Below are 43733 nucleotides of genomic sequence, written 5' to 3'. Positions count from 1 at the left end.
CCGACACCCCGGCCGGTTCCCCCGCCCCCCACGCCCTCCCCGCCCCGCCGGCGCCCGCTCGCCGGCCCGCGCCGACCCACGCGGGCCGCACCGGTCACACCGAGGCGCTGGACAGGTCCTGGTAGGCGTCCGCGTACGCCTCCGTGGGGGCGATCGGCGTGATGACGTCGACGAGCACGCCGTCGGGGGCGGCCACGATGAAGTGGCGCTGGCCGAACGCCTCGCTGCGCAGCGGGAGTTCGACCTTCAAGCCGGCTCCGGTCACGAGGCGCGCGTACTCGGCGTCGACGTCGGCGACCTCGAAGTTGAGGAGCAGGCCCTGGGCCGGCCGACGGAAGGCCTCCGGCACGGTCTCGTGCCCGGCGGCGACGAGGGCGAGCTCGTAGTGCGGCGGCTCGGGCCGCCGAAGGCTGACGTACCAGTCGCTCGTGTACGTCGTCTCGAAACCGAACAGCGTGGTGTAGAACGCCACGGACTCACCGAGCCGCTCGGTGCAGAGCACGGGATAGAAGCTGGTCAGGGCAGAGGGCGTCATCACGGCACCGTTCTGGGGCGGGTTTGCGGTCGTCCTGTCCCAACGAGACATCCCCCCGTGCGTCACGTGCGCCGGGGCGAGGCACGCCCCGGTGCGTCACGTCCGCCCGGGTGAGGTGTCCGCCCCGCGTCCCGTCCGCCGGATCGAAGGCAGGGTCGACATGACATCCGCGGTGCGCCCCGTGGGCGAAGTCCGTGTATGGGCGGTGCGGCAGGCGCCCCCGTGGCGGGAAGCGTTCTCGCTCTCCCTGCTCGACGCGCAGGAGCGGGCCAAGGCGGACTCCTTCACGCACCGGCGTGACCGGTCGATGTACCTCGCGGCGCATGTGGGGCTGCGGCTGGTGCTGGCCGACCGGCTGGGCGTCCACCCCCGGGGGCTCCGGTTCGGCCGGGACCGGTGCGCGCACTGCGGAGGGCCGGCCGGCCGGCCGGTCCTCCTCGACGGCCCGGGCGGCCTGCACTTCTCCCTCTCCCACTGCGCCGGCGTCACGCTCCTCGGCGTCGCCGACGTGCTCGTCGGGGTCGACGCGGAGCCGTTGCCCGGCCGTCGGACGGTCGAACTGTGCCTGGCCCGGCTGCATCCGCGCGAGCGGGAGGAGCTGCTCCGGGTCCCCTGGGCCGAACGCCCCCTGCGGTTCTGCCGGTTGTGGACGCGCAAGGAGGCGTACCTGAAGGCGTTGGGGACCGGTCTCGGCCGAGGACTGGACCGGGACTACCTGGGAGTGGGGAGGCAGGGGCGTCCCGAGGACTGGAGCGTCGTCAACCTGTCCTGCGGTCCGCAGGACCGCACGCACGCGGCCGCGCTGGCCGTTCCGCGGTGGGTGCGCGTGCCCACCGGACCGGAGGAGCTGAACTGGTCCGCCTACGGCCATGTCCTGGGCGGCGTCGGGTCGTTGGAGGAGAAGGGCCGCTGTTGACATGCCGACGGTATGTCATTAGGTTCAGTTCGCATACCGTTGGTACGTGAGCGGAGATGGCACCCCATGCTGACCAGCTTCTGTCCGGTGATCTGCACCTCGCGGCTGGGGGAGTCCCGCAGCTTCTACAACAGACTGTTCGGCTTCACCGCCACGTACACGAACCAGTGGTACGCCGGCCTCAGCCGGCCCGGGGGGCGCCGGCACGAGCTGGCCCTGCTCGACCACGCCCATCCGGCACTGCCGGAGGCGCTCCGGCGGCCGGTACGCGCGGTGCGGCTCACCCTCGCGGTGGACGACACGGCCGAGGAGTGGGAGCGGATCGCCGCCCTCGGGGCGGCGGGGCGCCCGGATCGGAGACACCTCGTCATCACCGACCCCAACGGGGTCCGCATCGACGTCGTCACGCCGACCTGACCACCGGCAGACCTCACGGACCGCACGCCGAAGGGGGAAGTCGCGCCGTGCCCAGGAGAGTCGATCCCGATGTGGCGGCCGCGGTCATGCGCGCCGCCGGACTCGAACCGCTGGAGCCCTATCCCGGATCGGGCGTCGCCTGGAACTGCCGCTGCCTGAAGGGCGTGCACAGGGTCGCGCCCACCTTCGGCTCGGTGCGCTCCGGCATCACCTCCGGATGCCGCCTGTGCGGCCGGGCCGCCGCGGGCGAGCGGCGACTCGCCGCCGGCCGGGAGCGGGCCGAGGCGGACATGCGCGGCGCGGGCTTCGAACCGCTGGAGCCCTACCCGGGGGCCGGGGTGAGGTGGCGCTGCCGTCACCTGGTCTGCGGGCGAGTCGTCCATCCGCGGCTGTTCAGGATACGAGCCGGCGGTGGCTGCCTGGCCTGTGCCGGCCGGGCCCCGGTGGAGGCGGCGGTGGCCGAGGCGGAGGTGCGGGAGATCGGACTGCAGCCGCTTGAACCCTTCCCGGGCCGGGTGCGTGACCCGTGGCGGTGTCGGTGCCTGCGGTGCGGCCGGGTCGGCGCGCCGACCCTCAACAACATACGCAGAGGACAAGGCGGTTGCCTCACCTGCGCCTGGCGCGCCCGGTAGGCGACGCGCCGGGCCGGGTCCGGAGCCCCTACGGCCCGGCTCCCCGGCCCTCGTCATGCCCGCCGGACACCCCGCGTCCGGTCATCTCGCCCGCAGCGCCTCCAGCATCCGCGCCAGGGCCTGGCGAGTGTCCTGGAGATCGGAGGCGTCCTCCGAGGTCGCGAGCCACAACGCCGCCTCGTTCATCGCCCCCGACAGCAGATGCGTGAGCGGGAGGACCGGCTGAGCCGGGATGGTGCCCTCGTGGATCAGGACGGTCAGAGCCTGGGCCAGATGGCGGCCGGAGGTGGCCTCGTTCATCGCCCGCCAGTCCCGCCAGCCGAGCACCGCCGGCCCGTCGACGAGCATGATGCGCTGGATCGCGGGGTCGGTGGAGGCGCTGAGGAACGCCTGGCAGCCGTGGGTGAACTGGTCCCAGGCGTCCTCCTGGGCGTCCGCCGTCGCCGCGATGTGCGCGGCGACCTCCTGCTGCACCTGCTCCAGGACGGCCCGGAACAGTTCGGCCTTGCTGTCGAAGTGGTGGTACAGCGCGCCCTTGGTCACTCCGGCGGCCCCGACGATCTCCGACAGACCCACGGACGCGTAACCCAGCTTCGAGAAGAGCCGACGGCTCTCCCGTAACAAGGTGTGCCGCGTCTGCTCCCGCTGCTGTGCGCGAACCCCGTTCGTCATCGTTGCGCCCCCCGTCTTCGGCCTGCTGAAGCCATGCGCACACGGTACTTCGCCGTCGACGGGACGAGCGACCCGTGCCGAGGCCCGGCCCTGGTGTCGCCCGGCCGCGTCTCAGTCCGTCGTCGCCGGAGGCGTACGGCCGAAGTGGCGTGCGGTCGGCACCAGGGCCGCCGCGGCCGGGACGAGGAAGCAGGCCGCGGCGCAGACGGCCAGGACGGTCGTGACCCCGAAGAAGGCCATGGCCGGGACGATCAGGGCGAGGCCGATCGGCGCGAGGCCGTAGGACACCAGGAAGTCCAGCGAGGAGACCCGGGCCAGCTTGTCGGGGGCGACCTCGCGCTGGGTGGCCGTGAACCACGGGACGTTGAACAGCTCGATCCCGACCCCGGCGGCGGCGTACGCGGCGACGACCACGAGCGGGTGGACGGGCAGCATCAGGCTCAGCGGTGCGAAGCCGTACACGCCGAGCCCCGCGAAGGCCGCCCAGCCCTGGGAACGCGGCCGCCAACGGGCGATGACCAGGGCGCCGGCGAGCGCACCCACGGTGTACGCGGTCATGGCGGCGGCCAGGACCCACTCGCTGTCGTAGCGGTCCCGGCTGATCAGGGGCAGCGCGACGCTCGTGGCGGAGTATCCGAGGGCGATGACGGCGACGAGGGCACCGAGTCCGGCGAGGAACCAGGGGTGACGGCGCGCCTCGCGTATGCCTTCGAGGAACTCCGTGCGGAAGCCGGGGCGGGGCGCGGGACCCTGGGCCGAATTCGCCGTCGTGGCGCGCGCGTCGCCGCCCTTGCCCGGGATCAGGGCGGCGACGAGCCACAGCAGGCCGATGCCGAGCAGCAGCGTCCAGACGTCGAGGAAGGCCGCGAGCAGCGCGGTCAGCGCGGGCCCGGCGAGTGTGGAACTCCGTACGGCCATGGTCATCGCGGCGTTCGCCCGCTGACGCAGCTCGGGGGCGACGGTCTCGGCGGTGAGCGCCTGGAAGGCAGGGCGGCAGGCGCCCTGTCCGGCCCCGGCGAGAACGGCGGCGGCCGTCATCAGTACGAGCGAACGGCCGAGACCGGCGGCGAGGAGCGGCGCGGCGATCGCGGCCGCGAGGGCGGACCAGAGGACCACCGCGCGGCGGGAGTGCCGGTCGGCCAGGACGCCGCCGACGGCGACCGCGACGAGGAAGCCGACCGTACGGGCGGCGAGGACCAGCCCGAGACCCGCGGCGTCGAGGTCGCGGTGGAGTACGGCGAGTCCGAGGACGAAGGGCAGCGCCCAGGTCGCGAGGCCGGAGGCGGTGGTGCCCGTCCAGAGGCGCAGGAAGCCGGGGTCGCGGAGGACCGAACGCGGGGGCGGGGCAGCGGACTTGGGTGCCGCCGACGTGGGTGTGGTGGTCACGGTGGGGTGGCTCCTTGGGGGTGGGGTGCGGTGTACCGAACCGCACCCTGAGGTGGTTAATGAAAATGATTGTCGTTACAATACCCTTTCGAGCGCGGCACTCCTGCCCGGTGCAGCGCCCTGCCCCCTCAGACCGGAGAACCCATGCGCCACCCCGCCCGTCTCGGCATCGCCCTGACCCTCGCCCTCGCCACCGCGGGCTGCTCCACGGCAGCCGGCGGCGGTCCCGACGCGGACACCAAGCCCGCCGCCCAGGCGGCCACCGTCACCAGCTGCGGCCGTCAGGTGTCCCTCACCGCGCCCCCGCAACGCGCCGTCGCCCTGGACCAGACCTCCACCGAGACCCTCCTCGAACTCGGGCTCCAGGGCCGGATGGCGGGAACCGCCAACCTCAAGACGAAGATCCCCGCGCGGTACCAGGCCGCGTACGCCTCGATCCCGGTCATCGCCCCGAAGATCGCCACCGGCGAGCAACTGCGCGCGGCCACACCCGACTTCGTCGTCGCCGGATCCGAGGACCTCTACACCAAGGACCGCGCCGGCACTCGCGAGGAGCTGGACGCCCTCAAGGTCCCCACCTTCGTCAGCGCCGTGGACTGCCCGCAGCGGAACCCGGCCGGAAAGACCCCCTTCGAGCTGCTCTTCTCCGACTACGAGAACCTCGGCAAGGTCTTCGGCGCCGAGGAGCGGGCCGCCCAGCTCGCGGCCGACCAGCGCGCCGCCGTCGCCAAGGCGGGGGAGAACGCCTCCACGGTTCCCCAGGGAGCCGACCGGCCGACCGTGGTCTACCTCTACTCCGTCTTCAACGGGATGCCGTACGTGGCGGGGAAGACCGGCCTGCCCAGCGAGATGAGCCGGATCATCGGCGCGAAGAACGCCTTCGACGACGTCGACGAGGACTGGCCGGAGGTCTCCTGGGAGGAAGTCGCCGAGCGTGAGCCGGACTTCATCGTGATCGGGGACCTTTCCGAGCGCGGCCGCCCCGGCGACAGCGCCGCCGAGAAGCGCGCCACGATGACCCGGCACCCGGTGATCTCCCGGCTGGCCGCGGTGCGCGACGACAGGATCCTCACCGTGCCGGGCATCGAGCTCGACCCGTCCGTGCGCTCCGTACACACCCTCGGGCTGCTCGCCCAGGGCATGAAGGACCTCGGGCATGTCCGCTGAACCGGACACCCGGAGGGCGCCCGTGGACCTGCTGCTCCCGGCGGCCCGCGGACGGGCGGTGCGGTCCGTGCCCGAGCCGGCCGGGCAGCCCGTTCGGTCCGAGCCGGCCGGGCAACGCGGGCAGTCCGATCGGTCCCTTGGGTCCCTTCGGTCCGGAGGGGGCCGCGCGGTCCTCATGCTCCTCGCCACGGGTGCCCTCGCGGGATCGGTGGCGGCGGCCGTGCGCATCGGTGTCGCCGACGTGGGATGGACGGACCTCGGTCGTGTCCTCGGTGCCCGTCTCGGCCTGGACGTACAGCCGTTGCCCCCACTGGTGGACTCGCTGATCTGGGACCTGCGGCTGCCCCGTGTGCTGATGGCCGCCCTCGTCGGAGCCTCGCTCGCCGTCTGCGGAACGGTGCTCCAGGCGGTCACCCGCAACGCGCTCGCCGACCCCTATCTGCTCGGCGTCTCCTCCGGCGCGTCGACGGGAGCCGTCGCCGTCGTCGTCCTCGGGGTCGGCGCGAGCACCCTCGGGGTCACCGGCGGCGCGCTCGCAGGCGCGCTGCTCTCCTTCGGGCTGCTCCTCGTCCTGCTGCGGCGTACCGGCCTGGATTCCGTACGCATCGTCCTGACCGGTGTCGTGGTCGGTCAGCTCTTCACCGCGCTGACCTCGCTGGTCCTGATGGCCTCGGCGGACGCGGACACCACGCGGGCCGTCACCCACTGGCTGCTCGGCTCGATGGCGCCCGCCCGCTGGGACACGGTCGTGGTCTGCGCGGTCGTCACCCCGCTGGGGCTCCTGGCCGCCTGGCTCTGCTCGAACGCCCTCGACGGGCTGGCGTTCGGCACCGACACCGCGGCCTCCCTCGGGATCGGCGTACGGCGCACGAGGATGGTCCTGCTCGTGGTCACGGCCGCGCTGACCGCGGTGGCGGTCGCCACCGTCGGTGCCATCGGATTCGTGGGCCTGATCGTCCCCCACGGGGTGCGGTTCCTCGTCGGACCGCCGCACCGGGTGCTGCTGCCGTACGCGGCGCTCGCGGGCGCGGTGTTCCTGGTGTGGACGGACGCCCTGGCACGGATCGCCTTCGCGCCCCGCGAGGTTCCCGTCGGCGTGATCACCGCCCTGCTCGGCGTACCCCTCTTCCTCCTCGTGCTGCGCAAGCGGGGTGAACTGTGAGGATCACCGCCGAGAAGCTGAGCTGGTCGGTGGCGGGCACCCCTGTCGTACGCGAGATCGACGTGGACATCGCCCCCGGAGAGACGGTCGGACTGCTCGGGCCCAACGGCTCGGGCAAGTCCTCGCTGCTGCGCTGTCTGGCCGGCCTCCGGGCCCCCGACGCGGGCACGGTCCGCTACGACGGCGAGTCCGTACGGGACTGGGGCGCGCGCCGCATCGCCCGTCATGTCGCCTTCGTCGAACAGGACTCGGGCGCCGACAGCGATCTCCGGGTCGCCGACGTCGTGGGCCTGGGACGGACCCCCTTCCGGGACCGCTGGCGCGGACCCGACGCCACCGACCGGGCGGTGGTCGCCGCCGCCCTGGACCGCGTGGGGCTCACCGCGCTCGCCGGCCGCTCGTGGAAGGCGCTGTCGGGCGGCGAGCGGCAGCGCGCCCACATCGCCCGCGCACTGGCCCAGCAGCCGTACGCACTCCTCCTCGACGAGCCCACCAACCACCTCGACGTCAAGCACCAGTTGGAACTGATGGAGCTGCTGACCGGCACCGAGCGGACGGTCCTGGTCGCGCTGCACGACCTGTCGCTCGCCGCCCGGTACTGCGACCGGCTCCTCCTCCTGCACCACGGCCGGCTGATCGCCTCCGGCGCCCCCGCCGCCGTCCTGACCGCCGAGCGGCTCGCCGAGGTCTTCGAGGTCGACGCCGAACTCACCACCGACGCGCTGGGACACCCCGCGGTCACCTACCGCCGCCCCCTCGGCAGCCCGCTCCCCGCGCCCCTACCCGCCCTCTGAGAAGGAACCCATGATCTCGACCACCCCCGTCCTCTCCGTCGACGCGCTCATCGAGGCGGTCCTGGCCGGAGAGCACGGTCCGCTCCCCTCCGGGCACGTCGCCACCAGCGTGTTCTGGATCCACCACGGCACCCGCCTGGCCGGCGGCGACACCACCTACCTCAACCAGTACGTCCTGGTCCGCCTCGGCGGCTCCTTCGGCGGCTGCGCCTTCGAGGCCGGCGAGATCGACCCGTCGATCTGCCGCGACTCCTCCGGCACCCCGCTCGACGTCCTGCTGCGCGAGGCCCCCCGCCCGCTGCGGATCGCCGCCCTCGACGCGTACCTCTCCGAGACCCGCCCGCACCGCGTGGCCGCCGAGGAGGGCGACGCCGAGCCCGTCACCCTCCCCGCCGGTACCCCGGAGGTCCGCGCGAAGGCCCGCGACGCGGCCATCGCCGGCCTGCTCGACATCGAGGAAGGGGCGAAGGTCGGCCTCATCGGCGTCGTCAACCCGCTGGTCGCGGCGATCCGCGAGCGCGGCGGCGAACCGCTGCCCTGCGACTTCAACCTCAGGACCACCCAGTGGGGCGACCCCGTCACGGACGACATGAACGAGGTGCTCGACCGTGCCGAGGCCGTCGTCGCCACCGGGATGACCCTGAGCAACGGCTCGTTCGACACCATCCTGGAGCGCTGCCGGTCCCGGGGCGTCCCCCTGATCGTGTACGCGCAGACCGGCAGCGCCGTCGCGCGTGCCTTCCTCGGCTCGGGCGTGGCCGCCCTGTCCGCGGAGCCGTTCCCCTTCTCCCAGTTCAGTGCCGAGGAGACGGCTCTGTACCGCTACCGGACGGTGGGGGGCGCGTGATTCCCGCCGCGCGCCCGGCCGGACCCGTCTCCACCGGCACGGGGCACGCGCCCTGCCACCACGGCGAGATCCTCCAGGGCGTCTTCCTCGACGCCGGCGGACGCCGGTGCGCGGGCCTGGTCACCCTGCCGATGGCCGGCCCGGGCAGCAGTGCCGAGTTCGTCCGGCGTCCCGGGACCGCGCCCGAAGCGATCACCGTCGTGCCCGCCGACCGTACGAAGGCCGCCCAGGCGGCGGCCCTCGCGGTCGCGGAGTGCGCCGAGCGGGCCGGACTCCCTCCCTGCGGCGGAGAGTTGTGGCTCGCGGGCGAGATCCCGGTGGGCCTGGGCATGGGCAGCTCCACGAGCGATGTGATCGCCACCGTGCGCGCGGTCGCCGACTCGTACGGGCTGCGGCTCGCCCCCGAGACCGTGGCCCGGCTCGCCGTGCGCGCCGAACTGGCCTGTGATCCGCTGATGCTGGACGGCCGCCCGGTGCTCTTCGCCCAGCGGGAGGGCCGGGTCCTGGAGGTCCTCGGGCCGGCGCTGCCGCCCCTGATGGTCGTGGGCTGCACCCTCGGCGGAGGCGCGCCCGTCGACACCCTCGCCCTGCCCGTGCGGGAGGCCGACGACGCCGACCTCCACGACTTCGAGCGGCTGCGCACGCTGCTTCGCCGCGCGGTGGCGACCGGCGACGCCCGGCTCCTCGGCGAAGTGGCCACGGCCAGCGCCCGGCGCGGCCAACGGGTTCTGGCCCACCCGGAGTTCGACGCGCTGACCGTCATCGCCCGTCGGGTCGGTGCGGTGGGCGTGCAGATCGCGCACAGCGGCGCGGTGGCGGGCGTGCTGTTCGACGCCGCCGCGCCGGGCCTGCGGCACCGCGTGCGCAGCTGCCTGCGCGCCCTGGACGCCCACGGCATCCCCGCCACGCGGGCCTTCACGACCTTCACCACCATCAAGGAGATCCTGAATGGACCAGCACTTCGCGGAGGCGATCGGCCGACCGGACCTGATACGTCTCGACGAACGGCTCGTCTGCCTGCGCTTTGAGACGATGAAGGTGGTCTCCGCGCTCGCGGCGGTGCGCCATCTGCTCGACACCGGAGTCGTACGGCGCGGGGACACACTGCTCGACAGCTCCAGCGGCATCTACGCCTACGCCCTCGCCCTGGCCTGCCACCGGCACGACATGCGCTGCCACATCGTCGGCTCGACCACGGTCGACCACACGCTGCGCACCCAACTGTCCGTTCTCGGAGCGACGTTGGAGCAGATGGAGCCGTGCAGCGACCTCAAGCTCGATCAGAAGCGGCGAGTGGAGCGGATTCACGAGATCCTCGCCGAACACCCCGAGTACCACTGGATGCGGCAGTACCACGACGACATCCACTACCTGGGCTACCGCGCGATCGCCGACCGGATCCGGGAGGCGACCGGCGCGGACCGCCTCACCGTCGTCGGCGGGGTCGGCTCGGGGGCCTCGACGGGCGCCCTCGCCCGCTATCTGCGAGCGGCGCCCGACGGCGGCCGGGCCGACGTCGAGCTCGTGGGCGTCCAGCCGTACGGCAGCGTCACCTTCGGCGCCGAGCACGTCTCCGACCCCGAGATCATCATCGCCGGGATCGGCAGCTCCATCCCCTTCGGGAACGTCTCGCACGAGCTGTACGACACCCTGCACTGGATCTCCTTCGACGCGGCCCTGGCCGGCAGCATCGACCTGCTCCGCCGACACGCGCTCTTCGCGGGCCTCTCGACGGGCGCCGGCTACCTGGCCGCCCGCCATGAACGCGACCGCGCCCCCGAGCGGACGGTGCTCTTCGTCGCCCCCGACACCGGCCACCGCTACGTCGACACGGTCTACGCCCGCCACCACGAGGCCACCCCGCTCACGGACCTCGACCCGCGAGACGTCTCCGACCAGAGCGAACTTGCCCTGCCCTGGTCCCGGATGGCGTGGAACCGCGCCGCGGCGCCGGGCTCGTCGGTCGGCGGCCACCTCGGCTCCACGGGCTGACCGGTCTTTCGAAGAACTTTCTGTGAATCGCGCGGCGGAGGTCGGCGGTATGTCCGATCGGCGCCGCTTCCGGCGCGTGGCGCGCGGTCCGGGTTCTCAGAAAGCTCCCAGGATCTCTCCGGGTGCGGTCAGGGAGGACTGACAGCGTCGGTGCCGTCTTCCGACGAGCCCCGACCTGACTTGGAGCCCCAGCTGTGGCCACCTTCCTCCGCGGTCTCGGCCGCTTCTCCTTCCGAAGGCGCGGGTTGGTCGCCTCGCTGTGGGTCGTGCTGCTCGTGGGGACGGGGGTGCTGGCGATGAGGGCGCCCGCACCGCCGCCGAACGACTTCTCCATGCCCGGTACGGAGGCGCAGCGGGCGTACGACCTGCTGGACGAGCGCTTCCCGCAGCTGAACGCCGACGGGGCGGCCGCCCGCGTGGTGTTCCGGGCGGAGCACGGCAAGGTCACCGACCCCGAGGCGAGGAAGGCGATCGGGGAGACGGTCCGAGCACTCGGGAACGATCCGCAGGTCGCGCGGGTCACGGACCCGTTCGCCGCGCGATCGGTGAGCGAGGACGGCACCACCGCCTACGCGCAGGTCTCCTACCCCGTGCCCGCGTCGGAGCTGGACGAGGGCTCCCGAGCCGCGCTGCGGGACACCGTCGAGCGTGCGGGCTCGGCGGAGTTGACCGTCGAGGTCGGCGGCAACGCCGTCAACGCGGTGGTCGACGGGCACTCGTCGGAGGCCGTCGGCCTGGCGGTGGCCGCCGTCGTGCTCGTCATCACCTTCGGCTCGCTCCTGGCGGCCGGACTGCCGCTGCTCACCGCCGTACTGGGAGTGGGGATCGGCGGGTTGGCGATCCGGGTGCTGGCGGATCCGCTCGGCCTGGGGTCGACGACGTCGGGGCTCGCCACCATGATCGGACTGGCCGTCGGCATCGACTACGCCCTGTTCGTGGTCTCCCGTTACCGTGCCGAACTCGCCCGCGGCCGGGACCCTGAGGAGGCGGCCGGGCACGCGGTCGGCACGGCCGGGTCGGCCGTGGTGTTCGCCGGGCTGACCGTGGTGATCGCGCTCGCGGGACTGTGCGTGGTCGGGATCCCGCTGCTGACGCAGATGGGCCTCGCCGCGGCCGGCACGGTCGTCATCGCGGTGCTGATCGCCGTCACCCTGATTCCGGCGCTGCTCGGGATCTGCGGCCGGCGCCTGGGCCCGGCGCGACCGCGGCGGTGGGGGAAGCGGGCCGGGGGGCGGGCGCGGGGGAGTGACGCGGGGCTGGGGGAGGAGGCGGGCTCTGGCTCGGGGAGTGACGCGGGATCTGGCTCAGGGAGTGACGCGGGCTCCGGGAGTGACGCGCGCGGTCCTTCGTCGGCCGGGATGGGTGTGCGCTGGGCCCGGTTCGTCGTTCGGCGGCCCATCGCCGTGCTCCTCGGCGGCGTCGCCCTGCTCGGCGTGGTCGCGATCCCCGCGGGCTCCCTGGAGATGGGGCTGCCCGGCGACGAGAGCAAGTCGGTGTCGACGACAGAGCGCCGGGCCTACGACCTGATCGCCGAGGGCTTCGGCCCGGGCTTCAACGGCCCGCTGACGGTGGTCGTCCAGGCCGACGGCGGCGGCAGCGCCCAGGCGGCAGCGAAAGGCGTCGCCGAACGGATCCGCGGCAGGCAGGACGTCGCCGCCGTCGGGCAGCCGAGACTGAGCGAGTCCGGCGACACCGCCGTGCTCAACGTCGTCCCGGCCACTTCACCGGCCGGCGCGGAGACGGCCGACCTCGTGCACGCGCTGCGCGACCCGGCGCTCGCGAGCGCGAGCGACGCGCGGGTCCTGGTCGCCGGCACGACGGCGATGAACGTGGACGTCTCGCAGAAGCTGTCCGACGCCCTGATCCCGTACCTCGCGCTCGTCGTCGGTCTGGCGTTCCTGCTGCTGATCGTCGTCTTCCGGTCCCTCCTCGTGCCGCTCAAGGCGGCACTGGGCTTCCTCCTCTCGGTCCTCGCCGGACTCGGCGCGGTGGTCGCGGTCTTCCAGTGGGGCTGGTCGGCGTCCGTCTTCGGCGTCGCGGAAGCGGGGCCGGTGATGTCGGTGATGCCGATCTTCATGGTCGGCGTGGTCTTCGGCCTCGCCATGGACTACGAGGTGTTCTTGGTGACCCGGATGCGCGAGGCGTACGTGCACGGGCAGTCGCCTTCGGACTCCGTCATCAGCGGGTTCGAGCACAGTGCGCGGGTGGTGACCGCCGCGGCCGTGATCATGATCTCGGTGTTCGCCGCCTTCGTCGGCTCCGACGAGCAGATGCTCAAGACGGTCGGCTTCGGGCTCGCCGCGGCCGTCCTCTTCGACGCGTTCGTCGTCCGCATGGCGCTCGTACCGGCCGTCCTGGCCCTCCTCGGCAGGCACGCCTGGCACCTGCCCCGTCGACTGGACCGCCTCGTCCCCGACCTCGACATCGAAGGCGAACGGCTCGAACGCGCTCCGCGCGGGGCGACAGGCGTGGCGACAACGCCCGGGGTCGGCCCGGACTCCGTCGTCGAGACCGCGGGAAGCGGCGGCGGCCGTCCCTCCGGAGGCTGAGCCGTTCCCACCCGGTCGGCGCCGGAGCGCCTTCGCCGCCCGGACGTGTGCGATGCACAGCCCCTGTCCCGCCCGGCGCGAGTCGGCCCGTCCCGAAGCCGTCAGTCGGCCCGTCCCGCCCGCCTCCCCACAAGGAGCCCGCCCATGTCCGCAGCCAAGTCGCCGCACTCCGCTCCTCCCGTCACGCCGTGGCGCCACGCCCTCGAAGGGGCGCTCTCCGTGGCGACCGCCCTCGGGGTCATGGCCGCCACCGCGTGGGCGGCACTGGCCCTCCTCGGCGCCGAAGCCGTCGCACCGGTCTCCCGCCTGGTGCCGACGGTCGTGAGCATGGCCTTCGGCGGCGACGTCACCATGGCGTCGGCGACCTCCGCCGAGACCGGGGCAGCCGACGGAGGCGGCCTCGGCGGGCTGCTCGCGGGCCTTGGCGGGGGTCTCGGACTCGGCCTGACCGGCGAGGCGGCGATGACCCCGCTGACGCTGACCTTCCTCGGCACCGCCGTCCTCGCGACCGTCTTCTTCCGGCCCCTGTACCGGCGGCCGCGGCCCGCCCCCGCGATGCTGTGGGCACGGTGCGGCGGCGCACTCGCGACCGCGGCGGTGGCCCTCCCCCTCCTGGCCGCCATGGCCCATGGCACGGCCCGGCTGCCCGACAGAGTGACGGACCGCTTCGGCGAAGGCCCCTCGTCCGGGGTGCTCAGCCGATTCACCGGCGGCGGCGGCGGTGAAGGTGCCCTCCTCTCGGGGCTGTTCTCGGTCACCTTCGAGACCGACGCCGTCGCGACCGTCTTCCTCGGCCTGCTGTGGGTGGCCGCCGTCCTCGCCGTCGGCTGCGTCGCGGCCCGCCGTACGACGCTGCCGCGGTTCATCGCCCTGGGCGGGACGCGACGGAAGTGGAACGCCGTCACCTCCACCCTGACCGGGACGGCGACGGTGCTCTGCGGTGCGGTCCTGACCGTCGCACTCGTGGCCGCGGCCACTGCCCTGACGGGTCGCGAGCAGGCCGCCGAGGCCGCGGGGATTCTGCTGCTCGTCGGCCCCAACCTCGTCGCCGCGCTGCTCACCTCCGGCCTCGGCACCTCCTGGGAGGCCGGTGTGCACCGCCTGCGGCCCGAGGACGGCGGGCTGCTCGGCATGATCGGTGCCGGAGCCCGAAGCGACACGGCGGAGGCGGACAGGTCCGTGGAACTCGGCGGCTGGTCGGGGGCAGGCGTACCGGTGTGGCTGATCGCCCTGGTGCTCATGCTGCTTCTGCTGGTGATCGCCGGATACGTCGCCGCCGCCCGCACCCCGGCGCGCACCCCGCGGGAGGCGTCCGACTCCCTGCTCGGCCGCCACGCGGAGATCGCCCTGCGCATGGGCCTCGCCGTCGGCGCCGCGGTGCTGCTGCTTCCGCTGGTGGCACGGGGGTCGCTGAGGATCGGCATCAGCGTCATGGACAGCGAGGTGGGCGGTGTCGCCGCCGGTCTCGACGGAGGTCCGGGGCTGCCCGCGCTCGCCGGATGCGTTCTGGCCGCCGTCGCCGCGTACGGTGGCAGCCGCCTGCACGGCCGGCGCGCCCGGGGCCATGACGGAGCCGCGCGGACACCCGGTACGGTGCTCCGGCGTCCGACCGGATCGGCCCCCACCCGCTCCGGACCCAGGCCCGGATCCACGTCCGGACCCACGTCGGGATCCAGGTCCTCCACGTCCGGACCCACGTCCGGATCCACGTCCGGATCCACGTCCGGATCCACGTCCGGACCCAGGCCCGGATCCCCGTCCGGCTCCACGCCCAGGCCCACGTCCACGTCCCGGGTCCCGTCCGACTCGGCCGGGTGAAACGCCGTGTGTTCTCCTGAGAGGCCCTGTCAGCCCTGAGCCCTGTCCCCATGTCCGTGAAGGAGGAGACCCAACACCATGGCGGCACCGACACCTCCCTCCCGTACCGTGGGGCGCCCGGATCATCTGCTCGTCGTCGACGACGAGCCCACCGTCCGGGAACTGCTGCGCACCGCGCTGCGCTACGCCGGCTTCGACGTCGACGCCGCCGCCACCGGCCGGGAGGCCCTCGACCTGGCGGCCCGGCGCACCCCCGATCTCGTCCTGCTCGACGTCATGCTCCCCGACATGGACGGCTTCGAGGTGATCCGCCGGCTGCGCGCCCAGCCCCGCTCGCCCCGGCTCGGGCGGGGCGGCGACGTGCCGGTCCTCTTCGTCACCGCGCGCGACGACCGCCAGGACCGGCTGCACGGACTGCGTCTCGGTGGCGACGACTACGTCACCAAGCCCTTCGACCTCGAAGAGCTGATCGCCCGGATCCACGCCGTGCTGCGCCGCACCAGGGGCGAGCAGCCCGCGCGGATCACCGTCGGCGACCTGGCACTCGAACCCGACAGTCACCACGTCACCCGGGCGGGCCGGACCGTGCGGCTGTCCCCGACCGAGTTCCGCCTCCTGCACTTCCTGGTCGCCAACGCGGAACGGACCATGACGAAGAATCAGATCCTGCACAGCGTGTGGGAGTACGACTTCGGCGGCGACCCCAGCATCGTCGACACGTACATCAGCTATCTGCGCCGCAAGGTCGACACCGGCGAGCCCAAGCTCATCCACACCATCCGGGGCGTCGGTTACGTGATCCGCGAGCCCCGACGGTGAGGCGCCTCATACCGGGGCTGACCAGGCACCGGCCGAGCCGGCTGTCGCTCCGCACCCGTCTGCTGTGCCTGTCCGTCGCCCTGGTCGCCGTCGGCCTCCTCGGTACGGGCATGTTCGTCACCACAGCCCTGCATGCCTACCTCCAGGACCGGGTCGACGACCGGCTCGTCCTGACCAGCCAGATCGCGTCTCGCCTCTCACCGCCGTCGGGCACCGACACCCCACCGGGCGTGCAGGCCCTCAGCGTCCTCGGGGCCACGACCGTGACCTACCTGGAGGCCGACGGGGCCACCCGGCGGTCGTTCGAGACGAGCACCGCGCTCCCGGGCGGCGGTCCCGTCCTTCCCGCCCCCGACCGCGCCGAGGTCCTCGCAGACGAGGGCCGCCCCTTCACCGTGGCCGCGCACGACGGCGACCACAGCTGGCGGGTCATCGCCGTCACCCAGCCCGCCCAGGTCTTCCCGCCCGGGGGCTCCGAGACCCGGGGCAGCGTCCTCGTGGCCACCTCCCTCGACGAGGTCGACCGTACGATCGCCGAGACCCGGAACCTCTCGCTGACGGTGGGGGCCGCCCTCCTCGCGGTCCTGACCGTCGCAGGCCGGTTCGCCGTCCGCTCCGGGCTGCGGCCCCTGACCCGTATCGAGGAGACCGCGACGGCCATCACCGCCGGCGACTACTCCCATCGCGTCCCCGAACTGGCCGCCCCCCACACCGAGGTGGGACGCCTCGCCGACTGTCTGAACCAGATGCTCGGCCGGATCGACACGGCCTTCCAGGCCCGCGCGGAGGCCGAAGCGAGGACGCGGCGCTTCTTCGCCGACGCGAGCCACGAACTCCGCACGCCCCTCGTCGGCATCAAGGGCTACACCGACCTCTACCGCATGGGCGCGCTGCCCACCCGCGAGGACGTCGACCAGACCATGACCCGGATCGCCGCGGAGTCCGAACGCCTCACCCGGCTTGTCGAGGAGATGCTCCTCCTCGCCCGCCTCGACGAGGACGCCCACCCGGGTACCGACCCCGACCGGGCAGCCGCCTTCGCGCTCGACCTCGCCCCCATGGACCTGCGCACCCTGGCCGCCGACGCGCTCCACGACGTAACCGCCCTGGACACGACCCGGCCGGTGACCCTGACCGGTCCCGGTGGCGGAAAGCCGTCCACCGCCCCCGCCGTCGCCGACGAGGCCCGGCTCCGCCAGGTCGTCACCAACCTCATCGGCAACGCCGTCACGCACACCCCCGCGGGCACCGCGATCCGTATCGGCGTCGGCACCGCGGACACCCACGCCGTGCTCGAAGTCGCCGACGAGGGCCCCGGACTCGCCCCCGCCGCACGCGACCGGGTCTTCGACCGCTTCTACCGCGCCGACGACTCCCGCACCCGCGCCACGGGCGGCACCGGCCTCGGCCTCGCCATCGCCCACGCCCTCGTCACGGCCCAGGGCGGCCGCATCACCCTCGACACCGCCCCGGGCGAAGGCAGCACCTTCCGCATCGAACTCCCCCTCCCCGACCCGGTGCACGGGGGCGACGGGAGTACGTAACCGCGGACAAAGCGAGCGGGGCCGTCTCGGGTCTCTTCCGAGGCGGCCCCGCTCGTGCGGTCAGACGTCTTCCGGGGCTGCGGTCCCTCCGGCGGTCTCGAACGCGCGCAGGATGCGTTCCGCGGCGAGCGTCGCCGTCAACTGGCCGTTTCTGACCTGCTGTTCGAGGGCGGGGGCCAGGGCGCGGACCGACGCGTCCGCGTGGAGGCGTCCCAGGAGGTCGTCGCGGACCATCGTCCACGTCCAGTCGACCTGCTGGTCGCGGCGGCGCGCGGCGAGGCTGCCGGTCGAGTCCAGCACGGTGCGGTGCTGTTCGAGGCGCTCCCAGACGGTGTCGAGGCCGGACGACTCACGAGCGCTGCAGTGCAGGACGGGAGGGGACCAGGCGGCGTCCCTGCTCTGCATCAGCCGCAGCGCCCCCGACAGCTCACGCGCGGCCGCGCGGGCGTCGCGTTCGTGGGGTCCGTCCGCCTTGTTGACGGCGACCACGTCCGCCAGCTCCAGGACGCCCTTCTTGATGCCCTGCAGCTGGTCACCCGTCCGTGCGAGCGTGAGCAGCAGGAAGGAGTCGACCATGTTGGCGACGGCGGTCTCGGACTGGCCGACGCCGACGGTCTCGACGAGGATCACGTCGTAGCCCGCCGCCTCCATCACCAGGATCGACTCACGCGTCGCCTTGGCCACCCCGCCCAGCGTTCCCGCCGTGGGGGACGGCCGGACGAAGGCCGCCGGATCCACGGCGAGACGCTCCATGCGGGTCTTGTCGCCCAGGATCGAGCCACCCGTCCGGCTCGACGAGGGGTCGACCGCGAGGACGGCGACCCGGTGGCCGAGGCCGGTCAGCATCGTGCCGAACGCGTCGATGAACGTCGACTTCCCGACCCCCGGCACACCGCTGATCCCGATCCGGCGTGCCTTCCCGCTGTGCGGCAGCAGCTCGGTCAGCAACCGCTGGGCCAGAGCCCGGTGTTGGGGGCGGGTGGACTCGACGAGCGTGATGGCGCGGGCCACGATCGCCCGCTTCCCGTCGAGTACACCCTTCACATACGCGTCGACGTCGATCACAGCTCGTGCCCGAGGCCGGCAGACAGCCGCCGCACCAGGTCGTGCGCCGCGTCCGGAATCACCGTCCCGGGCGGGAACACGGCCGCCGCTCCCATCTCGAGGAGGGTCGGGACGTCAGCCGGCGGGATGACACCGCCCACCACGATCATGATGTCCTCGCGGCCCTCCGCGGCCAGTTCCTGCCGCAGCGCCGGGACGAGGGTCAGGTGCCCCGCCGCCAGCGACGAGACGCCCACGATGTGCACGTCCGCCTCGACGGCCTGGCGCGCGACCTCGGCCGGCGTCTGGAACAGCGGGCCGACGTCCACGTCGAAGCCCAGGTCGGCGAAGGCGGTGGCGATCACCTTCTGGCCGCGGTCGTGGCCGTCCTGGCCCATCTTGGCGACCAGGATGCGGGGGCGGCGGCCCTCCTCCTCGGCGAAGGCGTTCACGAGGGTACGGGTGCGCTCCACGGACGGGGAGTCGCCGGCTTCGTTGCGGTACACGCCGGAGATCGTACGGATCTGGCTCGCGTGCCGCCCGTACACCTTCTCCAGGGCGTCGGAGATCTCGCCGACCGTCGCCTTCGCGCGGGCCGCGCGCACCGCGAGCTCCAGCAGGTTGCCCTCGCCGCCGGCGGCCCGCGTCAGCGCGGCCAGCGCGTCCTGGCAGGCGGTCTCGTCGCGCTCCTCCCGCAGCCGCCGCAGCTTGGCGATCTGCTGGGCGCGCACGGAGGAGTTGTCGACCTTGAGCACGTCGATCTGCTCGTCGGCGTCGACCCGGTACTTGTTCACGCCGATCACCGGCTGCCGCCCGGAGTCGATGCGGGCCTGGGTGCGGGCCGCGGCCTCCTCCACCCGCAGCTTGGGGATGCCGGCGTCGATGGCCTGCGCCATGCCGCCCGCCTTCTCGACCTCCTGGATGTGCTGCCAGGCCCGGCGAGCCAGGTCGTAGGTCAGCTTCTCCACGTAGGCGCTGCCGCCCCAAGGATCGATCGCCCGGGTCGTGCCCGACTCCTGCTGGATGAGCAGCTGGGTGTTGCGGGCGATCCGCGCCGAGAAGTCGGTGGGCAGGGCGAGCGCCTCGTCGAGGGCGTTGGTGTGCAGCGACTGGGTGTGGCCCTGGGTGGCCGCCATCGCCTCGACACACGTACGCGTCACGTTGTTGAAGACGTCCTGCGCCGTCAGCGACCAGCCGGAGGTCTGCGAATGGGTGCGCAGGGAGAGGGACTTGGCGTTCTGCGGGTCGAACTGCTTCACCAGCTTCGCCCACAGCAGCCGGGCCGCCCGCATCTTGGCGATCTCCATGAAGAAGTTCATGCCGATGGCCCAGAAGAAGGAGAGCCGGGGGGCGAACGCGTCCACGTCCAGGCCCGCTTCCCGCCCCGCCCGGATGTACTCCACCCCGTCGGCGAGCGTGTAGGCCAGCTCCAGGTCGGCCGTCGCACCCGCCTCCTGGATGTGGTACCCGGAGATGGAGATGGAGTTGTAGCGCGGCATCCGCTGCGAGGTGTAGGCGAAGATGTCGGAGATGATCCGCATCGACGGCTTCGGCGGATAGATGTAGGTGTTGCGGACCATGAACTCCTTGAGGATGTCGTTCTGAATGGTCCCGGCCAGCTTCTCGGGCGGTACGCCCTGCTCCTCGGCCGCCACGATGTACAGCGCGAGTACGGGAAGCACGGCGCCGTTCATCGTCATCGACACGGTCATCTTGTCCAGCGGGATGCCGTCGAAGAGCTGGCGCATGTCGTAGATCGAGTCGATGGCCACACCCGCCATGCCGACGTCGCCGGTCACGCGCGGGTGGTCGCTGTCGTAGCCGCGGTGGGTCGGCAGGTCGAAGGCGACCGACAGGCCCTTCTGGCCCGCCGCCAGGTTGCGCCGGTAGAACGCGTTGGACTCCTCGGCGGTGGAGAAGCCCGCGTACTGACGGATCGTCCAGGGCTGGTTGACGTACATCGTCGGGTACGGGCCGCGCAGATACGGGGCCGCTCCCGGATACGTCTGCAGGAAGTCCAGACCCTCCAGGTCCTGCCCGGTGTAGAGCGGCTTGACCGCGATGCCCTCCGGGGTCTCCCAGAGCAGGTCGTCACCGCCCGCGGCCTTCTTGACGGCCGTCCGCCACTCGTCGGCGCCGGTGTCGGCGGCCGGGGTCCCCAGCTCGATCGCGGAGAAATCGGGGATGGACATCAGGACACTCCCATGCGGTCGAGCGTGGCGGAGAGTACGGCGACGGCATCGCAGCCGGCGAAGACGAAGGCGTCGACACCGGCGTACTCGGCGGGCCGTCCGGCGAGGAACACATGCCCGGCGCCGCTCGCCCGGAGCTCCTGCGCGCGGGCCGCGGCCTGCTCCTCGTAGAGCGCGTCGCTGGAGCAGAGGCAGGCCTCGCTCGCGCCGCTCTCCTCGAAGGTGCCCTCCGTGACGGGCTCGATGCCGCCCGCCTGGAAGAAGTTGGCGGCGAACGTCGACCGTGCCGTGTGCGCCGCGGCCGGGCCGATGGTCGAGAGGAAGATCCGCGGCCGGGTGCCCGTCGCGGCGAGGTGGGCGTCGGAGCGGGCGCGCAGCTCCTCGTAGGCGTCGTCACGGCGCACGCGAGGCAGGCCGCCGGACGGCGGTTCGGGCGCGGGCCGGCGGACGACCGGGTTCTCGGTGAGGTTCGGGAACTCGCTGACGCCGGTGATGGGTTCGCGCCGCTTGGCGAGCTTCGCGCTGCGGGCCGACCAGGTCTCGGCGAGCCGCTCGCGGATCGTTCCGGACCGCAGGGCGGCGGCCTGGCCGCCGGCACGCTCGATGGTCCGGAAGAACTCCCATCCCGCCTGGGCGAGTTCGTCCGTGAGGCGCTCCACGTACCAGGAGCCGCCCGCCGGGTCGATCACCCGGGACAGGTGCGACTCCTCGATCAGGATCGTCGAGGTGTTGCGGGCGATGCGGCGGGCGAAAGCGTCGGGCAGTCCGAGCGCGTGGTCGAACGGCAGCACGGTCACCGAATCGGCCCCGCCCACGCCGGCGGCCAGGGTGGCGACGGTCGTGCGCAGCATGTTCACCCAGGGGTCGCGGCGCGTCATCATCACCGGCGAGGTCACCACGTGCTGGATCTGCGCGCCCGCGCCGCTCGCTCCGGACACCTCGGCGACCCGGGCCCACAGCCTGCGTGCCGCCCGCAGCTTGGCGATGGTGAGGAACTGGTCGGCGGTGGCCGCGTAACGGAACTCCAGCTGACCGCAGGCCTGCTCGACGCTCAGACCCGCGTCGGTGAGCTGCCGCAGGTACGCCACGCCCGTCGCCAGCGAGCAGCCCAGCTCCTGCGCGGCCGAACCGCCGGCCTCGTGGTACGGCAGCGCGTCCACGGTGAGCGCGCGCAGTCCCGGGTACTCCTCGGCACACCGCCGTGCGAGTCGGGCCGCGGGCGCGAACTCCGACGCCTGCCCCGTACGGGCTTCGAGGCCGAGCGGGTCGGCGCCCAGGTTGCCGCGCGCGGCCTCGTTGGCGACGCCACGCTCCGCGTACAGGCGCAGCAGCTCGTCGGCGGCGTTCTCGACCTCGTGGCCGGCGTCGAGGACGACGGGGGCGAGGTCGAGGTAGACGCCGTCGAGGACGGAGCCGAGCGAGTCCGTCGGGATGCCGCCCTCTCCGACGACCAGCCAGAGCGAGGTGACGCCGTTCTCCAGGTCCGCGAGCACCGTCGGGCCGTCCGTGGCCGTGTGGCGCTGGCGTACGTCCCAGCCGCCCTGGGTGTTGCCTTCGGGCCTGCTGCCCCGGACGAAGGGGGCGAAGCCGGGGAAACCGGGCTCGGGTGCGGTGTCGTCGGCCGCGTAGAGCGGGCGGACGCGAAGCCCGTCCTCCAGCGCGGTGGAGAGGGCGTCCTCGGCGGCCGTGCCTTCTACCTCCTTGCCCGACTTGCGCAGCACACCTGCCACGAGGTGCTGCCACTGCTCACGGGTCGCGTCGGAGAATTCGGCGGCGAGGGCAAGCCCGTCGTCGGGAAGGACTGTCATGCTCGGATGCTAGGTCAGGTGCCTAAAGGCCAGCAGGGCGCAAGGCTGTGACCTTGCCCTCCTTGAACCGCCGGGGCAATCCGTTCTATGCCGGATGTGCCCCGTCGGCGTGTGTGCGCGGGAGGGACCGGCACCGCGGAGCAGCGGGGGCGGGGCGTGGAGGGGCTCGTCGTCTACTCCGACGGCATCGACCTGGGCAACACGGGGGCGGCCACCCCGATCGGGACGGGCTGCCGCCTCTGTGAACGCCTCGACTGCCCCCAGCGGGCGGTCCCTCCCCTGGGCCGCCCGCTGGCGGTGGACGAGAACACCGGCACCTTCGTTCCGTGCGCGGTGGAGGACGGCCGACTGGTGTAGCCTCCCCCTCACCTATTCAACGAGTTGAGTATGCGAGGGTTCATGCACCCGTTCCGCAAGGCTGTCGAGGACCGTGACACGGCCGCCGTGGTCGCGCTGCTGGCCGACGACGTCGTCTTCACCAGTCCGGTCGTGTTCAAGCCGTACGTCGGCAAGGCGATCACCGCGGCGATCCTCCGCGGGGTGCTGCGTGTCTTCGAGGACTTCACCTACGTGCGCGAGATCGCCGATCCCGACGGGCGTGACCACGCCCTCGTCTTCACCGCGACCGTGAACGGCCGTCAGATCCAGGGCTGCGACTTCCTCCACTTCGACGAGGACGGCCGGATCGACGACTTCACCGTCATGGTCCGGCCGCTGTCCGGCGCCCAGGCGCTCGCCGAGGCGATGGGCGCACAGTTCGACCGGATCGTCCAGGAGGCGGCCGCCGGGGAGTGAGGCGGGCGATCCGGACCCCGGGACGGTCGTCCGGGTCAGCCCAGCTTCTTGAGGATCTCGGCCGCGAGCGGGGCGGAGGAGGACGGGTTCTGGCCGGTCACGAGGTTGCGGTCGACGACGATGTTCGGCACCCAGGGCTCGCCGACCTGGACGTCGACGCCCGCCTCGGCCAGACGGGTCTCCAGCAGCCACTTGGCCTTGTCGGCGAAGCCGGACTGGGTCTCCTCGTCGTTGGTGAAGGCGGCGACCCGGTAGCCGGCGAAGGCGTTCGTGCCGTCGTCCTCGGTGGCGGCGAGGAGCGCCGCCGGACCGTGGCAGACGACGGCGAGCGGCTTGCCCGAGTCGAGGGCGTCGATCAGGATCCGGCCGGAGGTCCGGTCGACGGCGAGGTCCTCCATCGGGCCGTGGCCGCCGGGGTAGAAGACGGCCGCGTAGTCGTCGAGGTTCACGTCCTCCAGGGAGATCGGACGCCGGAGTTCGGTGAAGGAGTCGAGGACGGCGGCGACCCTGTCCGCGCCCTCCTGGCCGCCGTTGAACTCGGGGGCGAAACTGCTCTGGTCCACCGTGGGGACGACCCCGCCGGGAGTGGCGACGACGACCTCGTGACCGGCTGCCTTGAACGCCTCGTACGGCGCGGCGGCCTCCTCGGCCCAGAAGCCGGTCGGGTGCTTGGTGCCGTCGGCGAGCGTCCAGTGGTCGGCGCCGGTGATCACGAAAAGAATCTTCGACATGGTGAGTCACTCCGAGGGGGCGGGGCCTGAGGCCCGTGGATGGGCACCGCCGCGGGGAGACGTTCCGTGAGCGCTGACGCTCCGGGTCCGGATCGTCCGTGCGGCGATGTCCTCGACGCTAAGCCCGCCGCCGACGGGTTTCCAATGGGGAATCCAATGGTCGGCATTGGAACTCCGATGGATCCGAGGGAATACCCTCACCGCGCCCTCGGTACGGCTCTGACCTGCGGCGATGCTCAGGAGCTCGGCGTGAGGCTGCCCCGGAAGGTCCGCCGGTAGGCGAGTGGGGAGACCCCGATGGCTGCATGCAGATGCTGACGCAGCGAGGTCCCCGTCGCGAAGCCGACCTGGCCCGCGATGTCGTCCACCGCCAGGTCGGTGGACTCCAGGAGCTGCCGCGCGTGGTCCACGCGCTGCTGGATCAGCCAGCGGCCCGGACTCATGCCCACCTCCTCGTTGAAGCGGCGGGCGAAGGTGCGCAGGCTCATCCGGGCGTGATCGGCCAGCTCCCTCAACGTCAGCGGTTCGTGGAGGTTCTCCAGGGCCCACTGGCGCGTCGCCCACGTCCCGCTCGAGTCCCGCCCCGGTACGGGCTGCACGATGTACTGGGCCTGGCCGCCGTCCCGCCACGGCGGCACGACACAGGCCCGCGCCACCTGGTTGGCGACGGCGGTGCCGTGGTCCTTGCGTACGAGATGCAGGCAGACGTCCACCCCGGAAGCGGCGCCGGCGGAGGTCAGCAGATCGCCGTCGTCGACGAAGAGGACGTCCGGGTCCAGGTCCACCTGGGGGAACCACGAACGGAACGCGTTCGCGAGCGCCCAGTGCGTGGTGGCCGGCCGGCCGTCGAGGAGCCCCGCCGCCGCGAGCACGAAAGCCCCCGTGCAGATGGACACGATCCGCGCGCCCGGCGCGATGGCGGCGAGCGCGTCCGCGACCTCCGCCCGGAGGGCCCTGGTGATCTGGGCGGTGTCGAAGGGCGGGAGGACGACCGTGTCCGCCGTCCGCAGGGCCTCGGCGCCGTGCTCCACGGTGACGGAGAAGTCGGAGTTCGTACGCACCGGGCCGCCGTCGACGGAGCAGGTCAGGACCTCGTACAGGTCGCCCGCCGCCCCGAAGACACGGCTCGGGATGCCGAGCTCGAAGGGGTACACCCCGTCCAGGGCGAGGACGACGACGCGATGAGGCGCTGTCCCGGCGGCTCCCGTGGCACTTTCGCTTCCCATGGCACGATCCTGTCGAAAGATGGCAATCATGCCATGGTACGCCGGGGCGCCGGCCGGGAACCTGGAGACATGACGAACAACGCCACCATGCGCGCCATCAGCCAGGACACCCACGGCACCCCCGACGTGCTCAAGGAGGTCCAGATCCCCCGACCCGCCCCCGGCCCCAGCCAGATCCTGGTCGCCGTCCGTGCGGCCGGTGTCAACCCGACCGACTGGAAGCACCGCTCCCAGGTGCTGTTCCTCGACCGGATGCCGCTCGTTCTCGGCTGGGACGTCTCCGGCGTCGTCGAGGCCGTCGGCTACGGCGTGACGCTCTTCAAGCCCGGCGACGAGGTCTTCGGCATGTTGCCCTACCCCTACGGGGTCGGCTCCCACGCCGAGTACGTGACCGCCCCCGCCCGTGCCTTCGCCCACAAGCCCGCCGGCATCGACCACGTGCAGGCCGGAGCCCTCCCGCTCGCCGCGCTCACCGCCTACCAGGCCCTCGTCGACACCGCCGCCGTCGCCCCCGGGCAGCGGGTCCTCGTCCACGCGGCCGCCGGCGGTGTCGGCCACCTCGCCGTCCAGATCGCCAAGGCCCGCGGCGCGTACGTGATCGGCACCGCGAGCGCGCCCAAGCACGACTTCGTGCGCTCCCTCGGTGCGGACGAGGTCATCGACTACCGCACCACCGACTTCCGGGACGTCGCCCACGACATCGACGTGGTGCTCGACCCGATGTCGGGGGAGACCCGCGCCCGTTCCCTGGAGGTCCTGCGTCCCGGCGGCGTCCTCGTCTCGCTCCTGCCGCCCACCGACCCCGACGAGGCGCAGAAGGCGCAGGCGCGGGGCGTCCGCGTGGAGACCCTCCTCGTCGAGGCGGACCACGCCGGCATGAGCGCCGTCGCCGACCTCGTGACGGCGGGCAGCCTGCGGGCCCATGTGGAGGCCACGTTCCCCCTCGCGGAGGCCGCGAAGGCCCACGCCCTCGGCGAGACCGACCGCACCACCGGCAAGATCGTCCTGGTGGTCGGCGAGTCCGAAGGGGCGCGGGCCTGAGGAAGCTCGCTGGCGGGCCTTTCGGCGGAGCTCCCGGACGAGCTGCCGGACGAGCTCCCGGACGAGCTAGACGAGGTCCTGACGGAGCGGGCTCGTGGTGCCCGTCAGGCGCTCCGGGGTGAGGAGCTCCGCGATGCGCTCGGCGGGCAGGAGGCCCTTCTCCAGGGTGAGTTCGGCGACGCCGCGACCCGTGAGGAGGGCCTCCTTCGCGATCGCGGTGGCCGCCGTGTAGCCGATGTACGGGTTGAGGGCCGTGGCCAGGCCGATGGAGTTCTCCACCGCGGCGCGCAGCTCCTCGGTGTTGGCCGTGATGCCCGCGACGCAACGCTCGGCGAGGGTGAGGCAGGCGGCCCGCAGCGAGGTGATGCTCTTCGCCAGGGAGTGCAGGATCACCGGCTCGAAGGCGTTCAGCTGGAGCTGGCCGCCCTCCGCCGCCATCGTGATCGTGATGTCGTTGCCGATCACCTCGAACGCGACCTGGTTGACCACCTCGGGGATCACCGGGTTGACCTTGCCGGGCATGATGCTCGAACCGGCCTGTACGGCGGGGAGGTTGATCTCGTTCAGACCGGCTCGCGGACCCGAGGACAGCAGACGCAGGTCGTTGCAGGTCTTGGAGAGCTTGACCGCGAGCCGCTTGAGGACACCGGAGAGCTGGACGAACGCGCCGCAGTCCTGCGTCGCTTCCACGAGGTTGGCGGAGGTCACCAGCGGCATCCCGGTGATCTCGGACAGATGGCGGCGGGCCGTCTCGGCGTAGTCGGCGGGGGCGTTGAGACCCGTACCGATCGCCGTGGCGCCGAGGTTGATCTCGTGGATCAGCTCCACCGCCTCGGCCAGGCGGTTGCGGTCCTCGTCCAGCATCACGGCGTACGTGGAGAACTCCTGGCCCAGCGTCATGGGCACCGCGTCCTGGAGCTGGGTGCGCCCCATCTTCAGGACGTCGCGGAACTCCACGGCCTTCGCCGCGAACGCGTCCTGGAGGACGGCCGTCGCCTGGAGCAGCCCGCGGACCGCCGTGATCGCCGCGATCCGGACGGCGGTCGGGTAGACGTCGTTCGTGGACTGGCTGAGGTTGACGTCCTCGTTCGGGTGCAGGTGCCGGTAGTCGCCCTTGGCGTGGCCGAGGAGTTCGAGGGCCCGGTTGGCGACGACCTCGTTGGCGTTCATGTTCGTCGAGGTTCCGGCGCCGCCCTGGATGACGTCGACGACGAACTGGTCGTGCAGCTTCCCGGAACGGATCTCCTGGCAGGCGGCGACGATGGCGGCCGCCTTCTCCGGGGCGAGCAGGCCCAGTTCCTCGTTGGTCAGCGCTGCGGCCTCCTTGACGGCGGCCAGCGCGTCGATCAGCTGCGGGTAGACGGAGATCGGCGTTCCCGTGATGGGGAAGTTCTCCATGGCGCGCAGGGAGTGGATGCCCCAGTAGGCGTCGGCGGGCACCTCCCGCTCTCCGAGGAGGTCGTGCTCACGGCGGGAGACAGTCTTCATCGAGGTCAGTGCCTTAAGGGGAGGGGAGGGTTCCGAGGGTGAGGCGTGGGGAGGGCACGACGAGGTGCCCGGGCGGGTGGACCCGCCGGGAGGAGGGAGGAGGGCCGGCGTCCGTCGCGGGAGGGGAAGGGGACGGACGCCGGCGCGTGGTCAGGAGCCGCCGGAGAAGCGGGAGCCCGCCGCCGTCAGAGCGGGTTCGGCGCGGGTGGGGCCGTTCAGGAGGCCGTGCAGCAGTGCGGGGCGACGGTCCGGGGCGACATCGGCCATGAGGGTCGCGAGGACCGCCATCCGGGCCTGGCCCGCGCGCAGCGTTCCGGCCGGCACCGCGCCCGCGGCCACCAGGTCCACGGCTCCGCCGCCGGTGTAGATCTCCGCGACCGGACCCGCGGGGACCCGGGTGCTGAGCGCGACGAGGGCGCCCTGGGCCACCACGTCCGCGACGGCCTCGGCTATCTCGGGGGTGGCGTTGCCCGCGCCGGTGCCGACCAGCACGACGCCCTGGGCGCCGGCCGCGACGGACGTCTTCAGGAACAGCGGGTCGCCGTCGCTGTGGTGCATCACCAGGTCGACCCGGGGCGGGGTGCCCCCGGCCGCGGGGAGGGGGAGCGGCGTGGGCCGGTCCGGGCTGCGGCGGATGTCCACGCTGCCGAACCCGACCTTCCCGAGACCCTGCTCGGAGGGGTCGGCGAACGCGTCGGCCGCGAGCGTCTGCGTCTTCACCGTGCCGCGCGCCGCGTGGACCCGGCCGTCGAAGACGACCAGGACGCCCAGGTCGCGTACCGAAGCGGCGACCTGCAGGGCGTCGTAGACATTGCCCGGGCCGTCGCCGTCCCCCGTACCGAGCGGGCGCTGCGCGCCGGTGAAGACGACCGGTCGCGGGTCGGAGTGGTGGAGGTCCAGGAAGAACGCGGACTCCTCCAGGGTGTCCGTGCCGTGGGTGACCACGACGCCGTCCACGCCGGGGTCGGCCAGGGCCGCGTGGACCGCGCGCAGCAGCGTGAGCTGGCGGGCGCTGGTCATCCGGGAGCTGTTGACGTTGAAGAGGTCCACGACCTCGACCGCCACGCCCTCGGGCAGGGCGGAGGTGGCCAGGACGTCGTCACCGGACGCGTCGGCGGCGTACCCGGTGCCCTGCCAGCGGCTGGCGATGGTGCCGCCGGTGCTGATGAGGGTGATCCGGCGGGGCCGGTCGTCGCGTGTCCACTGCATGTCTGTCTGTCCCGGAGGTCGAAGGTCGTCGCACTCGCAACGATAGGTGAGCTTGTGTCGAATGTGATTGCGGATTCGGGCCCGGAATCATGAATTCCGGTGTGCATAATTGCGTCATGGACCGCATTGATCGCAGTATCTTGCGTGAGCTTCAGGAGGATGGTCGGCTGACCAATCTGGAGCTCGCCCAGCGCGTCGGCCTCAGCGCCTCCGCCTGCCTGCGGCGGGTGCGGCAGCTGGAGGAGGACGGGGTGATCCAGGGCTACCGCGCGGTCATCGATCCGGCTGCGGTCGGGCGGGGCTTCGAGGTGCTCGTCTCCATCGAGGTCCGGCGCGACCGGGAGACCGTCGAGGCCTTCGAGGAGGCGCTGCGGGACATCCCCGACGTCATCGAGGCGCACCGCCTCTTCGGCAGCCCCGGCTGCCTGCTCCGGATCGCGGTCGCCGACCTCGCCGCGTACGAACGCCTCTGGATCGAACGGCTGACCTCGCTGACCGGGGTCACCGAGGTCAACTCGCAGATCATCATGAAGCGGATCAAGGAGCCGCGCGGGCTGCCCGTCGAGCGGTGAGGGGCGCGAACCAGGTCGAGTCGGGTCCACCCGTGCCCTGTCGCTGTCGTTGTCGGCCCGCTCCTCGGCTCGGCCCCGCCGGCTCCCGTCATGTCGACTTGTAGAGAGTCACATCGAGTCGGCTCGTGTCGCTGTTGGGCCGAACGAGTGAGGGGCGGGAGGATGGGCGCATGAGTAGGTACGAGAGGTACGACGTCACCGACGAGCAGTGGGAGGGCCTTGCGCAGGTCGTCCCCCTGCGCGGCCGTGACGAATGGCCGTCCAGAGTCGACCACCGCGCGATGCACGACCCGTACGAGGACGCCGAGCAGCGGCGCATGGTCGTCCTGCGGGTACAGGTCTTCGCCGATGCCCGCGAGGTCGCCGAGTACCTCGTCGCCCAGATCCCGGTGCTGCTGGACCTGACGGGTGCCGACACCGAAGTGGCCAAGCGCATCCTGGACTTCAGCAGCGGTGTCGTCTTCGGACTCGGCAGCTCCATGCACCGGGTCGACCGCAACGTCTTCCTGCTGACCCCGGCCGGCACCGAGGTCGAGGGCGCGCCGGAGTCGGAGGACGACGGCATGGGGGTCTCCGTCCCCCGATCGTAGGAAGGTCATCTCGGCGTAACGGTTCGTCATACATCGGTCTGCGTACGGTCCGATCATGCACTCCACCGGCGGCCCTACGCCCGATTCCGACGCTTCCGCCATCTCCACCCTTGTTCCCGCTCCCGCACGGGAGGCCGCGCACCGCACCGCGCATGACGCCGGGTGCCACGCCGCGTACGACGTCGTGCGTGACTCCCCGCGCGACTCCGCGGGTGACGTGCCGCGGCATCGCGTCGGCGGCTCCGCGCGGCGGCCCGCCCGCCCCGCCGTCACCGAACTGCGTCTCTCAGCCTTCGCCTCCCATCGCGCGGCCGTCCACCCCATGGGGCCCGTGACGCTCTTCGCCGGGGCGAGCGGGAGCGGGAAGTCCAGTGCCCTGCGGGCGTACGAGGCGCTGGCGCGACTGGGCGCGGGCGACGATCTTGCCACCGTGTTTCCCGACGCGGCCGACTGTGTTCCCGAACGTGCCAGGCCCGACGCCCAGGGAAGGCGGGGATTCCGGATCGGGTGCACCGTCGACGGCCCGGTCGGCCCCGTCCACCTGGACGTCGCCGTACAGGCCGAACCCCGGCTCCGGATCGTCGGCGAACGGCTCACCTGCCGCGGCCGTACGTTGCTCGCCACCGCCCTCCGCGACCCGGGCCGCGACGCCGTCCAGGCCGAGTGGCACACCGCGGGGGCCACCCCCGTCACGCGGGCGCCGTTCCCCGACGACCTGCTCGGCACGGCCCTTCTGCCGCTGAGGGTGGCCGGAAAGACGAAGGGCCAGTTGGAGGTCCTGGCCGCGGCGGAACAGGTGGTGGTGGCGCTGCGCTCGGTCTTCGTCTGCGACCCCCGGCCCGACCGGATGCGCGCACCCGTGCCGACGGGGGAGGGGCGGCTGCGGCGTGGATGCGACAACCTCGCGGAGGTGCTGCACCGCACCCGCACCGACTGCCCGCGCCGGCACGCCCGGCTGGCCTCGGTGGCGGGCGCGGGCTGCGCGGGGCCGGTGACGGGACTCGGTGTCGAGGAAATGCCGGACGGGAGGGTACGGGCGGTACTGGAGCGCGGGGTGCCCACTCCGTTGGGGCGGCTCGGCGACGGGGAACTCCGCTATCTCGCGCTCGCGCTCGTGCTGCTCACCGGACCGGGTGTGCTCGCCATGGACCAGCTCGCCGAAGTCCCGGACGCCATGCGGACGTTGACCGTGCTCGCGGACGGGTTCGACCGGGGGCTCGATCACCGCCAGATCCGGGAGTTGTTGGGCCTCGCCACCACCATCTGTACCGGTGGACACATCAGGCTCGTGGCGACCGTCGGGGAGACGGTCGCCGCCCGCGCTCGGGAGACGCCAGGGGTGTCGGTCGTGGAGTTGGAGCGGTGAGGCGAGGCGCCCCCGAAGGCGACGATCGACCGGAACGGGGCGCGCCGCCGCGGGGGTTGCCCTCGGGACGGCTCACGGGTGCCGCCGAGAGCGATGATCGTCACTCTTCGGAGTGATCGGGATTTCCCCGTCGAGCTTCCTGTCCACAGATTTCCGAATTCCTCTGGCGTTGGGGCTCAGGCAGCCTCACTCTGGGTAGTGGAGTGAGTGGGCAGTAAGTCGTACGAACGGGGGCGGCGTCGATGGAAGCGGAGCGACTGATCGCGACGGGGCGGAACGCGCTGGCGCGGAGCAGGGAAGCGTTGGACATCGTGGCGGAGGCGTGGCAGGCACAGGCCCTCGCCCAGGCGATGGGGAGTCATCTCGCGCTCGGCGGACCGCTGGAGTTGCGGGGCGAGGCGCGGGGGTTGAGCGAGATAGGGGGCGGGCGGGCACTGGTCGACCATCCCGCGCTGCGTACGGGCGGCCTGAGAGCCACTCAGCTGACCGAGGTGGGGGACACACGCGTGGCGCTGACGGCGCTCAGCGCGCTTCTGGGAGAGGTGGGAATCGCTCTCGTCGGGGTGGCCTGTGTCACCGACGAGGAGGGGCTCTACTGGCAGTGCATCGAGGCGATCGACGCGGCCGACGAGTCGAACGACCGGGTGCGGGGGATGCTGCGCCGGCTCGCGGTACGGGAGCGGGACCGGCCGCCCGATGTCGCCCGTGAGCGCGCGGGCCCGGCGGGGCCGTCATGTACGGGAACCGCGGGGACGCCCGCCGTGGAAACGGGCGGTGGGCGGCCGGAGACGCTCAGCCCGTGAGGGACTCGCCCTTGGCGGGGGGCTCGTGACGGTCCGCCGAGGACTGGAGGTCGGCGTCGAGCTGCGACAGATCGGCGGTGAGCGCCGCCATCAGCTCCTCCATCTGCTGCAGCAGGCCCTTCGGTGCGCCGGGGCCCTTCTGCTCGGGCACGGAATGCTGGACCGGCTGGTCGGGCATCGCCTTTTCAGGCGCGGCTTCCTGGGACATGGCGGCCTCCTCGGCCCAGGCCCGCCCCGTGAGGGAGGGCCACACGTGAGAACGACGCACCGGCAGCGGCCGCCGGCGCGCGGGCCGGGCGGTCCGGCTCCGCCCGAGCCAACGACGCGCGCCGGGCCCCGGTCACTGGCCCAATGGGACGCGCCCCGCCGGAGGGCGGGTATTCACCCGACCGGGCAGGTGAGGACGGGATGCTGACGGGCGCGTTGACGGTGCGGGGATACGGACGCCCTGCGCCGGGGGTACGAGCGGGGCCCGCGTACGCGCGGTGTGCGGGGGTCGGGGCTGGGACATGGGGGTGCCTGCGCGGCTCTCGCGTGCGGGCGTAATCCGGGCTTAAGGACGGTGAGGCAGGATCGGCGGGGTTTGCAGGTGATCCGGACGCGAGGAGTGCAGGCATGACGGGGCTGATGGTCGACAGCGAGGTGTGGATCAGGCGCTTTCACGCCTCGGCCCCCGGTGGAGCGGAGCGGATACCGCTCGTGTGCTTTCCCCATGCGGGAGGCTCGGCCAGCTACTTCCACGGGCTCTCGCGGCTGCTGAGCCCGACCGTCGAGGTGCTGGCCGTCCAGTACCCGGGGCGTCAGGACCGGCGGGCGGAGGCACCGGTGGACGACGTCCGGGAGCTCGCGGCGGGGGTGGTGGCCGCGCTGGAGCCGTGGGCGGACCGTCGGCCGGCGTACTTCGGCCACAGCATGGGGGCGATCGTCGCCTTCGAGGCGGCGCGGCTCCGTGAGCCGGCGGTGCTGTTCGCCTCCGGACGGCGGGCGCCGTCGACACATCGGTCGGAGGCGTTCCATCTGCTCGACGACGACGCGCTGATCGCCGAGACGGAGCGGCTCAGCGGGGTCTCCGCCGCGCTGCTCGACGACCCGGAGATGCGCGAGCTGGTCCTGCCGCCGCTGCGCGCGGACTACCGGGCGATCGAGACCTACCGCCCGGGTCCGGACGCGGTCGTTCCGACGCCCGTGGAAGTCCTCCTCGGTGATCGCGACCCTCGCGTGACGGAGGAGGAGGCGCGGGCCTGGCAGACCCACACCACGGGGGAGTTCGCCTGCACCGTCTTTCCCGGAGGCGGGCACTTCTACCTGGCGGACCGGGCCGATGAGCTCGCCGCACTGATCACCCGCAGGCTGGCACGCCTGCCCCGCTGACCGAGTGCCCCGACCGTGCGGGCCCGTGTGCAATCGGCCATGGCCGGTCACGCTCCCGTCCGGTCGGGCACCCGCTGACCGAAGCCCGCCGAGCGCCCGCTCGGAGAACGCGCGGTGGCCGAGGCGGGCCCGTCCGTGACCCGGCGGCGGCGTGGTGGGCCTGGGCCCACCAGCCCACCCGCCCGTCAGTCCGGGACCTGTCGGCGTCGCCGGAGCCAGGGCGGACCCGTCTGTGAGCCGTCAGCGGTGTGGTGGCCTGGGCCCGCAGGCCCCGCGGCCTGTCAGCGGGCGCGGTGGCCAAGGCCCGCCGGCCCGGGGGCCCCTCAGCGCCCCGGTGGCCAAGGCCCGTCAGCCCGCCCGCGGCCCGTCAGCGCTCCGGTAGCCAAGGCCCGCCCGCCCCGCGGTCCGTCAGGGGCGTGGGGGCCACAGGCCGTCGATGAGGATCGTCAGGACCTGGTCGGCTTCTTCCGGTGCGTGTTCCCGGGTCCATGCCGCCGCTGCGATCAGGGCGAAGAGTTCGGAGGCCGTGGTGTCGTCGCGTACCTCGCCCGCTCGCTGCGCGCGCTCCAGCAGCTGCTGGCCGGACGACTGCATCGACGTGCAGGCGTTGTTCAGCTCGGACGTCTCGTCCTTCAGGCTGTCCATCAGCATCGTCACGAGACCGCGGTACGTCGTGGCGTGCGCGACCGCTGCCCGCACCCACGTCGCCAGCGCCGCTCCGGCCGGCTCCGTGGTCAGCAACTCGCGTGCGGTGCTGCCGAGTTCGGAGATGCTGTCGCGGAGCATCGTCTCGAGCAGGCTCTCCCGGGTGGGGAAGTGGCGGTAGAGCGTCGCGTTGCCCAGCCCCGCCTGCTTGGCGATGTCGTCGAGTGACGTGTGGATACCGTGCTCGTCGAAGGCCTTCTTGGCCTCGGACAGGAGTCGCTCGTAATTGCGGCGGGCGTCTGCGCGCATCGGGCTGTCTTCTCCTTGCCGTGCTGGGAACGGTGCCGCTCCCGTCGGCGACGGCAGCGGCACCAAACCGGGGTATGACCCCGTATTCTATCCTGCCTCCCCGCCGGACCGCTCCCCGCCGATCTCCGCCGCCAGCAGCCGGGCCAGCTCGGCCGGGGTCGGATGGTCGAAGGCGACCGCCGCGGCCAGTTCGAGCCCCGTCGCGTCGCTCAGCAGGTTCCGCAGCTCCAGCCCGGTGAACGAGGTGAACCCGGCCTCCAGGAACGTGGCGTCCGGGGCGATCTCCGCCGCCGACTCGTGCCCGAGCACCGAGGCCGCCGATACGCGTACCAGCTCCAGCAGCTCCGCCTCCCGCTCCCGGGGGCCGAGCTCGGCGAGGTGCCGGCGCAGGACGGGGTGTCCGAGGGCATCGACGACATCAGAGCCGCCGTCCCGCGCCGGAATCGAGGGTGCGGCCGCGTCGTCGGCGGGCCGCAGGGCCGGTCCGTCCAGCCAGTACGCGCGCCGCTGGAACGCGTACGGGGGGAGGGGTACGCGACGCCCGGTACCGGAAGCGTCGCCCCAGCTCACCGGGCGGCCGTGCGCCCAGGCCAGGCCGAGCGCCGCAAGGAGCGTCCGCAGCTCGGGGCGATCGCCCCGCAGCGCCGGGACGAGGACCGGAGGCTCCTCCCGCAGGCTCTGACCGGCGAGCGCCGCCAGCACTCCGTCCGGGCCGAGTTCGACGTGCACCCGCACCCCCTGGTCCTCCAGGTGACGGATGCCCGGGTGGAAGCGCACGGCCTCGCGGATGTGCCGCACCCAGTAGCCGGGGGAGCAGAGCTCGTCGGCGGTCGCGGGCAGGCCGGTCAGATTGGAGATCAGCGGGATCACCGGCGGCTTGAAGGACAGCTGGGAGACGGCCTGCCGGAACGCGTCGAGGATGCCGTCCATATGGGGCGAGTGGAAGGCGTGGCTGACCCGCAGCCGCTTCGTCTTGCGGCCCTGGCCGCGCCAGTGCGCGGTGGCCTCGGCGGCCGCGTCGGCGTCGCCGGAGACGACCACGGACCGGGGCCCGTTCACGGCGGCGACCGTCAGCCGGCCCGCGTACCCCTCGGCCAGGAAGGCGTCGACCTCCTCCTCCGACGCCTGCAGCGACACCATGGCGCCGTCGCCCCGCGCCGACTCCATCAGCCGGCCGCGGACGGCGACGAGCGCGACACCGTCCTCCAGGGTGAGCACCCCGGCCGCGTGCGCGGCGGCCAGTTCGCCCACGGAGTGCCCGATCACGAAGTCCGGTACGAGACCGTGGTGTTCCATGGTCCGGAACAGCGCCGTCTCCAGCGCGAAGAGGGCGGCCTGCGCGTACCGCGTCCGGTCCAGGAGCGCGGCGCGCTCGGTCCGCGGCGCCGCGAACACGACCTCCCGCAAGGGGTGTTCCAGATGCTCGTCGAAGAGCCCGCACACCTCGTCGAAGGCGGCGGCGAACACCGGATGCGCTCCGTGCAGCTCCCGGCCCATGCCGACCCGCTGGCTGCCCTGGCCGGTGAACAGGAACGCGGTGCGCGCCCGGCGGTCGGTCCGGCCCCGCACGACACCGGCGGACCTGGCCCCGGCCGCGAGGTCCGTGAGACCGCGCAGCAGCGTCTCGCGGTCCTCGCCCAGGACGACCGCCCGGTCCTCCAGCGCCGGGCGGGCGGCGAGCGCGTCCGCCACCTCGGCGGGCGTGAGGGAGGGGTGGTCCGTCAGGTGCTCCAGGAGCCTGCGCGCCTGCGCGGCCGGCGCCTCGGCGCCACGACCGGAGAGCGGCCAGGCGGTCACCGGGAGCGGGGCCGCCTCGGCAGCCTCGGGCTCCGCGCCGCCCTCCGGGACCTCCGGCTCCGGGGCTTCGGGCGCCTCCTCGAGGATCAGATGCGCGTTGGTGCCGCTGATCCCGAAGGAGGAGACGGCGGCCCGGCGCGGCCGGCCTTCCTCGGCCGGCCAGGGGCGGGGCCGGGACAACAGACGTACCGTCCCGCTCTCCCAGTCCACGTGCGGCGTCGGCTCGTCCGCGTGCAGGGTGCGCGGCAGCACCCCGTGGCGCAGCGCCATCACCATCTTGATGACGCCGCCGACCCCGGCCGCCGCCTGGGTGTGACCGATGTTCGACTTGAGCGCGCCCAGCCACAGCGGCCGGTCCGCGGACCGCTCCTCGCCGTAGGCGTTGACGAGCGCCTGCGCCTCGATCGGGTCGCCGAGCGTGGTGCCGGTGCCGTGGGCCTCGACGGCGTCGACGTCGGCGGGGGAGAGCCGGGCGTTGTCCAGCGCCTGGCGGATCACAGCCTCCTGCGCCGGGCCGTTGGGCGCGGTCAGCCCGTTGCTCGCGCCGTCCTGGTTGGTGGCGCTGCCCCGGATGACGGCGAGGACGTCATGGCCGTTGCGGCGGGCGTCGGAGAGCCGCTCCAGGACGATCAGCGCCGCACCCTCGCCGAAGCCGGTGCCGTCGGCGGAGGCGGCGAAGGACTTGCACCGGCCGTCGGGGGAGAGCCCCCGCTGCCGGCTGAACTCGGTGAACAGACCCGGGGTCGACAGCACCGTCGCCCCACCGGCCAGCGCGAGCGTGCACTCGCCCTGGCGCAGTGCCTGGACGGCGAGATGGATGGCGACCAGGGAGGAGGAGCAGGCGGTGTCGACGGTGACGGCCGGTCCCTCGAACCCGAAGGTGTACGCGATCCGGCCGGTGGCGACCGAGGGAGCGGTGCCGTTGCCGATGAAGCCCTCGACCTCCGCGGGGATGCGCGGCAGCCGCGCCGCGTAGTCGCTGTACATCAGACCGGCGAACACCGCCGTCCGGCTGCCCCGCAGCTCCCGCGGATCGAGCCCCGCCTGTTCGAGCGCCTCCCAGGTGGTCTCCAGGAGGAGCCGGTGCTGCGGGTCGGTGGCCAGCGCCTCGCGCGGGCTGAGCCCGAAGAAGCCGGCGTCGAACTCGGTGGCGTCGGGCAGGAACGCGCCGCTGCGCGTGTACGAGGTGCCGGAGCGGTCCGGATCGGCGTCGTACAGCGCGTCGAGGTCCCAGCCGCGGTCCTCGGGGAAGCCGCCGATGACATCGGTGCCGGAGTCCACGACCCGCCACAGGTCCTCGGGGCCCCGGACACCGCCGGGGTAGCGGCAGCCGATCCCGACGACGGCGATCGGCTCCCGCGCCGCCGACTCGACCTCGGCGAGCCGCTGCCGGGTCTCGTGCAGATCGGCGGTGATCCACTTGAGGTACTCGACGAGCCGCTCCTCCTGGGAGGCCGCGGCGCCCGCGGTGCCCGTCCCGGGGGTGTCGTCGGCGTCCGGCGCGCGCTCGGCGCTTCCGGTGCCGTGGGTGCTCTCGGTGCTGCTTGCCGGCGTCGTCACTTCGACCGGGCCTTCCTGCCGAATTCGCTGTCGATGAGGTCGAGAAGATCGGTGGCCGAGGCCGACTTGATACGGGCGGCCACGTCCGGCGCCGGAACGGCCGAGGACGTGGGCGCTGCCTCGAGTCCGCGCAGCAGCTCCCGCAGTCGCCTGCCGACCTCCGTCCGGGTGTCGGTGTCGTCGTCCGGGGTGCCGGCCAGCGCCCGCTCCAGGGCGTCGAGTCCGGCGAGCGGATCGGACACGGACCCGGCGCCCCCGCCCGCCGCCCCGGCAGGGGCCTGTTCGGCGGCGGCCGCCTGTGCACGAGTGCGCAGCAGAGCGGCCAGCGCCGCGGGCGAGGGGTGGTCGAAGACCACGGTCGCGGGCAGCTTCAGCCCGGTGGCGGCGGTCAGGCGGTTACGGAACTCCACCGCGGTCAAGGAGTCGAAACCGAGCTCCTTGAACGACTGCTCGTCGTCGATGAGGGCCGGGTCGCTGTGGCCGAGGACCACCGCGGCCGCCTCCCGGACCAGGTCGAGCACCAGTCGCTCGCGCTCCGACTCCGGCACCGAGACCAGCCGTTCGGCCAGGGACTTGGACGCCGACGCGGTCGTCGCCCGGCGTGCCGGGGCCTTCACCAGGGCGGAGAAGAGCGGCGGAAGGAGCCCGGCCCCTGCCCGGAGCCGCAGCTCGGCGCGGTCCAGGCGCGCCGCGACCACGGCGGCCGGTCCGCCCGCCAGTGCGAGGTCGAGGAGGGCGAGCCCGTCCTCGGCCGTCAGCGGGACGACACCGTCGCGGCCGAGCCGGTCGCGTTCCCGGTCGCCGAGGTGGCCGGTCAGCGCACTGCCGTCCTCCCACAGGCCCCAGGCCAGGGAGAGCGCGGGCAGCCCGAGAGCGCGGCGGTGCGCGGCCAGTCCGTCCAGCAGGGCGTTGGCGGCGGCGTAGTTGCCCTGTCCCGCGTTGCCCACGACACCCGCGAGGGACGAGAAGAGGACGAAGCCGGCGAGCGGCAGATCACGGGTGAGCTCATGGAGATGGAGCGCGGCGTCGGCCTTGGGGGCGAGCACCGTGTCGAGCCGCTCCGGGGTCAGCGACTGGATCACCCCGTCGTCCAGGGCTCCGGCCGCATGCACCACCGCCGTCAGCGGACGGCCGACGGGCACGGTGGCCAGCAGCGCGGCGAGCGAGGAACGTTCGCCCGCGTCGCACGCCTCGATCCGGACCTCCGCGCCCAGCGCGGTGAGTTCGGCGGCGAGTTCCCCGGCGCCCGGGGCGGCGGGGCCGCGCCGGCTGGTCAGCAGCAGGTGCCGTACGCCGTGCTCGGTGACGAGCCGACGGGCGAGCAGACCGCCCAGTGTGCCGGTCGCGCCGGTGACCAGGACGGTCCCCTCCGGATCCCAGGCGTGCCGGGCCTCTCCGGTGGGCGGCGCGACGCGCGGGGCGGCGGTGAGCCGGGGTGCGTACAACACGCCTTCCCGCAGGGCGAGTTCGCCCTCGTCGGCCGCCACGGCCGAGGTGAGGGCGGCCAGTGAGGCGACCGAGCCGTCGTGGTCGACCAGGACGATCCGGTCCGGGTTCTCGGTCCGAGCCGTGCGCAGGAGTCCCCAGACGGCGGCGGCCACCGGGTCGAGGTCGTCCCCGTCCCGTACGGCGACCGCGTCGCGTACCGCCACCAAGAGCCTCCCGGCAGCCAGACGTTCGTCGTCCAGCCAGTCGCGCAGCAGCGCGAGCAGCGGGGCCAGCGCGGCCCGGACGTCAGCTCCGGTCGGCACGGTGCCGTGCGGCACCCCGTCCCGCGACCTGCCGTACGCCCCCGGGAACGAGGCGACGACCGTGTCCGGCAGCCGTACCGTGCCGTTCGCGACGGCCGCGCCGAGCTCGGCGGGACCGGCGAACACGGTGGCCCCCAGGACCCCCGCGAGCTCGTCCGTGTCCTCCCCGAGCACCGCCCACGCGCCCTCCGACGAGGCGGGGGCCTGCGCCGGGACGGCGACCGGACCGGTCCACTCGACCGCGTACAGGGGCAGCTCTCCCGCGCCCCGCGACCGCAGCGCGGCCAGCTCCGCCGCCGGCAACGGCCGCAGCGCCAGGGCCTCGCAGTCGGCGACGGGCGCGCCGTCCTGGTCGGTGACCCGCAGGGCGACCGAGGTCTCCCCGGTCCTGGTCAGCCGCACCCGCAGCGCCGTGGCACCGGTGGCGTGCAGGGTCACCCCGCTGAAGGAGAACGGCAGCAGGATCTCGTCCGCCGCCCCGGCTCCGCCGGCCGGCGCGAGCGCCAGCGGGTGCAGAGCCGCGTCGAACAGCGCGGGGTGCAGAGCATGGCCCGAGGCGTCGGTGCCTTCGGGGAGGCCGACCTCGGCGTAGAGGTCGTCGCCGTCGCGCCAGAGGGCGGTGAGGCCCTGGAAGAGCGGGCCGTAGGCGTAGCCGCGGGCGGCGAGTTCGTCGTACGCGCTGCCCAGGTCGACGGGCTCGCCGGACGGCGGCCAGGCGAGCTGCCCGGCGGGCGACCCGGCCGGCGCGAGGGCGCCGGTGGCATGCCGGATCCAGCCGGGTTCGTCTCCGGTGCGGGAGTGGATCGCGAGCGGCCTGCGGCCCCCCTCGTCCGGAGCGCCGACGGTCACCTGGAGGGCCACCGTGCCCTGTTCGGCGAGCGTCAGCGGCGCTTCGAGGGTGAGGTCGTCGACCGCGCCCGCGCCCGTCCGGTCCGCCGCGTGCAGCGCCAGGTCGAGGAAGCCGGTGCCCGGGAGCAGCGCCGTGCCCTCCACCGCGTGCTCGGCCAGCCAGGGGTGGGTACGGAGCGAGATCCTGCCCGTGAACACCACCTGGTCGCCCTCGGCGAGCGGGACGCTCGCACCGAGCAGCGGGTGCCCGGCCGCGTCCAGGCCGAGTCCGTCCGCGTCGACGGCCGTCCCGGACCCCTCCAGCCAGTAACGCTGCCCCTGGAAGGGGTACGTGGGCAGTCCGGCCGGGTCCGCCGGTCGCCGCGCCGGACGCCACGCGCCGGGCGAGGTGCCCGCCACATGCGCCTCGGCGAGCGAGGTGGCGAAGCGCCCCGGGCCGCCCTGGTCGCGGCGGAGCGAGCCCAGCGCGACCGCCGGGGTCCCGGCGTCCTCGATCGTGTCCTGGATCGCGGTGACGAGCACGGGGTGCGGGCTCACCTCGACGAACGTGGTGTGCCCGTCGGCGAGCAGCCGGCGCACGGTCTCCTCGAAGAGCACCGGCTCACGCAGATTGCGCAGCCAGTAGGCGCCGGTGAGCTCCGTGCCCGCGAGCGGGGCATGTGTGACGGTCGAGTAGAACGGCACGTCCGCCGTGCCGGGGACGACCCCGGCGAGCAGTTCCCGCAGCTCCTCCTCCAGCGCGTCGACGTGCGGGGAGTGCGAGGCGTAGTCGACGGGGATCGTCCTGGCCCGGACGTTCTCGCCCGTGAGCAGCTCCTTGAGCGTCTCCAGGGCGTCGGCGGCGCCCGAGACGACCGTCGCGGCCGGGCCGTTGACCGCGGCGATGTACGTGTCGTCGAGCAGCCGCTCCCGCACCGCGTCGGCGGGCAGCTGGACGGACAACATGCCGCCGGTGCCGGCGAGGCGGGTGATGGCCCTGCTGCGCAGCGCGGCGACCCGGGCGGCGTCGGCGAGGGTGAGTGCGCCGGAGAGGTAGGCGGCGGCGATCTCACCCTGCGAGTGCCCGATCACGGCGGCGGGTTCGACGCCGTGGTGGCGCCAGAGCCGGGCGAGCGAGACCATCATCGCGAACAGCGCGGGCTGCACCACGTCGACGCGGTCGAGCTCGGCGGCCTGCGGATCGCCGGCCAGCACGGCCGTCAGATCCCAGTCGGTGTGCGGGGCGAGCGCCTCGGCGCACTCCCGTACGTACGCGGCGAACTCCTTGCTCTCCGCCATCAGTTCACGGCCCATCGCGAGCCACTGGCTGCCCTGGCCGGGGAAGACGAACACGGCGCGGCCGGGTTCGTGGCCCACGGTGGAGCCGATGACCAGACCGGGGACCTCCTTGCCTTCGGCCAGCGCGTCGAGCCCGGCCAGCAGGTCCTCGCGGTCCCCGGCGGCGACGACGGCACGGTGCTCGAAGCGGGTACGGGCCGCGAGCGCGTCCGCGATCCGCTCGGCGGGGACGTCGGGGTGCCCGGTGGCGTAGGCGCGGAGCCGCCGCGCCTGGTCCTTCAGGGCCTCCGCGGTCTTCGCCGACAACAGCCAGGGAAGCGCGGGAAGCTCCTCGTTCGCCGGCGTGGCGGTGAGATCGGCGTCGGCCTGCTCGATGATGACGTGCGCGTTGGTGCCGCTGATGCCGAAGGAGGAGACGCCGGCCCGGCGCGGCTCGTCACCGGCCGTGTCCCATGCGCGGTCCTCGGTGAGCAGCCGTACGGTGCCGTCGGACCAGTCGACGTGCTCGGTGGGCCGGTCGACGTGGAGCGTCTTCGGCAGCCTGCGGTTGCGCATGGCCATCACCATCTTGATGACACCGCCGACGCCCGCGGCCGCCATCGTGTGGCCGACGTTGGACTTCAACGAGCCGAGCCAGAGCGGGTGTTCGGCGTCGCGCTCGCCGCCGTAGGTGTTGATCAGTGCCTGCGCCTCGATCGGGTCGCCGAGCCGGGTGCCGGTGCCGTGCGCCTCGACGGCGTCCACCTGCGCGGCGGTGAGCCGGGCGTTGGCGAGCGCCTGGCGGATCACACGCTCCTGCGAGGGTCCGTTGGGCGCGGAGAGGCCGTTGCTCGCGCCGTCCTGGTTGGTGGCCGTGCCCCGCACCAGGGCGAGGACGGGATGCCCGTTGCGCCGGGCGTCGGAGAGCCGCTCCAGGAGCAGCAGGCCGGCCCCCTCACCCCAGCCGGTGCCGTCCGCGGCGTCCGAGAAGGCCTTGGAGAGCCCGTCGGGGGAGAGCGCCCGCTGGCGGCTGAACTCGATGAAGCTCGTGGGACCCGCCAGGACGGTCGCGCCGCCGGCCAGCGCCAGCGAGCACTCGCCCTGCCGCAGCGACTGCGCCGCCAGGTGCAGCGCCACCAGCGACGACGAGCACGCCGTGTCCACCGAGACGGCCGGGCCCTCCAGACCGAAGGAGTAGGCGATACGGCCCGAGGCGACGCTGGCGGTGGTGCCCGTCGCCAGGTACCCCTCGACGGCCTCGGGGGCCTGTCCGAGCCGGGTGACGTAGTCGCCGGCGACCACACCGGCGAACACGCCCGTGTCGCTGCCGCGCAGCGTCGTCGGGTCGATCCCGGCCCGCTCCACGGCCTCCCAGGCCGTTTCCAGCAGCAGTCGCTGCTGCGGGTCCATGGCCGTCGCCTCGCGCGGGTTGATCCCGAAGAACGCCGCGTCGAAGCGGTCGGCCCCGGTGAGGAACGCGCCGCGCCGGGTGTACGAGGTCCCGGAACGCGTCGGATCGGGGTCGTAGAGGCCCTCGGTGTCCCAGCCCCGGTCCTCGGGGAAGTCGGTCACCGCGTCCGTGCCGGCGGCCACCAGCCGCCACAGGTCCTCGGGCGAGGCGACCCCGCCCGCGTAGCGGCAGGCCATGCCGACGATGGCGATCGGATCGTCGTCGCCGGGCGCCACCGGTCCGGCCGCCGGCCGCACACCGGCGGGGGCGGGGGCGGAGGCGGTCTCGCCGAGCAGCCCGGTCCGCAGATGGGCGGCGAGCGCCGCCGGGGTCGGGTGGTCGAAGACCAGCGACGACGGCAGACGCAGTCCGGTCGCGGAGTTGAGCCGGTTGCGCAGCTCGACCGCGGTCAGGGAGTCGAAGCCGACGTCCTTGAACGCCTTTTCCGGGGCGAGGGAGTCGGCGGCGCCGTGGCCGAGGACGGCGGCGGCCTCGGTCCGTACCAGTGCCAGCAACTGCCGGTCGCGTTCCGCCTCGTCGAGGGCGGCCAGCCGCTCCGTCAGCGAAGCGGCGCCCGCCGAGGCCGCCCGCCCGCCCGCGGCCGCGCGCCGGGTCCGCGGCCGGACCAG

34 protein-coding genes and 1 pseudogene are annotated in these 43733 nt (G+C 73.3%); 21 read left to right on the top strand and 14 right to left on the bottom strand.

Annotated elements, in window-relative coordinates:
- Positions 1-94 precede the first annotated feature (94 nt).
- A complete protein-coding gene (locus ACFQ7Q_RS24970; protein ID WP_383558881.1) occupies positions 95-535 on the bottom strand; it encodes a VOC family protein in 441 nt (146 codons plus the stop codon).
- Positions 536-695: 160 nt separating this feature from the next.
- On the opposite strand from ACFQ7Q_RS24970, the gene ACFQ7Q_RS24965 reads away from it, so the two are divergent.
- From ACFQ7Q_RS24965 to ACFQ7Q_RS24955, 3 genes are all read left to right on the top strand, one after another.
- A complete protein-coding gene (locus tag ACFQ7Q_RS24965) occupies positions 696-1451 on the top strand; it encodes a 4'-phosphopantetheinyl transferase family protein (RefSeq protein WP_383558879.1) in 756 nt (251 codons plus the stop codon).
- A gap of 66 nt (positions 1452-1517) precedes the next feature.
- Positions 1518-1868, top strand: a complete 351-nt coding sequence (locus ACFQ7Q_RS24960) for a VOC family protein (RefSeq protein ID WP_383558877.1) — start codon at positions 1518-1520, stop codon at positions 1866-1868.
- A 47-nt stretch (positions 1869-1915) separates the two neighbouring features.
- Complete coding sequence (locus ACFQ7Q_RS24955; protein ID WP_383558876.1) at positions 1916-2500, top strand: hypothetical protein; 585 nt, start codon at positions 1916-1918, stop codon at positions 2498-2500.
- 81 nt (positions 2501-2581) lie between these two features.
- On the opposite strand, the gene ACFQ7Q_RS24950 is transcribed toward ACFQ7Q_RS24955, so the two are convergent.
- Positions 2582-3172: a TetR/AcrR family transcriptional regulator gene (locus ACFQ7Q_RS24950; RefSeq protein ID WP_383558875.1), complete on the bottom strand. Its 591-nt coding sequence runs from the start codon at positions 3170-3172 to the stop codon at positions 2582-2584.
- Positions 3173-3283: 111 nt separating this feature from the next.
- A complete protein-coding gene (locus ACFQ7Q_RS24945; RefSeq protein WP_383558872.1) occupies positions 3284-4558 on the bottom strand; it encodes an MFS transporter in 1275 nt (424 codons plus the stop codon).
- Between the two features lie 144 nt (positions 4559-4702).
- Here ACFQ7Q_RS24945 and ACFQ7Q_RS24940 point away from each other — a divergent pair, with 144 nt between their 5' ends.
- From ACFQ7Q_RS24940 to ACFQ7Q_RS24895, 10 genes are all read left to right on the top strand, one after another.
- Positions 4703-5725, top strand: a complete 1023-nt coding sequence (locus tag ACFQ7Q_RS24940) for an ABC transporter substrate-binding protein (RefSeq protein ID WP_383558871.1) — start codon at positions 4703-4705, stop codon at positions 5723-5725.
- 175 nt (positions 5726-5900) lie between these two features.
- Positions 5901-6887 (top strand): FecCD family ABC transporter permease, encoded by a 987-nt coding sequence (locus tag ACFQ7Q_RS24935; protein ID WP_383558870.1) that lies wholly within the window; start codon positions 5901-5903, stop codon positions 6885-6887.
- Positions 6884-7681, top strand: coding sequence for an ABC transporter ATP-binding protein (locus ACFQ7Q_RS24930; RefSeq protein WP_383558868.1), 798 nt, complete (start codon positions 6884-6886; stop codon positions 7679-7681). Before ACFQ7Q_RS24935 ends, ACFQ7Q_RS24930 begins: the two co-directional genes overlap by 4 nt.
- 10 nt (positions 7682-7691) lie before the next feature.
- Positions 7692-8528 carry a Rossmann-like domain-containing protein gene (locus tag ACFQ7Q_RS24925; RefSeq protein WP_383558867.1) on the top strand — a complete coding sequence of 279 codons (837 nt, stop codon included), beginning with the start codon at positions 7692-7694 and terminating at the stop codon, positions 8526-8528.
- Entirely contained in the window at positions 8525-9556 is a 1032-nt protein-coding gene (locus ACFQ7Q_RS24920) for a GHMP kinase (protein ID WP_383558865.1), read from the top strand. Before ACFQ7Q_RS24925 ends, ACFQ7Q_RS24920 begins: the two co-directional genes overlap by 4 nt.
- On the top strand, positions 9477-10520 hold the full coding sequence (locus tag ACFQ7Q_RS24915) for a pyridoxal-phosphate dependent enzyme (RefSeq protein ID WP_383558864.1): 1044 nt from the start codon (positions 9477-9479) through the stop codon (positions 10518-10520). Before ACFQ7Q_RS24920 ends, ACFQ7Q_RS24915 begins: the two co-directional genes overlap by 80 nt.
- Before the next feature lie 194 nt (positions 10521-10714).
- The gene (locus ACFQ7Q_RS24910; RefSeq protein WP_383558863.1) at positions 10715-13069 is read left to right on the top strand and encodes an MMPL family transporter; all 2355 of its coding nucleotides are present in this window, start codon (positions 10715-10717) and stop codon (positions 13067-13069) included.
- Between the two features lie 144 nt (positions 13070-13213).
- Entirely contained in the window at positions 13214-14887 is a 1674-nt protein-coding gene (locus ACFQ7Q_RS24905) for a streptophobe family protein (protein ID WP_383558861.1), read from the top strand.
- A gap of 78 nt (positions 14888-14965) precedes the next feature.
- Complete coding sequence (locus ACFQ7Q_RS24900; RefSeq protein WP_383558860.1) at positions 14966-15706, top strand: response regulator transcription factor; 741 nt, start codon at positions 14966-14968, stop codon at positions 15704-15706.
- Positions 15703-17250: a sensor histidine kinase gene (locus ACFQ7Q_RS24895; RefSeq protein WP_383558859.1), complete on the top strand. Its 1548-nt coding sequence runs from the start codon at positions 15703-15705 to the stop codon at positions 17248-17250. Before ACFQ7Q_RS24900 ends, ACFQ7Q_RS24895 begins: the two co-directional genes overlap by 4 nt.
- Positions 17251-17310: 60 nt before the next feature.
- Here the strand turns inward: ACFQ7Q_RS24895 and meaB are convergent, their stop codons facing one another.
- The 3 genes from meaB to ACFQ7Q_RS24880 are packed head-to-tail and all read right to left on the bottom strand — an operon-like array spanning position 17311 to position 22294.
- Positions 17311-18315 carry a methylmalonyl Co-A mutase-associated GTPase MeaB gene (gene meaB / locus ACFQ7Q_RS24890; RefSeq protein WP_383558858.1) on the bottom strand — a complete coding sequence of 335 codons (1005 nt, stop codon included), beginning with the start codon at positions 18313-18315 and terminating at the stop codon, positions 17311-17313.
- Complete coding sequence (scpA, locus tag ACFQ7Q_RS24885) at positions 18312-20486, bottom strand: methylmalonyl-CoA mutase (protein ID WP_383558856.1); 2175 nt, start codon at positions 20484-20486, stop codon at positions 18312-18314. Before scpA ends, meaB begins: the two co-directional genes overlap by 4 nt.
- The gene (locus ACFQ7Q_RS24880; RefSeq protein WP_383558855.1) at positions 20486-22294 is read right to left on the bottom strand and encodes a methylmalonyl-CoA mutase family protein; all 1809 of its coding nucleotides are present in this window, start codon (positions 22292-22294) and stop codon (positions 20486-20488) included. The genes scpA and ACFQ7Q_RS24880 overlap by 1 nt, the downstream gene beginning before the upstream one ends.
- Positions 22295-22372: 78 nt before the next feature.
- Here ACFQ7Q_RS24880 and ACFQ7Q_RS24875 point away from each other — a divergent pair.
- Together ACFQ7Q_RS24875 and ACFQ7Q_RS24870 are read left to right on the top strand one after the other, a co-directional pair.
- A pseudogene (locus tag ACFQ7Q_RS24875) lies at positions 22373-22651 on the top strand (short-chain fatty acyl-CoA regulator family protein); the annotation flags it as partial.
- A 42-nt stretch (positions 22652-22693) separates the two neighbouring features.
- Positions 22694-23089 carry a nuclear transport factor 2 family protein gene (locus ACFQ7Q_RS24870; RefSeq protein ID WP_383558853.1) on the top strand — a complete coding sequence of 132 codons (396 nt, stop codon included), beginning with the start codon at positions 22694-22696 and terminating at the stop codon, positions 23087-23089.
- 35 nt (positions 23090-23124) lie between these two features.
- On the opposite strand, the gene ACFQ7Q_RS24865 is transcribed toward ACFQ7Q_RS24870, so the two are convergent.
- Entirely contained in the window at positions 23125-23820 is a 696-nt protein-coding gene (locus tag ACFQ7Q_RS24865) for a type 1 glutamine amidotransferase domain-containing protein (protein WP_383558852.1), read from the bottom strand.
- Positions 23821-24056: 236 nt separating this feature from the next.
- Positions 24057-25046, bottom strand: coding sequence for a GlxA family transcriptional regulator (locus ACFQ7Q_RS24860; protein WP_383558850.1), 990 nt, complete (start codon positions 25044-25046; stop codon positions 24057-24059).
- Between the two features lie 69 nt (positions 25047-25115).
- On the opposite strand from ACFQ7Q_RS24860, the gene ACFQ7Q_RS24855 reads away from it, so the two are divergent.
- The gene (locus ACFQ7Q_RS24855) at positions 25116-26087 is read left to right on the top strand and encodes an NADP-dependent oxidoreductase (RefSeq protein ID WP_383558848.1); all 972 of its coding nucleotides are present in this window, start codon (positions 25116-25118) and stop codon (positions 26085-26087) included.
- A gap of 66 nt (positions 26088-26153) precedes the next feature.
- On the opposite strand, the gene aspA is transcribed toward ACFQ7Q_RS24855, so the two are convergent.
- Both aspA and ACFQ7Q_RS24845 read right to left on the bottom strand, forming a co-directional pair.
- Positions 26154-27575, bottom strand: coding sequence for an aspartate ammonia-lyase (aspA, locus tag ACFQ7Q_RS24850; protein ID WP_383558847.1), 1422 nt, complete (start codon positions 27573-27575; stop codon positions 26154-26156).
- A 150-nt stretch (positions 27576-27725) separates the two neighbouring features.
- Positions 27726-28784 (bottom strand): asparaginase, encoded by a 1059-nt coding sequence (locus tag ACFQ7Q_RS24845; RefSeq protein ID WP_383558845.1) that lies wholly within the window; start codon positions 28782-28784, stop codon positions 27726-27728.
- Between the two features lie 116 nt (positions 28785-28900).
- Between ACFQ7Q_RS24845 and ACFQ7Q_RS24840 the strand changes: the two genes are divergently transcribed.
- From ACFQ7Q_RS24840 to ACFQ7Q_RS24825, 4 genes are all read left to right on the top strand, one after another.
- Positions 28901-29356 carry an Lrp/AsnC family transcriptional regulator gene (locus ACFQ7Q_RS24840; protein WP_329114786.1) on the top strand — a complete coding sequence of 152 codons (456 nt, stop codon included), beginning with the start codon at positions 28901-28903 and terminating at the stop codon, positions 29354-29356.
- Positions 29357-29526: 170 nt separating this feature from the next.
- Positions 29527-29946 carry a cell division protein SepF gene (locus ACFQ7Q_RS24835; RefSeq protein ID WP_383558844.1) on the top strand — a complete coding sequence of 140 codons (420 nt, stop codon included), beginning with the start codon at positions 29527-29529 and terminating at the stop codon, positions 29944-29946.
- 55 nt (positions 29947-30001) lie between these two features.
- Positions 30002-31312 (top strand): AAA family ATPase, encoded by a 1311-nt coding sequence (locus ACFQ7Q_RS24830; protein ID WP_383558843.1) that lies wholly within the window; start codon positions 30002-30004, stop codon positions 31310-31312.
- 242 nt (positions 31313-31554) lie between these two features.
- Complete coding sequence (locus tag ACFQ7Q_RS24825; protein WP_383558842.1) at positions 31555-32115, top strand: DUF6099 family protein; 561 nt, start codon at positions 31555-31557, stop codon at positions 32113-32115.
- Here the strand turns inward: ACFQ7Q_RS24825 and ACFQ7Q_RS24820 are convergent.
- A complete protein-coding gene (locus ACFQ7Q_RS24820; protein WP_383558840.1) occupies positions 32105-32323 on the bottom strand; it encodes a hypothetical protein in 219 nt (72 codons plus the stop codon). The two genes, ACFQ7Q_RS24825 and ACFQ7Q_RS24820, sit on opposite strands and share 11 nt — an antisense overlap.
- Positions 32324-32730: 407 nt before the next feature.
- Between ACFQ7Q_RS24820 and ACFQ7Q_RS24815 the strand changes: the two genes are divergently transcribed.
- Positions 32731-33486 carry a thioesterase II family protein gene (locus tag ACFQ7Q_RS24815; RefSeq protein ID WP_383558838.1) on the top strand — a complete coding sequence of 252 codons (756 nt, stop codon included), beginning with the start codon at positions 32731-32733 and terminating at the stop codon, positions 33484-33486.
- A gap of 408 nt (positions 33487-33894) precedes the next feature.
- On the opposite strand, the gene ACFQ7Q_RS24810 is transcribed toward ACFQ7Q_RS24815, so the two are convergent.
- The 3 genes from ACFQ7Q_RS24810 to ACFQ7Q_RS24800 all read right to left on the bottom strand — a co-directional run.
- Positions 33895-34440: a TetR/AcrR family transcriptional regulator gene (locus ACFQ7Q_RS24810; protein WP_383558836.1), complete on the bottom strand. Its 546-nt coding sequence runs from the start codon at positions 34438-34440 to the stop codon at positions 33895-33897.
- An 87-nt stretch (positions 34441-34527) separates the two neighbouring features.
- Positions 34528-37797, bottom strand: a complete 3270-nt coding sequence (locus tag ACFQ7Q_RS24805; protein WP_383558835.1) for a type I polyketide synthase — start codon at positions 37795-37797, stop codon at positions 34528-34530.
- Positions 37794-43733 (bottom strand): SDR family NAD(P)-dependent oxidoreductase (locus tag ACFQ7Q_RS24800; protein WP_383558833.1); only part of this gene is annotated, 5940 nt, incomplete at its 5' end. The genes ACFQ7Q_RS24800 and ACFQ7Q_RS24805, both read right to left, overlap by 4 nt.

It is taken from the genome of Streptomyces sp. NPDC056527 (assembly GCF_042794475.1).
In the GTDB taxonomy this organism is placed as follows: Bacteria; Actinomycetota; Actinomycetes; order Streptomycetales; family Streptomycetaceae; genus Streptomyces.
Note: the sequence above shows the minus strand (reverse complement) of the source record. Positions and strands in the feature narration are given on the sequence as shown.

Excerpts from the sequence above, each read along its gene's own strand:
- ACFQ7Q_RS24970 (WP_383558881.1), bottom strand. The coding sequence starts at position 535 with ATGACGCCCTCTGCCCTGACCAGCTTCTATCCCGTGCTCTGCACCGAG.
- ACFQ7Q_RS24965 (WP_383558879.1), top strand. The coding sequence starts at position 696 with ATGACATCCGCGGTGCGCCCCGTGGGCGAAGTCCGTGTATGGGCGGTG.
- ACFQ7Q_RS24960 (WP_383558877.1), top strand. The coding sequence starts at position 1,518 with ATGCTGACCAGCTTCTGTCCGGTGATCTGCACCTCGCGGCTGGGGGAG.
- ACFQ7Q_RS24950 (WP_383558875.1), bottom strand. The coding sequence starts at position 3,172 with ATGACGAACGGGGTTCGCGCACAGCAGCGGGAGCAGACGCGGCACACC.
- ACFQ7Q_RS24940 (WP_383558871.1), top strand. The coding sequence starts at position 4,703 with ATGCGCCACCCCGCCCGTCTCGGCATCGCCCTGACCCTCGCCCTCGCC.
- ACFQ7Q_RS24935 (WP_383558870.1), top strand. The coding sequence starts at position 5,901 with ATGCTCCTCGCCACGGGTGCCCTCGCGGGATCGGTGGCGGCGGCCGTG.
- ACFQ7Q_RS24925 (WP_383558867.1), top strand. The coding sequence starts at position 7,692 with ATGATCTCGACCACCCCCGTCCTCTCCGTCGACGCGCTCATCGAGGCG.
- ACFQ7Q_RS24915 (WP_383558864.1), top strand. The coding sequence starts at position 9,477 with ATGGACCAGCACTTCGCGGAGGCGATCGGCCGACCGGACCTGATACGT.
- ACFQ7Q_RS24905 (WP_383558861.1), top strand. The coding sequence starts at position 13,214 with ATGTCCGCAGCCAAGTCGCCGCACTCCGCTCCTCCCGTCACGCCGTGG.
- ACFQ7Q_RS24900 (WP_383558860.1), top strand. The coding sequence starts at position 14,966 with ATGGCGGCACCGACACCTCCCTCCCGTACCGTGGGGCGCCCGGATCAT.
- scpA (WP_383558856.1), bottom strand. The coding sequence starts at position 20,486 with ATGTCCATCCCCGATTTCTCCGCGATCGAGCTGGGGACCCCGGCCGCC.
- ACFQ7Q_RS24880 (WP_383558855.1), bottom strand. The coding sequence starts at position 22,294 with ATGACAGTCCTTCCCGACGACGGGCTTGCCCTCGCCGCCGAATTCTCC.
- ACFQ7Q_RS24870 (WP_383558853.1), top strand. The coding sequence starts at position 22,694 with ATGCACCCGTTCCGCAAGGCTGTCGAGGACCGTGACACGGCCGCCGTG.
- ACFQ7Q_RS24865 (WP_383558852.1), bottom strand. The coding sequence starts at position 23,820 with ATGTCGAAGATTCTTTTCGTGATCACCGGCGCCGACCACTGGACGCTC.
- ACFQ7Q_RS24860 (WP_383558850.1), bottom strand. The coding sequence starts at position 25,046 with ATGGGAAGCGAAAGTGCCACGGGAGCCGCCGGGACAGCGCCTCATCGC.
- ACFQ7Q_RS24855 (WP_383558848.1), top strand. The coding sequence starts at position 25,116 with ATGACGAACAACGCCACCATGCGCGCCATCAGCCAGGACACCCACGGC.
- aspA (WP_383558847.1), bottom strand. The coding sequence starts at position 27,575 with ATGAAGACTGTCTCCCGCCGTGAGCACGACCTCCTCGGAGAGCGGGAG.
- ACFQ7Q_RS24845 (WP_383558845.1), bottom strand. The coding sequence starts at position 28,784 with ATGCAGTGGACACGCGACGACCGGCCCCGCCGGATCACCCTCATCAGC.
- ACFQ7Q_RS24840 (WP_329114786.1), top strand. The coding sequence starts at position 28,901 with ATGGACCGCATTGATCGCAGTATCTTGCGTGAGCTTCAGGAGGATGGT.
- ACFQ7Q_RS24835 (WP_383558844.1), top strand. The coding sequence starts at position 29,527 with ATGAGTAGGTACGAGAGGTACGACGTCACCGACGAGCAGTGGGAGGGC.
- ACFQ7Q_RS24830 (WP_383558843.1), top strand. The coding sequence starts at position 30,002 with ATGCACTCCACCGGCGGCCCTACGCCCGATTCCGACGCTTCCGCCATC.
- ACFQ7Q_RS24825 (WP_383558842.1), top strand. The coding sequence starts at position 31,555 with ATGGAAGCGGAGCGACTGATCGCGACGGGGCGGAACGCGCTGGCGCGG.
- ACFQ7Q_RS24820 (WP_383558840.1), bottom strand. The coding sequence starts at position 32,323 with ATGTCCCAGGAAGCCGCGCCTGAAAAGGCGATGCCCGACCAGCCGGTC.
- ACFQ7Q_RS24815 (WP_383558838.1), top strand. The coding sequence starts at position 32,731 with ATGACGGGGCTGATGGTCGACAGCGAGGTGTGGATCAGGCGCTTTCAC.
- ACFQ7Q_RS24810 (WP_383558836.1), bottom strand. The coding sequence starts at position 34,440 with ATGCGCGCAGACGCCCGCCGCAATTACGAGCGACTCCTGTCCGAGGCC.